Here is a 57,671-nt window from a genome sequence, read left to right on the forward strand (position 1 = left end):
CTTACCGAACTCAGAAGTGAAACCTCTTCGCGCTGATGGTAGTGTGGGGTTACCCATGTGAGAGTAAGTCATCGCCAGCTCATTATTCTAACCCCCGGTAGTCATCCTGCCGGGGGTTCTTCTTTTAGTGAATTTTATAATCTAGAGAAAGCTTGTAAGCCTAACATTTTTGAGTATAATTAGATATTAAGGTTGCCTACCGTACTTACGCATGAGTAAAAAAGGGTTTATTTTACATATTGAGTTTTATTCAGTATATCAAATTTAATTTTCTTGAAATCAATCCATCTGGCTTGGTTTATTAAGTCTGTTTAAACATGCGTTATTGAACTTAATAAACATTCTATGAATAACATATGCCAGAATAATTATGGATTGAATGAGAGATTATTATGTCTACACACAATGCCACCCTTAAAGATTTTGTATTTCGTACCGCAAAATTAATTCAATCAGAATGTAACTTTGAATTTGCTCGTTCTCATATTTATGAGCTATTAGCATGTTATGAAGGTTATAATTCTTATGCTGCATTCCGTTCGGGAAATATTCTTATTAATGTTCAATATAATAACTCGAAAGAGTACGAACAACATCGGTTATTACAAACATTAACGCTAGATATTCTAAATAAACTACCCGAAATGGATTATTCTAATGAAAACTGGCATGATGAAGATAATTTGATTTGGGATGATTACGAAGGCCGAGAATTTTTAGATAATATTCAACGATTTATTTTAAGGCTTAATCAATTATCTGATGAAGAATTACCTAAGACTTTTCTACTTCATCTTATTCAAGTCATTTATCGGGAATTTTTATTCTTAAATATGTTTTATATGAACTTAAAGTCAGTTCGAAAGGCTTTAGGTTATTTAGAATTTGAAAATGGAAGTCTAGATGGTTTTGAGCTAGATATTTTGGGGTATGATGAATTAGATTTTATCGAATGTGAAGATGGACAATTCTATAATTTTCAAATCATTGAGGATCATTTAGATGAGCTTCAATTATTTGTAGAAAAAGGAAATAAAGATGCAATAGGGATTATTGCAAAATATTATTTGTATTTAGCCAATCAGATTGCACCTTATGGACGAGAAGGGTCAAATTTTGGTGCAGTTTGGGATAATGAAAAAATGAAATATACCAATAAAACTCAAGCAAAATTAAATAGGAAAAAGTTTGATGATTTGGTTGCACTTAGTCAACAATATCAGAAGATGATTGAAAAATTTCCACTAAATGTAAATGAAGTAAATTTTAATCAGGTTGAAATTGCAAAGATTCAGCTAAAATATTTAGCAAACCAAGGTGATATCGAGGCAATAGATTATTTTTTATATAATAAATTATTTAATCATGATATCGAAGCATGGACATATATTTATGTTGCCCAAAAACTAGGGACAGATTTTACTAAAGATGATTATCATGCGATTAATGCTTATACAGGGGAACCTTATGATGATTATGGCCCATTAGAAGTAGTGGGGAGAGGTGCAATACAACATGAAATTCATTTGGTTGATTTAGATGATTGTGATAAACAACAGGCAATAGAACAAGCACAACAGATATTAGAATCTATTAAACGCTAATATATAGTTATCCCTTGATTTTACGTCAAGGGATTTTTTTATGAGTCGAGTAAAATTTACCATAAATCTGTTGTAATACTTCAATTGCATCTAATTCTAAAGCACTACAATAACTTATCAGCTCAAAAATATCTAATCGACGATCGCCTGTTTCGACTTTACCGATAAAAGAATAAATCACACCTAAGCGAGTTGCTAAAGCCCGTTGAGAAAGCCCAAGCTCTAGCCTGCGTTGAATTAAATATTGTCGAAGCCAGACATGCTGAGGTGCATGAACTGATAATTTGATATTGTTCATTGCACCGATTTTAGGTTCAGATTATAATGCACCTGTTTTGGGTGCAAAAATTGGATGCTAAGTTGTGCAGAAATTATTGATTGTTTTGGTGATGTTTATCGCTGTTTGGTGTGCCATAGTGCATTTCCAAAGTAAAAAAGATGCTACATCAGATTATGAAGTGGCGGAAATTTCGCAAGTCGATACTGAGCCCAAATTTCACTGTGATGGACGAACACATTGCTCACAAATGACTTCTTGTGCCGAAGCAACGTATTTTTTACGAAACTGTCCCGGGACAAAAATGGATGGTAATAATGATGGCATTCCTTGTGAAAAACAATGGTGTAAATAGAATAATAATATGACTTTTTTAGTTTATTTGGGTTTGATTTTTTTCTGATTGGTGGAATTGATTTTTTAATTACAGCATTTAAAACAAATATTTTATGGGGATTAATTTGTTTATTTATTTCTCCACTTTCCTTGATATTTTTGGTTTTATATTGGAATGATGTAAAAAATTCATTTTTTCTACAGATAATTGGAATAATAATAATTTTTATCGGTGTAATCAATGGCGGTCATTTGTAATAGGAGCTTATTCTAATACATTAAGTTTATATTCATTCTATTTTTAAATTATTATTTGATAACTTATATTTATTTAAGAATAAAAAACGCCTCTTTACAGAAGCGTCTTATGAAAATCCAAAAAATTATTGTACATTTAATTTTTGCAAAGCTTCTACACGTTGTTCAATACTTGGATGAGTATGGAAAAGTGCTGCTAGACTAAAACCTTGATGCTGGCCTTCAGCGATGGCGAAAGCTTGCATTTCTTTAGGCATTTGATCTGGCATATTTTGTTCATCACGCAAGCGTAATAGGGCTGAGATCATGGCTTGTTTACCAGCAAGGCGGGCACCAGCTTCATCAGCACGATATTCACGATAACGTGAAAACCAAAGTACAATGGTGCTTGCGAGAATACCAAATACAATATCCAGAACCATCGTTGTGACAAAATAGCCAATTCCAGGTGCTTCATTATCGCCACGTCCAAAAACGTTTCGATCGATAAAATCACCCACGACACGGGCAAAAAACATTACAAAGGTATTGACCACGCCTTGAACGAGAGAAAGTGTCACCATATCACCATTGGCAACATGCCCGATCTCATGTGCTAGAACAGCACGTACTTCATCGGCAGACATACGTTCCAGCAGTCCTGAAGAAACCGCTACAAGCGCATCATTTTTATTCCAGCCAGTTGCAAAAGCGTTGGACTGATGCGAATAAAAAATACCAACTTCAGGCATTTTGATGCCTGCACGTTGAGAAAGATCTGCAACAGTTTGTAATAACCATTGTTCACCCTGATTACTTGGTGACTCAATAATTTGTGTACCTGTGGTTTTTTTAGCAATCCATTTTGACATGAATAGCGAAACTAGAGAACCAGCCATACCAAAGACAAAACAGAATACCAGTAGGCTAGATAGGTTTAAACCACCAGATGTATGATAGCTACCAACCCCAAGGATGGATAAGATTAGACCTGCAACTACGAGAACTGCGAGGTTGGTAAGCAAAAACAAACCAATCCGCATCATGGAATGAATCCTCTAAAAGATAAAATAAGGTGTATGGAAATTTACACATGCCAGTATAATACTATAGCATGTGTGTTTTATGAGGGAAATTAAATCAATTTCAAGTGTAAAATTTCATGTATAACAATGAAATTTTGCTGGACTGTTATGTAAAAACTATTGTGCTATCCGATCAGTATAAACCCCATTAATTAAGATAATTTCTCGCTGTGACGCTGAGCGTATGTTGCGAGTTTCCAATATACCGGGATTGTTTGCATTGCTACCAGTTGAGGTTTGAGTCTGAGAACTTATACTAATACCATCTGCATACAAATTATTATAACGACTTAATACTCGGCGTACATAGTCCTGTGTTTCTTTAAATGGCGGTATACCACCGTATTTTGTTACATTACCTTCACCTGCATTATACGCAGCTAAAGCTAAGGTGGTATTACCATTAAATCTTTTTATTAACCAGCTGAGATACCTAGCACCGCCATGAATATTTTGAGCAGGATCATAGACATTACCAACATTAAAACGCCGAGCTGTAGCAGGCATAAGTTGCATAAGTCCCTGTGCTCCAACAGGTGAGCGTGCTGTAGCATTAAAACCTGATTCGGTATGCATTACTGCCTTAATTAGACCCTCTGCAACACCATAATTTTGTGCAGCAGCTTTAATAATTCCATCGTAGGCATTTTTTGTTTTACTAAAGCTTGGTAACACGGCTGCTTCCGAGTTTCCCCAGTTTGAATAGCGATGTACATTGCTATCAGAAAAATAGGTTACTTTCACCTGTTTATAATGTGCGTGATTTTGTCGCTTATCGGTCAGTAATGGTGTACCCGTTGCATCTTTGTAGACATAAAGATGACCTGCCTGAGCAGGTGTATTTAAAAGTGCCAATAACCCAGTGAGTAAAAAAGGGAATGACGCTCGATAGGTTAATTTATTATTCATTTATGACAAATACCAATCGGTAATAATACAACGTGGCTAGTGTAGCAAAAAAACAGCAATTAGAGAAAATAAAAGCAACAAATAAGATTTTGACTGATTAAAAATTCATAACTAATGCTTGACTTTTTAAGATGTGTTTTTTTCAAAAAAAATTAAAAAAATTATTTTATTGTCTATTGCATTATTTAACTATTTGAAAAATATAAACAAAATAATGTGATTAAAAAATAATCAAATTGTAGCTAAGCCTTAACTTTTCTTGCCCAGCTTTTGTCAAGTGTTTAGTTATCCATAAAGTTATCCACAGCTTTTGTGGAAAAAATAAAAATAACGTATCCATCAACAGCTTAAGGCTAAATAATCAACAGTAGCAGAGTTTTGTGATGAAATGATTAAGCTTATATAAAAATTGTATGAATACTAAAAAGTAGAGGAATAGTGCTGTGTATTTTTTTGAGGATGGAGTAGAATACTTGCCTTATTTTTTTCGATGTATAGGAAAAGAACGTGTCAACATTTTCGCCAGTTGAAAACCGTAGTTTAGGATTTAATTTTAAACCAGAATTGCCAACCAGTTCAGCCTATCATCGTTTATTGAAAAAATTGCGCCGTCAAGTTGGACATGCCATTCGTGATTTCAAGATGATTGAAGATGGCGATAAAGTCATGGTTTGCATTTCTGGAGGCAAAGATAGTTATACTTTACTGGATATTCTGCTTCAATTTAAACGGATTGCACCAATTAACTTTGATGTTGTTGCGGTTAATCTAGATCAAAAACAACCGGGATTTCCGGAAGATATTTTGCCTAAATACTTGGAAGAAAATCATATTCCTTATTATATTTTGGAAAAAGATACCTATAGTATTACCAAACGTTTAACTCCAGAAGGTAAAACCTATTGTGCTGTATGTTCACGTTTACGCCGTGGTTCTTTATATGGTTTTGCTCAGGAAATTGGTGCAACTAAAGTAGCTTTAGGGCATCATCGTGACGATATCATTGCAACTTTTTTTCTGAATTTATTTCATGGCGGCAGTTTGAAAGCTATGCCGCCTAAATTATTATCTTCAGATAAAAAGAATATTTTAATTCGACCACTGGCGTATGTTGAAGAAAAAGACATCATCAAATATGCAGAATTGCGTAAATTTCCAATTATTCCATGTAATCTGTGTGGTTCACAGGAAAACTTGCAACGTGCCATGATCAATGACATGTTACGTGGCTGGGATAAACAATATCCGAAACGTCTACATAGTATTTTTGGCGCATTACAAAATGTGTCACCCTCGCAGTTAGCTGATCGGGAATTATTTGACTTCGAAGTTCTAGATTCAAAGCGTGAGTTGGATTTTAAAGATCCGGAAGAAATGAAAAAACGTTTGGATGTGGTTAATCTGAGTTTTGCAGCAGAATGATTTTAATAAATCAAGTTTTTGATTTATAGATACTTTAAATAAATATGTTAAGACGCCGGTTTTTGTGGGATATACCTGAAATGATGGTATTAGCCTTTAGTCGCGTTGGCCTGAAAAAATCTGTAAAGTATGTAAAATGCCTGTACCCTAACCTTGCAAGCATGTTATAACAGGGCAAGGAAGTATGATGTTTAAGTAGAATTTACTTAAATATGAATCATCAAAATCTTGAAAATGAAATGAGGAATCAAAATGCCTGCTCTTTTAACTGATGATTGGTTTGCTACCGTAGAACAACTTACTGCTGAAGCAGGGGATTTAAATTTACCGCCAGCACTTGAAAGTTTGGGTGTAAATTTGGTTGTAGATAATACCGATGGTAGTAAAACTGAATTGGCCTTAAATGGCGGAAAAATTCAGAAAGGTTTATCAGAAGCCGCCAAAACCACATTAGCAATTGATGCAGATACTTTGCGTAAAGTGTTTCTGGAGTTTGACATGGCAGCAGCTATGCAAGCATTCATGTCTGGAAAGATAAAAGTTCAGGGTGATATGAGTCAACTTATGGCTTTACAAACAGTAAAACCAAGTGTAGAACAAAAAACATTATTTAAAAAGATTTTGGAACAAACCACAGCATAAATCGAGATAACTGAATTGGCTCCGATCTATTTGTAATAAATCGGGGCTTTTTCTTTTTTACACATTGGCTAACGATGATGTTTTGATATGTTCCAGATAAACTCTAATTCGTTTAACATATTGTAACGCCTGACTATAACGATTATTTCGATGTTGATGTTCCTGTAAATAACGATAAACATTGACCCATTGATTTGGGTTTTTACCCTGACGCTGTAGTTGAGCCATGATCTGATTAAGTGCGCCTGGCCCCATATTGTAGGCAACCAATGCATACCAATTGCGATCTGGCTGAGGAACATCATCATATTGCTCTAACATAGCATCAATATATTTCGCTCCACCTTGAATGCTCTGTGCGGGATTGGTACGATCACTCACTCCCATGGCTCTTGCTGTATTTTGCGTTAGCATCATTACCCCTCTGACACCGGTAGGGGAGATTGAGTTTGGATTTAAATAAGATTCTTGATAACCAATTGCAGCTAAAAATTGCCAATCTAAATCATGTGCTTGAGCACTTTGCTTAAAATTCGCTTTATAAATAGGTAAACGATTTTCCAAGTTACGGGTAACCACATCTAAATCGTGATCATTTAAATAATTTTGATCATAAAAAGATGCAAGTTGCTGGATGGCACCAGATTGCTGTGCCTGACATAAATAACCGCTTGCAGATGCAGTTAATGTTTTTTCAGCAGATTGAAAAACAAGAGATAAATTTGGATCTAGTCCATATTTTTGCAGAGTATTTGGTATTCCACAGCTACTTTCCACCGCAATTAATCCGAAATCTTCAACTTGATTGATTGGGGCTGTAGATAAGGCAATCTGTGCTTTACCTTGTTTTACCCATTTTAGTGCTGTTGCTTCGTTCGCAACGGTTTTTACATCGAGTCTAAGATTCATTTGATCAGAAAAATTACGAATCAAATCATAACCAAAACCGTAGGCAAAACCATCTTGATTAAAAAGGGTGGTGGAATTTTCTACAGTTACAATCGTAAGCACTTGTGTATTGTTTGATTTTATAAGCTGATCGTTATTAACTACCTGCTTATATCTATCAGTTTTTCCAATTTTTTGGAAAAATTGTTTGCCTTGAGTTACATTTAAACTCAAAGGAATAAGAATGGCAATTGTCAGGATAGTCTTAAAAAAAGGTAGAGATTGAATATAATCGAGGCATAGCCTCGATCGGGATGTTTGTTTCACAGACTTCATGGAGTCTCCGGCGACAAAATCATTTATCATTCAAGACTGAATACCTATGTCTTAAAAGAAAAAATGGTATGTGTTAGAGCAGACATGACGTAAATAACGACACGTAATACTATTAAAAAGGCAATTGCGGCGTTAAATTAGGGAGAAAATAGAACAAAAAATATGCAAAAACCTCACAAGGGCGCAGATATTATCTAAAAAAGATGCTTTGGTCAAATCCTATACAATATTTTTAAGAGAAAATCTGCCTGTAGAGGGACTATATCTGGGGTTAATGAAGTAAAATGTCATGTTTATTGCGGATAGCTTGAACTTTTGCAAAACTATGTTAAAAAATGGTCAAAGTATGAAGTCTGTGTTAATTACTCGTGAGGGACACGATAAACTTGCTCAGGAATTACAGCAATTGTGGCATGTAGAGCGACCAGAAGTCACTAAAAAAGTCAGTTGGGCTGCAAGTTTGGGAGATCGATCAGAAAATGCAGACTATCAATATAATAAACAGCTGCTTAGGAAAATTGATCGCCGAGTACGCTATCTAGGAAAACGTATGGAGCAGCTTAAAATTATTGATTATTCACCTGAACAGGATGGTAAAGTTTATTTTGGTGCTTGGGTAGATATTGAAAATGAACAAGGTGAAACAATTACTATTCGAATTGTTGGCATTGATGAAATTTTTGATAGTGAACCTCACTATATTTCGATTGATTCTCCAATGGCTAGAGCAATGCTTGCTAAAGCAGTCAATGATGAGTTTGAAGTGATAACGCCTTTGGGAAAAAGGTTGTGGTATGTGAATGCTATTCGTTATCAGCGTTAAGAAAACTGCAAATGCTTTAAATATAAGCAAATCATCATTGTATTTAAATAAAATAATTGCCAAAGTAAAAAAAACTTTATAATATAGCCGCCATTGGAAGCGTGGCAGAGCGGTTTAATGCACCGGTCTTGAAAACCGACGAGGGCTTATACCCCTCCGTGAGTTCGAATCTCACCGCTTCCGCCAAATATCAACGACTTAGCCCTGACATTCTCAGGGTTTTGTTGTTTCTAGGGTTATGCAACGTAAGCCTGTAGTAAGCAAAAAACAAAATTAAAAATAAATATCTTTCATTAAATCAGTGTATTGAAGTTATTCTCTATGATACTTTACTGCGTATAGTTTTTAGACTAAAGAAAATGATATGAAAAAAATAATTGTCAGTATTTTAGCTTTTTCCATTTCCACTTTATCAATGGCTTATAAACCACCAGTAGGTGAGAGTAAGAGTGTTTCGGTGGGAGTAGAGGCAACTAAAGAAGAAATATTTAAAGCTTCTAAACGTGCTTTGGCTTTAGAAGGATACCAGATAACAAGTTCAGACTTGGATGCAGGTGTGATAACCACAGCTTCTAAGGACTATAGAATAGATCCAAGTTATGCTGATTGTGGTAAGGTAATGGGTATTGATTACCTTAAAGATAAGCGAACAAAAACCACAGTAGCGCAGAATATTATTATTGATGAAAACTCTTTAAGTATTAAAAGTAATATTCAAGGTGAATATAAAGTTGGAAGTACAACTTTTGATGTAACACTAACTTGCTTATCGAAAGGTTTAATTGAAGCAGATTTGGTAGAGAAGATTAAAAATAATCTAAAGTAGGGTAAAGATGAAAAGAGATTGGGAAATTATTAGACAGGTTCTTATTGCTGTTGAAGATGATAGTTTTAATAAATACTTAGAAAACTCGGAACAGATAAGTAATGTGGTTCAACATACACTTTTACTTATAGAAGCAGGCTTTTTGACTGGTTCATACGAATATATATTTGTTGATGATAGAGATAAGACTTTTAATATTGATGGGCTAACATGGAAAGGTCATGAACTCCTAGACACAATTAGAAGTCAACCAGTGTGGGATAAGATTAAGAGTACTGCTTTAGATAAAGGTTTAGAGCTAACTTTTGATACAGTTAAATTATTAGGTGCAAAGGCTTTAGCATTAATCGTAGGAAATTTGGGGTAATTTATGACGTTAGTTGTAGCAGGTTATGAAGGTGACGAGATCTTTTTTATAGGTGACTCTGCAATTACTTCAGATAATGTGCCATTACTTTCTGGTTTTAAAAAAATATATGCTGTTCCTATTGTAGTACATGCACCATATTTTTTAAGAACATTTAAAAATTATGTGCCTTTTAGAGGTTATCAAGGTGAATGTGTAATAGCCTTAGCTGGAAGTACATTGATAGCACAGCATGTGATAAATAGTGTTGTTGGGCATTTAGATAAGATAAGGGTAAAACATGATTACGATGAAAATGGTATTAAATATTCATTAATCAGGCATTGTAATACACGAGATAACCAATTATATGGACCTGCATATACAGAATATGACGATGATGTATATTTAGATAGGGATATTTTTAATTCTATAACTATTGATAATATTAAGCAGATTATTGAATATTCAATAAAAGAAGCTCTTAGTTCAGCATCTAAACATGTTTTAGGTCCTGATAGTTGGAAAAGAGTGATTAATAATGAGTATCTATTTGCTTTATCTTGCCCGCATACAAGAGAAAATTTTCTTTATCAGGTTAAATTAACAGAAGAACAAACGGATACGGGTATCAAGGCAGTACCTATAATTACTCAGATTCCTAAGGGGAGCATTGGAGTAATTGGTATGAAATCTTATATAAATGAGTTAAATACGGAGTATCAAAAACTTCTTGCTATGCCATCTAAAATTTCATTAGGGATGTTAAATTGTATAGAAGCTATTATTGAAAAGTGTAATTCAGAGGGTGATAGAGGTGTGGCAAAACCAATTATTTATAAAAGATTTAATGGTAAGTTGGTTAAGGGCTTAACCGTTAGTGAAAATGGTAGTTGGTGGAAACTTGATGTTGATGAAACACCTATAAGGGTTTTAGATAAAGAGAAAGAGCAATCTTTACACGATTTCCCTAAGTTTAAATTTGGAGAAATAGATTTTAATTTCTAGTATCGTCAACTAATTGTTGTTGATGTGGTACAGCAATAGCTTCCCATTCATCATAAGACAAAATAGGTGGAAAAGCGGCTACTAATTTAATAGTAGTCGCTTTGTTCTTTCTATGGGTTTCGACTTTAGCTAAACGCCTTTGAAAGTCTTTTAATACCTTAGCCATTATCGGTATGACCACAATTAGGGTTAGGGTATTGTGCCCACGGTTGCCCCTGTAGCATGGTTTTAACCGTTACTGGTACTGTAGGGGGTACATAGTCGCTAAATGGGTGTAATGGGCTATTTAGCTTTTCTTCAAGCTTTGCAAATAAAGGCTTAATAAACACTTCTTCGAGTTCATCGCTGGAAGCATATAACGCCATGATGTGCATTAGATTATGCATTGCAACCAAACGTTCACTTGGTGAACCATGTGCAATATCCTGTGTAAATTTAAAACGTAAAAATTCATATTCTTCTCGTGTTGGCAGTTTCATTAGTGTTTCTCCAAAGCATTAATACGTTGTTCTAATTCATCAATCTGACGAATACCATTTAAAGCATTAATCGCTTCAATGATTTGTTTACCCACATCAGGCGCAACATTGCCGTCAGCAATAGCTTGTAAAACAGATTGAGCTTGTTCGGTTACGCTTGCTGTAGCATCTAACTCAAACTGGACTGTTTCTGTTTGAGCTTTAAGTGTTGGTGCAATACGGGAGAGGACTAAGCTAGCCGCTTGCATATCGCCTGAAAGAGCGGATTGAATCACTACTTTGGCAATATCATCAGCATCAGCTAGTAGGGATTGATTCACTTTCATTCGTTTATCAATAATCCCTTTTGGGCGACCTTGTGGGTTAGGGGAGTTCATCCCCTTACGCCAATTTGGATTTCCTGCTGTTTTAGTCTTTGAATTTGTGGTCATTACAATTCCTTGATCTAAACTATTAATTATCAATTTCAAAGATCGACACGTTGGTCATTTAAAATGAATGCTTGTTCTGCTTCGTTTTTCGCTTTACGAAGTTTTTGAATAACGTGTGATGGTTTACCCACTGCTTTTTCTACTTCTTTAAATACCAAGCCACCACGTTCACCCAGTAACGTTGCTGCATTCTTCATTACTTTTAATCGCTTAGCTAAGGCAGGATTTTGAATTTCATGGAGCTGACGTGTGTAATGTTGAACTTCAATATCTGTTAAGCCTGAAAGGTATGATGGAGCACCTAAAAGGGCTTGAAGTGTTTGCAAGTCTTTTTTCTGCTGTGCTTCTTCAATGAATTTGCGACGCTTGCTGTTATTCATATTTTTAACATGCGAGCGGATTTCATTAGCCACAGGGTCATTAGCACCTGCTGTCAAAGGTGTGGTTAGTTCCTTTTCAATATGTGCAATGCTTTTACTTAGGTTTGCATTTGCAGAATCAATAGATTTAGTAATTTTAAGAAGCTTCTTATTTGCAAAATCATCAGTTTGGATTAATTGAGCTGCTTCATTCCAAACAGGATTTCGCTTACTTGCTTCACGTGCTTTATGAATATCATTGATACCTTCGTAGGCTTCACTCAATGCTTGGGCAGCAATGTGAACATAAGAAGCAGTTTCTTCATCATAGCCTTGAAGATGTTTGATATTGTCAGGATGTAGTGATGGTGTAATTAGAGGATATATAGACATTTTGAACTCGCATATTGGTTGCATAATTACTTATTGCTTACAACATACGAAAAACAAATTAAAATGGCGACGAAATCAAATAGATACAAATTATTTACAGCAAATAACAAATTATATGGGGGTATAAACAAGCATTTTTGTAGTGCGAAAATAGCCGTTTTAAGCGAGTTTTTATGGTAGCCAGTACCCTTGTACCAACCGAGTGCTTAAAGAGGCTATTTACCCCTGAAAGTCGTGCTAATTTCGCTATGTTTAAACCTGTATTTAGGGGTAAAGGGTTTAATAATTTAATTATCAGCAAGTATTCGTATTTTTAACCACAGTATTAATAATTATTGCTTTAAACATGTAATCTATTGAGCTAAGAAAAAGTTATAGAAATGAAGGAAATTATATAAACAGAAGAATGTGAATATAAAGAGCTGTTGCTGTGGTTAGCGTGAGTTGCATTAGCATAACCCCCCCTAAAGGGGGGGGGTATATGTGCAACTTTGCAACTTTTTAAATAAGTTGCAAATAAAAGTTGCAATGCAACTTATTGAAAAAACAATGGTTTAATAGTAAAGTTGCAAGTACAAGTTGCAACTGCAACTCGGTAAAAATGCTTGCAACTTTTAAGGGAAAGTTGCAAAATTAATGCAACTCTGCAACTTGTTGTTTTATAATTATATTTTAATTAAATCCAGTCCTTTGGGTGTCAAAGTAACTGTTTTACCATTTTCAGTTAAATAGCCTTTTTCAATTAGACTGTTTTTCTTTCTAGACATTTTATCAGGACTAAAAGCTAATAATACCGCCCAGTCTTTTTGAAGGCTAGCAGGATTTTCATGTATCACTTGCAGAATACACTTATCTTTATTTACATCTTCATTTTGATCTTCTAGTATTTTATTGTGGTTATTCATTGCTTGAATATCAATTACTGGCGTGACAACTGCTGAAGAAATGGGGTTTCCATCTTCATCCATACCTAAAGGAATAGGTTCTAAATGAAATTGTCGTTCAATATCATTTGCACCATTCTTGGATTTTGCAATATTCCATTTTTTTGTAGAACCGTTAGATGATATTTCAATTGCACAGTCTACAGCACCAAGTAAACTGGAATGACCACGCATTCCACTTCCTTGGATTTTGCCTGAATGGTGTACGATAAGCACTAAACAATTTAATTCAGATGATAATTTCTTAAGTTTACCGATGACCATACCCATGTCTGTAGATGAATTTTCGTCTATGCCATTTGCTGATTGAGCTAGGGTATCTATACAAACTAAACCACAATTTGGTGCATATTCTTTAATAGAATTAATTAATTCTTCTACATGATCTTTCTCTTTAAAGTTTAAAGAAATTTCATAGTATAAAAAGTCATTATCAGGGATTAAACCTTTTCTTTCCTGATAAGCATGTAAGCGATTTCCCATACCATGTATATCTTCAAGATTAATATAGGCAACTTTAGACTGCTTTGTTTTCATTCCGAACCATTCTTCACCTTTGCAAATTGCAAAAAGTAAATCAAGCATCAGAAATGATTTTCCAGTAGCAGGTAAGCCGTAAATTGTGGCTAGTCCTTTTTTAGGTAATACACCTTGAACGAACCATTCCATAGGAGGTCGGTTCATTACATCTAATAGGTTTGTTGGGATAAATTTATTTATACCGATAGGCTTTTGAGCGTTATATCTTGCGAGTAGATTGTCTGCTATTTTTTTACCAATATTTGCTTCGTACTCATCGTGTGCTTGATTTTGACGCGCTTTTCTAATTGTTGATTCAATGTAATCTTTACGGTTTGCTTTTATTCGTTTTCCAAGGTTTGATTTATGCCATAAGCGAATAAGTTGATCATTATTATTGGTATAGAATGCAAGCATTTGGATTAAAGATAAATCGGCCTGACTGTGGTCAAGACCAATAGCTTCTGAATCATTATCTAAGTCAGCAAACCATAACGCTTGAAATTTTTCTTTATTTCCTGCATTCCAAGCTTTTTCCATAATCGAGTCATCACTTTCAATTTGTGGTTGATCGGGCAGTGGTTCAAACTTTCCTTTTTCATCCTGTAGCTGTGAAACCATATTATCTAATATGTCTTTCTTATACTTAATGGGTTCACTTTTTAAAGTATTACCAGTACAAATAATAAATCGTTCTTGAGAATATATTTCTACATTATCACGTCTGAGTCCTTTTCCAATATTACCGTAAACCCATATATGGAAGCCTTTTCCGCTTTGAGAATACTCAGTATAACTATTCAAAGTTTTTATAATGCTGCTTGCACGATCGCACTGTTCTTGTGGGGTATCTGCTTTAATATCCAAGTCAATACAGGTAAATGGATCTTCTGCGCTAAGCATATATCCAATACTATAACCTTGCTGTTTTACTTCAATACCGTGTTTGTCCGTATGTGACGTTACCCTGCCACGATTGTTCCATGCAAAGGTACAAGCATCATTAAAGTTCATCCATGTGGTAGGGTCATTTGATTTAGCAGGAACGGCATAGCCATCTACAACATAAAGGGGGGCTTTACTTGCTCCACTTACAACCCATTGAGGACGCTCTTTTAACTCGTTGGGAAGGTTAGCCCACAGATTTGAATCATTAATAATGACAGAGGTTTGCTGTGGGGCTTGGCTGCCTTGCGTAGTTTGCTGTGGTAAAATAGGGGTATGGTTTAAGCTATTCATGCCAGTTTATTCCTATCAAAAAGACTGCTTCGGCAGTCTTTTTTTTGATTGTATGTTTACGATAGGCTTAGGTCGGGAGAGGTGTTGGACACAGGTTTCAATAAGCGCAATACGTTTAAGGTTTAGAACAGAAAATTAATTATTTGTCGGAGGTTTGAACTGAATACGAAGACGTACTCGAATGCGCTTGTGCTTCAAGCCATGCCATTAAGGTTGAACGTAAATAGCGGACACGTGACTGGGTATCAGATCCCACTTTAATAAATTGTGGTCCTTTACCTTTAGTACGCCATATTTCAAGGGTGTTCTTTTTAAAGCCAAGTAATGAAGCGGCTTCTTTAGTCGTTAGTAAATCTTTATGATTGTTTGCTGAAATAGTCATGTCAAAAGTTCCTTTAGTAATGAGCTATCTGACATGCAATAAAAAAGGGACAGATAGCTCAAGTTTAAATTAACCTTGAAGCCTCTATCCCATGATAGATACAAGCTTAATAATGTAACCCATGTTACGTGAATATTAAGCGAGGTGTTTGCAGTTAAAAACAACTATATTATGTTTTATGTTAATGCACAAATGATTTTTTATGATTTGCTTTTATCAATCCAATCAGCCACTTGCTGAACTTCGGGGCGTAAATATTGCAAGTGCGTAGTTTCTAAATAATGAATTGCTGTAACCCCTTTTGGCACATGGTTTGTCAGCAATTCAACCTTGTTTAAATCAATACCACAATGCGCCACTCCTATTGTGGTAAACGTCCGTCTAAGGTCATGTGCTGTAATTGGTGTTCCAGCAACTTCACTCATACGTTTCAATGAATCTCTAGGGTCAATAATGTGTCCTGACTTTGACCATGAAGCAAAAACAAAAGGTGAATCCTCTGTTCTAGGTCTAGCTTTGAGCAACTCTATTGCTTGAGTTGATAAGGGTAAATAGACTGGATTGTGGTTTTTAGGGTCGGGTATGTGCCACCATGCCTCCTCTAAATTGACCCTATCCCAAGTTAAAGAACGAGCTTCGCCTAATCGTGCGCCTGTGAGCATTAAGAAAATGATTAAATCAATGCTTGCTAGAGTTTCACGGTTAAAAGCAGTTTCCCTTGTTGACCACAGGTAATTCCAAACATCATTTACCTTAGAATCAGGAATACGACTGGTACGAGGTTTTAATTTCACCATTTTCTTTTTAAGAATATTAACTGGGTTCTCTTGGATTAATGGTGTGCCGTCTTCTTTTCTATATTCGTCCATTGCGTAATTAATTAATGCTCGTAATACGCTGAATGCTTGATTAGCTTGGGCAGGTGCAGGGGCATTACCACGTAAACCATGTTCTTTAAGTTGGTTGTAGCGTTTATTCACATCCTCACGGTTAATTGCTGCAATAGGAGTATCCTGCCATGCTTCAAAACTTGTGGTCACATGTCTGCGAATTTCACTTTGTGAACTTTCTTTAAGCGATCTGTCTTTAATGTAAGAGTCGCAAACTTCACGCAATGTAATAGACATTAATGCATGTGCTTTTGCCTGTGCTGTTGGGCTTGTACCCATGCGCATTGTGCGTAAATGCTCGCGGGCAATGTCACGTGCTTGGTCAGGGGCAAAGACACCATACTGCCCGATAGTAATACGTTCCGAGCGACCATTAACACGGTTTTGCACAATAAAGCTAACACGACCTTTAGGGGTAACTCGAATACCGAAACCTTTTAATTCAGTATCCCATTCAAATTTATCTTTGCTGATTGGTGCAGGGTATTTGTCGATGAAGCTCTTAGTCAACTTAGGCATGATAGAACTCCTCACCGACATTGTAGTTGGCGATAAATGTAGTATGATTCATTTGTTGTTTCCTAGTAGGGATATAACCACAGGCAAGGACTATTGGCGTAGTCGCTTGCCTTTTTGCACTGTAACTCGTAAGCAATTTGTAAGCGATACAGGGAAAGCATAAACAAGCTACATAAAACAAAATATAGCTTCAAGGCATTGTTTTGTAAAGGAATGTATGGCTTACTAAATGTTAATAAAGCCCAGTAAAGTGTAAGTCCCAATAACTTGAAAACCGACGAGGGTGTGAGTCCTCCGTGAGTTCGAATCTCACCGCTTCCGCCAAATATTTAAATAAGCCCTTATTTTTACAAGGGCTTATTTTTTATCTGTACTTTTATTCCACATTGTAACTTACATAAAACTTTTGATGGCATCAATAAAAATAAAATACATTCGGGTGGAGTGGGATGGCATGTCAGTCTTTATCCCAAGGTTTATATTTTAGGTAATTTAAAATCTCGATTACTGGTAAAGTGTTAATTTTTTACTGCTGAGTTGATCATTTCTGGATTTTAAGGATATTTTGCTTATAGGTTTATGAAGAAAATAACGAGCTTGGCTATCTAGGATATATCTCTGTGTGGTGTTCATGAGTCGATATATTATTTGTGCAATTCAACTGGTATAGAGTAATTTAAACTTCTCAATTTGTGTGATTCATAGAAGTCGTTTCAATTTAGTGATTTCTAAATCCATCTCATAATTGGCATGTTGAATTCGTTCATTTGGTGAGTTGTATTATTGCTTCTGAACCTCAGCAGAGAGAGGGATTTTCTCATAGAATGCAAAATACTTTGCCATAAGAGGATTTGATTTTACTTGACCATTACTTTTGCTCGTTTTTAAATGCAGTGAAGTCACATCTCCTTGCGTGACTTCGCTTTTTTTATACAAAAACTTTATTATGCAATCTTGAAAGCATGATGCTCATTATTGTATAAACTGGGAGCTAACCAATGTATTAAATCTCTCTGTGAATTGACTGCTCATCGTTGCATTTTGCAACAACATGAACATGATTTAATTAATACATGGAATTTCATTGATCAAAATGGAAAAACGCAACAGCTTAATGTCAGTGGATATTTTATTTCAAATTCTGGTGAAGGTATCCGACAGGCTGCTTTATCTGGTTTAGACATATCTAATCATTCAATCTGGCATGTGGCCGATGATTTAAAAAGCGGAAAACTGGAGCAAGTATTGCCTGACCATCAAGTTGAGCCTACGACAATTTATGCTGTTTTTCCTCATCGAAAGCTTATTCCCCCAAAAAACACATTTATTTTTAGAATATTTATTAGACTATTTTAAACAACACTATTTATGGTATAAAAATTTATAGGTTTAAAGTAGTGTTTATAATTTAAGCAACAAAGGAGTTATAAAAATATATAAGCTAATGCAACAGAACTTTAATAGTTTTTTAACTTGTCATATTGAGTGGGTTATAACGTCATGTGTGGTTTCATCTATCATAATGAAATCAATAGGATTCTCATTTTAATCTATAACTAAATATATTTTGGAAGAGTTTTCTTTTGCACTTCTAAAGATTGCCTAATCAGCTATACCAGCAGAATGTTGATGAACATGAATATGAAAATAATAGATGAACAGCTATTATCATATCAGTGCATAGTGATAGTAATTAAAATATATCAAGTAACTTTCCACCATTGGTCAATGATTAAAACATTTAAAAATCGAGTTGAGTTGTTCAAAGCTAGTGGGTATATCACATCGAAGATATAAAGTTGTTATTTTATACAAAATAGCCTCAATAAAATTTCTTAAATTTGAGCAGTGATGAATGTATAAATTATGCAAAATAGCTTTCAACTTTTGCCAGTATTAATCTGTTCATAGAATACGAAACATAACTAATAGTAGAATTGGATTTGGGGGTTAATTTTCTTACTTCACTATTTGTTAATCTAAAAGTGTCAACAAACCTTAGTAATCTGTATTGAATTTTATTTATATTGCTTCAATAATTATCTGTACGTTCATAATAATAAAAAAATCCCAATATGATGACATTGGGATTTAAAAATTTTGGCTCTCCCACCTGGGCTCGAACCAGGGACCTGCGGATTAACAGTCCGTCGCTCTACCGACTGAGCTATGGGAGAATGTGTTGCTCATTATAGGTAAAAAAAGCTTAGGGTCAAGCCAAACTCAATAAAAAAATGCCAAGAAATGTATGATTGCTTTTTTTATCAGCATAATTCATGATTTTACTGCAAATAATTACTCAAAAGTGCAATGAATATTTTTATTCACGTAAAGATCGTATTTTTTAAATGGTTTATTTGAGAATCTAAGACTATAAAAATGATCATCGATACTATGTATAGCAACGCTGTTTATTCGTAAAAAAATGGCTTAAAACCTTAATGCAAAGCCGTTATATGCTATACTTTGGCAACTTTTTTAATGCTGCATTGAGCTAAATTTAAGTGATTGCAATAAGATCACTTTTTTAATTTAAATGAATGAATTATAGGTAGTTTTACCTGTATCAAGGAGTATGCATGAGCGTATCGGAAATTCGCCCGATTGCGATTGAGGATGAACTCAAAAATTCCTATCTCGATTATGCGATGAGCGTTATCGTATCACGTGCTTTACCTGATGTACGTGATGGCTTGAAGCCTGTACATCGCCGTGTGTTATTTGCAATGCACGAGTTAGGTAATGATTACAATAAAGCCTATAAAAAATCTGCCCGTGTTGTTGGTGATGTCATCGGTAAATATCACCCACATGGGGATACCGCAGTATATGACACGATTGTACGTATGGCGCAGGATTTTAGTTTGCGTTATTTACTGGTCGATGGTCAGGGAAATTTTGGTTCTGTTGATGGCGATAGTGCTGCAGCAATGCGTTATACTGAAATTCGTATGACGCGTTTAACGCATGAATTACTTGCTGATCTAGAAAAGGATACGGTCGATTGGGTAGATAATTACGATGGTTCTGAACGTATTCCAGACGTATTACCAACGCGTATTCCAAATTTATTGGTAAATGGTGCTGCCGGTATTGCCGTAGGTATGGCAACCAATATGGCACCACATAATTTAACGGAAGTGATTAATGCCTGTCTGGCTTATGTAGATAATCCAAATATTGCCATTGAAGGCTTGATGCAGCATATTACCGGTCCTGATTTTCCAACAGGTGGTCTGATTTATGGTAAATCAGGTATTTATGATGCTTATCGTACAGGTAAAGGACGTTTATTTATTCGTGGTAAGTATCACGTTGAAAGTAATGATAAAACTGATCGTCAAACGATCGTGTTTACTGAAATTCCTTATCAAGTTAATAAAGCCAGAGTTATTGAGCGTATTGCTGAACTGGTTAAGGAAAAGAAAATTGAGGGAATTTCTGAATTACGTGATGAGTCAGACAAAGATGGTATGCGTATTGCCATTGATTTAAAGCGTGGTGAAAATGCAGAAATTATTGTCAATAATTTATTCCTGCAAACACAATTACAAAGTTCTTTTAGCATTAACATGGTTTGTCTGGACAATGGCCAGCCGCGATTAATGAACTTAAAAGATTTGATTGCAGCATTTGTTCGCCATCGCCAAGAAGTTGTCACTCGCCGTACTATGTTTGAACTACGTAAAGCACGTGAACGTGGGCATATTTTAGAAGGTTTAACCGTTGCGCTTGCCAACATTGATGCAATTATCGAAACCATTAAAACTTCTGCAAATCCTGCTCAGGCCCGTGAGCGTTTACTAGCAGGTGAGTGGCAGTCTGGTGGCGTAATTGCTTTATTGGAAAAAGCAGGTTCGGTTTCAGTTCGTCCTGATGAAATCGAAGGAGAAGATCCTGAGCGTCCCTTTGGTCTGGATGGTCAAAATTATCGTTTATCACCTACACAAGTCGCTGCAATTCTGGAATTACGTTTACACCGTTTAACTGGTCTGGAACAAGATAAATTACATGCTGAATATAGTGAAATTCTTGGTCAAATCGCTGAGTTAACCGCAATTTTGAATGATTTTTCTTTATTAATGAATGTGATCCGTGAAGAGTTAGCTGCCGTATTACAACAATATGGCGATGCTCGCCGTACCGAAATTATTGAAGCGGGTGTGGATTTCTGCCGTGAGGATTTAATTCCTGAAGAACAAGTGGTCTTGACAGTATCACAAACCGGATATGCTAAAACACAACCACTTTCAGATTATCAGGCACAAAAACGTGGTGGTCGTGGTAAATCTGCTACAAGTATGAAAGATGATGATTATATTCAACATTTATTGGTTACATCAAATCATGCCACAATTTTATTTTTTACCACACGTGGTAAGGTTTATAAATTAAAAGCTTTTGAGGTTCCGGTTGCATCACGTGGTGCGAAAGGGCGTCCAATGGTGAATTTATTGCCACTTGAAGCCAATGAAACTATTACAGCAATTTTACCGATTAAAGATATGGCTGCAGACCAGTTTATCTTTATGGCGACAGCATCAGGTACAGTCAAACGTGTTGATGTAGCACAATTTAATAACATTCGTGCCAATGGTCTGCGTGCTATTGAACTAAGTGATGATGATATTTTAATTGGTGTAGCCATTACTGACGGCGATCAACAAATCATGCTTTTCAGCAATGAAGGTAAAGCCATTCGCTTCCATGAAAGTGATGTTCGCGCCATGGGACGTACTGCTCGTGGTGTCAGAGGAATGCGGGTAAATTTTGCTGGTAATAGTCTGGATGATGAAGATGTTGATCAAATTGAAGATAGCGAAGAGAGTGAAGATAGCGAGAGTTTAATCAATAGTCGTATCGTATCTTTAGTCGTTGTTCCCGCTTCGGGTGAAGTCTTGTGTGCTTGTGCCAATGGTTATGGTAAACGTACTTCAGTTGATGAGTTCCCAACTAAAAAACGTGGTGGTAAAGGTGTGATTGCCATTAAAACTTCTGAACGTAATGGTGAATTGATGGGCGCAGTTGCTATTGATGAAAACAAGGAATTGTTATTGATTTCTGATGGTGGCACATTAGTTCGTACACGTGCTGCGGAAATTGCAACAACAGGACGTAATGCACAAGGTGTTCGTTTGATTCGTTTAGGTGATGAAGAAACATTGGTTGGATTGGAAGCGTTAGAAGATTTATCTGAAGAAGGTGAGGAGGAATCTAGTGAAGAGGATTCGACATCTTTACAGGAAAATACAGAAGTTTCAGAGCAAATTGTAACGCCTGAGCAAACACCGGATCAGTCTGAATAAAAGCCAAATCTGGTACAAAAAAGGTTAAGTCAAAATGACTTAACCTTTTTTATTACTGTTGAACGATATTAACGTACCACCAGCACAGGGATAGTGGTTTGTGCTAAAACTTTTTGCGTTTGACTGCCTAAAAAGAGTTTGGATAATCCTGTACGTCCATGTGAACCAATAATAATCAGATCTGCCTGAGTATCTTTGGCCGCTTCAAGAATTTTATCTGTAACACTAATACCTTCTAGCAATAAAGTTTCTACATTAATGCCCTGATCTTGAAATTTCTGTTTGGCATCTGCAATAGTTTGACTTAGATATTCTCTGGCGCGTTCGATAAAAGGGTTGGTTTGCCCAGTTGTTAGATAGCCTTCGGCAATGTAAGGATCTAGCTCTAGAACTTGTACTAAAGTGATTTTACTGTTTAGACTTTTAGAAAATTTAATGGCTTCCTGGATCGCTTTATATGAAGTTTCAGAACCATCGACTGGAACTAGAATGTGTTGATATGTCATGATCATCTATCCTATGTTTATTGTTAATACAGTAGAAAGTTATTGTCCCATGTTTATTTATATCTCATTTTATTGTTAAATGGCGAATATATTTTCACAAGATGTAAATGAGCATACCTTTTGTAAAATAAAATATTTTATCAAATTTTATGTAATAAATTGAATTTTAAGTTATTTTTTGATCTTTAAATTTTTAAGTCGCTCAGGATTAAAGGGTTCTAGATTTTGATTTTTCTGATGAATTAACTGCATTTGAATTGCCAAGTATGTTTGAATATATTCTTGCTGTTCTGGTTCAAAGGACTTGAAGTGTTGATGAAATATTTTTTTAAATTGTGTCAGTGTAGTTTCTGCTTGAGAGAATTGTCCCATACGTCGGTAGATTTCAACTTTAAGCAGATAATAATGTGTAAAATTTATATTAAAAGGTTGTTTTTCATAATTATTGAGTTGTGTTAATAATTCATTTGCATATTTTGGGTATTGTGATGGGCTTGCTTGCCAAGTGGCTTGCAGTAAATCATTAACGTTTGACTGTAGATCAGATGCTTTAGATGGGAGTTGTTGTCTGAGGCGATACAATAAGTAATAAGGTTGTTCTGTTTTTTGTAGATGTTGATATACATTAGATTCTACATAAGGTGTAAGTAACGTAATATCTCGTTGTGTAAAACGCTCATCAACAATAAAACCATTTTTTGGACATTTGGCCAAAGGCTCTGGCATGATGATTGCGCCAATGGGTTTAAAATCCATGGTCTGTCCAAAACTGGTTCCTGATGCTGCCTGATGGTAGCTGAACTTTTCTCCACCAATTGGGCAAACAACTTCGACCATGCGTAGGGTTGCAGCATGAATCGATACAGACAGAGGGAATAAGAAAAAACAAAGTAAAAAAATATTTGGCTTCATCATTAACCCTCTACTTTTATTATCCTAGCTTAACATATTTAAATTTTTATGTTGATTGCCACATCATAATCAAGACGATAACGTAATTGTAGATAAAATTTAACCCCTTGAACTTAAGGGGTTAATATTACTTATAAATAATCAACTTTGACAATTTCGTATTCAACTTCACCTTGTGGTGTTTGAATTTTTGCGTCATCACCCTCGTTTTTTCCAAGTAAGCCACGTGCAATTGGTGAGTTTACCGAGATTTTATTAATTTTAAAATCTGCTTCGTCATCACCAACGATTTTATAGGTTTTTTGTTCTTCCGTATCCAGATTTTCAATGGTAACGGTAACACCAAAAACAACACGCCCATTTTTTTCTAGATCTTTAACATCAATCACTTGAGCAGCACCAAGTTTGCCCTCAATATCTTGAATACGACCTTCACAAAAACCTTGTTGTTCACGTGCTGCATGATATTCAGCATTTTCTTTCAGATCGCCATGTTCACGTGCTTCAGCAATAGCTTGCGTGATGCGTGGGCGTTCTACAGATTTAAGTTGCTGTAATTCTTTTTCCAGAGCAATTTTGCCTTCAGGCGTCATTGGGTAGCGTTGCATAATCTTCCCTCACGTCTAGAGAGTTAAATAATAAAGTTAAGTTGCAAAAAAAAACTTCCGCCACCTCCGTAAAGGTGACGGAAGTGTTGAGTTAAATTAATTTACAATTTGTAAATCCTGTAAACGATAGACATCCATTGGAAGTTTCACCGCAAATGCTTGGCAAACGGCTTCTGCACCATTAATCGTGGTCGTGTAATACACTTTACCTTGCATGGCTGCGCGGCGGATTGCAGCAGAGTCGTATTGCGCTTGTTTACCTTCAGTAGTGTTGACAATAAGGTGTATTTCACCATTTTTCAAGCGGTCAACAATATGTGGGCGACCTTCAGTCACTTTATTGACGCGTTCGCAATCAATACCTGCTTCCTTTAACACTCGATGTGTTCCACCAGTGGCAACCAGTTTAAAGCCATATTGAACAAGCTGTTTCGCAATTTCAACGATGTCTTTTTTATCAGATTCACGAACAGATAAGAAGGCGTGTTTGACTTCATTCTCTGTTGGTAAACCTGGTAGGCGATCATTTGAACCAAGAACTGCTTTGTAGAACGCTTCACCAAATGTTTGTCCAACACCCATGACTTCACCAGTTGATTTCATTTCTGGTCCAAGCATAGGATCAACACCCGGAAATTTTGCAAAAGGGAAAACAGCTTCCTTAACGGCAAAACGTGTTGGAATAATTTCTTTGGTAAAGTTTTGATCTTGTAGTGAACGGCCTGCCATACAACGGGCGGCTACTTTCGCAAGAGAGTCGCCAATACATTTGGATACAAATGGTACGGTACGAGAGGCGCGAGGATTGACTTCAAGCACATAAACATCATTACCCTTTACAGCAAACTGTACGTTCATCAAACCAATGACACCAAGCTCTTTGGCCATGGCAACTGTTTGACGACGCATCTCATCCTGAATGTCCTGAGATAGCGAATACGGTGGAATGGAGCATGCAGAGTCGCCAGAATGAATACCAGCTTGTTCAATATGCTGCATAATTCCGCCAATTACAACATCTTTGCCATCTGACACACAGTCCACATCGACTTCAATTGCAGAATCAAGGAAATGGTCAAGCAGTACAGGTGCTTCATTGGAGGCTTGAACAGCTTCACGAAGATAGCGTTTTAACTCTTCTTCGTTATAGACGATTTCCATAGCACGACCACCCAATACATAAGATGGGCGAACAACCAGTGGATAACCTACTTTCGCTGCTTCAGATATGCCTTCTTCAGCAGATTTGACAATGCTATTGTTTGGTTGACGTAACTGTAAACGCTGAATCATTTGTTGGAAACGTTCACGGTCTTCTGCACGGTCAATTGCATCAGGTGATGTGCCAATGATTGGTGTGCCTGCCTCTTCTAAAGCACGCGCCAATTTCAAAGGTGTTTGACCACCATATTGTACGATAACACCTTTAGGTTTTTCCGTGCGAACAATTTCCAGAACATCTTCAAGTGTTACCGGTTCGAAGTATAAACGGTCAGAAGTATCATAGTCGGTAGAAACAGTTTCAGGGTTGCAATTCACCATGATGGTTTCGTAACCATCTTCACGCATTGCTAATGCTGCATGTACGCAGCAGTAATCAAATTCAATCCCTTGACCAATACGGTTCGGACCACCGCCAATGACCATGATTTTGTCACGATTTGAAGGGTTTGCTTCACATTCTTCATCGTAAGTTGAATACATATAGGCCGTTGAAGATTCAAATTCAGCAGCACAGGTATCTACACGTTTGTAAACGGGATATACACCTAAATTCCAGCGATGTTTACGGAATTGCTTTTGTGAAATACCCATTAAGTTTGCAATACGTAAATCAGATAAACCTTTACGTTTAAACGAACGAATATTTTCTGCTGTTAAGTCACCAAATCCAAGTGATTTAACCTGTGTTTCAGTTTTAATGATGTCTTCAATCTGGACCAGAAACCAGCGGTCAATTTTTGTTGCGTCAAAAACATCATCAATACTAAAACCATGACGGAATGCATCAGCAACATACCAGATACGCTCAGGGCCAGGAACTTTTAATTCCTTGAGAATTCTATCTTTTGCCTCGTCTGTGCCAACTGGAATTTGCTCATCAAAGCCGCACACACCAACTTCAAGACCACGAAGTGCTTTCTGTACAGATTCCTGAAAATTACGGCCAATCGCCATGACTTCACCCACTGATTTCATTTGGGTCGTCAAGACAGGCTCTGCTTGTGGAAATTTCTCAAAGTTAAAACGAGGAATTTTCGTGACTACATAATCAATAGATGGTTCAAAGGATGCAGGTGTTACACCACCAGTAATGTCATTTTTTAATTCATCAAGTGTATAACCGACAGCAAGTTTTGCGGCAATTTTTGCAATTGGAAAGCCAGTTGCTTTTGATGCTAATGCTGATGAGCGTGAAACACGTGGGTTCATTTCGATTACGACCATACGGCCATCGTTTGGATTGATTCCAAATTGAACGTTTGACCCACCAGTTTCAACACCAATTTCACGTAGTACCGCAATCGAGGCATTACGCATTAACTGATATTCTTTGTCAGTTAACGTTTGTGCAGGTGCAACAGTAATTGAGTCACCTGTATGCACCCCCATTGGATCAAAGTTTTCAATCGCACAAACAATAATGCAGTTGTCGTTTTTATCACGTACAACTTCCATTTCGTATTCTTTCCAACCAATCAATGATTCATCAATCAATAATTGGTGGGTAGGAGAAAGGTCAAAACCACGCTCACAAATTTCTAGAAATTCTTCACGATTGTAAGCAATACCGCCGCCGGAACCGCCCATAGTGAAAGATGGACGAATGATGACAGGAAAGCCAAAACCAGCCTGAATTTCCAGCGCTTCTTGCATATTTTCAGCAACGGCAGCACGAGGGCATTCCAAACCAATTTTTTTCATTGCTGCATCAAACAGCTTACGATCTTCGGCTTTTTCAATGGCATCTTTGGTTGCACCGATTAGTTCGCAACCATATTTTTCCAGTACGCCATTTTCATCCAATGCTAATGCACAATTTAAAGCAGTTTGACCACCCATGGTTGGCAAAACTGCATCAGGGCGTTCTTTTTCAATGATTTGAGCAACAGTTTGCCAAGTGATTGGCTCAATGTAGGTTGCATCTGCCATAGATGGATCGGTCATAATGGTTGCAGGATTTGAGTTAACCAAAATGACACGATAACCTTCTTCACGTAAAGCTTTACACGCTTGTGCGCCAGAATAGTCAAACTCACAAGCTTGACCAATTACAATTGGACCAGCACCGATAATCAGGATGCTTTTTATGTCCGTACGTTTAGGCATAGGTATGTTCCTTGCTTATCGTTAATACGAGTCAAAAATTTTCAATATTGATGTCTACACCACATGATTTAAAAATGGTAGCAGATAATCTTAAATATTGTTGAGATGTAATTTCAGGAGTTAATGGAAGTACCATGTTTAAAGGCTTCCATTGATCAAATAAAGTAAATGATGGAATAAAAAGATGCTGGGCAAATGAGAAAAATGCGGGTACATCAGATTCATCTACATTTTGATAACGATAAGTCTTAAACACGTCGGGAAGAAGCTCTATATCTAGATTCTTTCCATAATATTTACTATTGGTTTTGCGATATTCATTTAATCGCTTATGCAGATCTTTTAACAACTCATTGTTTGCTTTTTTGAGTACTGGTAATTGTTGCCCATAATAAATATAGCTTAATTGGGCTCGTACCTGTTTTTCATTTCCACTCTTGAGTATGGTATCAGCTAAGGACAAATAATATTGTTTAACATATTCTGGGGTCATTTTTTGTAGATAGCATATACGAATTTTTTTTAAGTCGTATGGTGTATCTGTTGACATTGATGCAATCAACCGTTCTGAAAATGGCCAAAATGTGTTTTGATGTGTCAATAACTGATGCAGTTCAATCATTGGAAAAGTATTCACAAGAATAAGCTGTTTGCTTTGCTCGGTGTCCAGTAAAATTTCATTTGGAATCTTATCTATATCTAGCGTGCCAAAACTATCCAGACTAGGTGAAGTTTGAGCAGTATGAGTGATATAGTTTTTAAGAAGAAACAGAAACTTTTCTTGGTCTGAACTGTGAGCTGTTAAAGCTGAATCATTAGATTCTGATGAACTTTGATTAGATTGCGCAAATAAAAAGGGACTAAATATCCCAATTAGGCAAGCTAAAGCAAGATTGCTACAGAATCTATTCATCATTCCTTGTGTCCACTCAGGTTATTTTGCTGACTCAATCAATTCAATGAAATGATCAAACAATGGCGCACAATCATGTGGTCCCGGACTGGCTTCAGGATGTCCCTGAAAACTAAATGCCGGTTTATCAGTACGGTGAATCCCTTGCAATGTACCATCAAATAACGATTTATGGGTTGCTTTGAGATTTATTGGTAATGTTTCTGCATCAACAGCAAAACCGTGGTTTTGTGAAGTGATCATGACTGTACCATCTTCAAGATTTTGTACAGGATGGTTTGCACCATGATGACCATGCCCCATTTTGATGGTTTTTGCACCGGAAGCCAAAGCTAGAATTTGATGTCCTAAGCAAATACCAAATACAGGTAAGTTGGTGGTTTCAACAATTGTTTTAACTGCTTCAATTGCATAGTCACATGCTGCAGGATCACCAGGGCCATTAGACAGAAAAACACCATCTGGATTAAGCGCCAATACTTTTGCAGCAGGTGTTTGTGCCGGAACGACTGTCAGTTTACAACCACGATCTGCAAGCATACGTAAAATGTTGGTTTTTACACCATAATCATAAGCCACTACATGGAACTTTAACTCAGGTTGTGTAAAGCCATGACCAAGTGTCCATGAACCTTGTGTCCATTCAAAACCTTCTTGATCACAACATTCTTTGGCAAGATCCAGACCATTTAATCCGCAAAAAGCACGTGCCTGTTCAATTGCTTCCTGTTCAGAGATGTTTTCACCAGCAATGATACAACCGTTTTGCGCACCTTTATCACGTAACATACGGGTTAACTTACGGGTATCAATATCAGCAATTGCAACGACATTATGTTGTTTTAAGTAGTCGCTTAAAGATTGCTCGGAGCGAAAATTACTATGTAAAAGTGGTAAATCACGGATGATCAAACCATTGGCCCATACTTTATGGATGCGACCAGACTCAGTATCTTCTTCGTTGCAACCAGTATTACCAATGTGTGGATAAGTTAATGTCACAAGTTGTTGTGCATAACTTGGGTCAGTTAAAATTTCTTGATAGCCAGTCATGGCAGTGTTAAAAACGACTTCACCAGTCGTAATTCCCGTTGCACCGATAGCAGTACCTTTAAAAATGGTACCATCGGCAAGGGCTAAAATGGCGGGGGTGCTCAAACCAAAGCTCCTGAATTTTAAGCTGTAAAAAAGCGAGTAGACCGAAATAAAGGCAAGGTGTAAATTACACGTCCTCTTTGGTCTGCCCGCTTGTAACTTAAAAACATATTGTACGCATGAAAAGGGTAAAAGTCTATGTAAAAAGCAGGAAAAATTAAGCTGATTACAATATCAACCGATGCAAATTTATAGGGAATTTAAACGGATCTATAATTGCTTATGATAAATGATGAAACAATTGTCTGATAAATTAATTTTGTGAAAATATTAAAATAGTGTTTAATAAAAAATGATTGAAAAATATACTTTGAGAGGGCAATACAATGACTGACAATACAACCAAAACAGAAACATCTGAAATCGAAACGTCATCTCCTGAAAATCAGATCGACTCTAATCAGGATAATGCTAAAAAAGATTATGCCCAATCGATTCAGGTACAAGTTGCAGAAGTTAAGCAGGAACTTTTACAGCGTATAGAAGCATTAAAAGCACAATTCCCATTAACTCAAGATGATTTACAATCTTTAAAAGAAACATTAAAAACCGAATTGTCGGCAATTCTGGAAGACGTCACTCAGGTCTCCAAAGAAATTAAACAGGATTTGACAGAATTATCCGCAAAACATAAAGAGTCATTAACTGCAACAATTCAGCGTACAAAGGATCATACACTGGATGCATGGAATAAACTGCATCCTGCTGACAAAACTGAAGATGCTACAAAATCTGAGGAAAAAGAGGTTTAATCAACTTTTTCCCCATGACAATAAAATTACAGGTTATCTATAAATCATAGCTAACCTGTTTTTATTGTGATAAGTGTAATTAAAGCCGATGTAACCAATCTCTTTTATTGTGAAAGTCGGGTTGTGGGCTACTGTGCTGCATTGCAAAAAAATGCTGTTGCTGTGCAGTATTAATTACCGCAGATAAACCAAAGTATAAATCCTGTAGTTTAATCTGATCATGATTTAAAAGCTGGCTTAGATCCAGTGTTGCTGTTAAACCAAAGTTGGTTCGTTGTAAGTCGACCAGTTCGATATCAGTTGCTGTTAAAGGAGGAATTTGTTCCGGATAGCGGTATTCCTCAAACTGATAAGCTTGCCAAGCTAGGGTAGGGGAAAGATTAATTTCCCGATATTGATCCTGTTGTGCGAAACCAATAAAAATTTCAAAGCAGGTATGCTCCCACAGAAAATCACAGCGAGGATGTCCTGCAAGCTTTTCTCTCCAGACAATTTTTTGTTCAGGATCATTGACCCAAAAACCCACCTGAATAATTGTGTTAGTGGGTGTTTCCATAGCACCAATTAGCTGAATATCCCGCGTTGCTTGAAATGCTGTTAATTCAAAACTTGCCATATTCTATTAGTTACTTAAATGTGCATAACGGATAATGTTGGAAAGTTTTTGATTTTGCTGCGCAGCTTTTTTGTATAGTAATACAATCTTACCAATTTGTTGCACATTATGTGCTTGTGTGCGTTGGATTAATTCATCAATCAATGCATGGCGTAATTCACGATCTTCACCTGCAATTTTGACTTTAATTAATTCATGATCGTTTAAGGCGCGAAGAGTTTCTTCAATGACATTCTCTGTCAACCCTTGACTACCAATCATGACAACAGGTTGCAGCGCATGCCCGATTTGACGTAAACGTTTGCGTTCCTGAATTTTTAATGTTGACATTGATTAAACCACTAACTAAAAACAGCTTATTGTAATCGTTTTTAATCTTAAATCTAAGTGGAATTATATATATTTTCTCATTTATGATGATATTGACATAAATGCTATATATTTCAACATATCTATTTACTGCAAAGTTGTATATTTTCACGTACAATGCAAGGCGTTTTATCGCTTTCATCAATGAAGAAGTAATGGCAACTAAAATTACCAATCAAAAATTGTCTAAAAGTAGTCGAGCATGGATGCGTGAGCATCTGGATGATCCTTTTGTAAAAAAAGCACAAAAAGAAGGTTATCGTGCGCGGGCAGCTTATAAGCTTTTGGAAATTCAGGAAAAACATAAAGTCATTAAACCTGGGATGACAGTTGTTGACTTGGGCGCAGCTCCCGGAAGTTGGTCCCAGATAGCAGGCAAATTAGTGGGTAATAAGGGTTTGGTAATTGCATCAGATATCTTGATGATGGACACTTTGCCAGATGTAACTTTCTTGCAGGGTGATTTTAGAGAGCAAGAAATTTTCGAAAAATTGTTAAATATTTTAAATGGTCGCACTGTAGACCTTGTAATTTCCGATATGGCACCCAATACATCAGGTAATAGGGCTGTTGACCAGCCACGGCAGATTTATCTGTGTGAGTTGGCACTGGATTTTGCCAATAAGGTCTTGGGACCAAATGGGCAAATGGTAGTAAAAGTGTTTCAAGGAACTGGTTTTGACGAGTTTCGTAAAATGATGGTTGATAGCTTCGATGTATTGAAGACTGCCAAACCAGAAGCGTCAAGAGCCCGATCAAAAGAAGTTTTTTTGATTGGTCAAGGACGAAAAAAGGCTTTGCAACTCGGCTAAAAGTATGATGAATTAAGCATGCTTCAACGGGTTAAAGCTGTTATATTCGAGATAGCAATTTGGTTGAGTAGAAGTTTTGTGATCAAAACGAATCTACTAAGTTTGATAAATATGGGAATAAAGCGTTGAGCGATCTATTCAAGAATGCCGTGTTGTGGCTGATTATCATAGGTGTTCTGATACTAGTTTTTAGTAATTTCAGCGGAAGTAGTAAAACGGATAGTATGAACTATACTCAGTTCGTTACCGCTGTTGAAGCCAAACAAGTGAAACAAGTCACAATTGATGGTGAACGAATCACTGGGATCAAAGCCAATGGCAGTGAATTTGAAACCATTCGTCCTGATGTGTTCGATCCTGAGTTTGTTCCTACTTTAATGAAAAATGGAGTAGAGGTGCAGGGTACTGCGCCACATCGTCAAGGTCTGCTCATGCAATTGCTGATTGCGAGTTTCCCTGTATTGCTAATCATTTTATTATTCATGTTCTTTATGCGTAATATGGGTGGTGGTGCTGGTGGAAAGGGCGGCCCAATGAGTTTTGGTAAATCCAAAGCCAAAATGCTGTCTGAAGACCAAATCAAAGTAACTTTTAAAGATGTTGCTGGTTGTGATGAAGCAAAACAAGAAGTTGTGGAGATTGTAGACTTCCTGAAAGATCCTGCAAAATTCAAACGTCTTGGTGCCTCTATTCCAAAAGGCGTATTGATGGTTGGTCCACCGGGTACAGGTAAAACCCTATTGGCCAAAGCAATTGCAGGTGAAGCGAAAGTTCCATTCTTTAGCATCTCTGGTTCAGACTTTGTAGAAATGTTTGTTGGTGTCGGTGCATCACGTGTACGGGATATGTTCGAACAGGCAAAACGTCATGCGCCGTGTATTATCTTTATTGACGAGATCGATGCTGTAGGTCGTCATCGTGGTTCGGGTACAGGTGGCGGTCATGATGAGCGTGAACAGACCTTGAACCAGATGTTGGTTGAGATGGATGGTTTTGAAGGTAACGAAGGAATCATTGTCATTGCAGCAACGAACCGAGTGGATGTGTTGGATAAAGCTTTGTTACGTCCAGGTCGTTTTGATCGTCAGGTGATGGTTGGTTTACCGGATATTAAAGGTCGTGAACAAATTCTGAATGTTCATTTGCGTAAGTTGCCATCTGTAACAGGTGTTGATGTACCAGTATTAGCACGTGGTACACCAGGATTTTCTGGTGCACAATTGGCTAACCTTGTTAATGAAGCTGCCTTGTTTGCTGCTCGCCGTAATAAAAATACTGTCGATATGCATGATTTTGAAGATGCAAAAGACAAAATTTATATGGGACCTGAACGTAAATCAATGGTCATTCGTGATGAAGAACGCCGTGCAACGGCTTATCATGAAGCTGGACATGCGATTGTTGCTGAGTTATTACCGGGTACGGATCCTGTGCATAAAGTAACGATTATGCCACGAGGTTGGGCTTTAGGTGTTACATGGCAATTACCAGAGCAGGATGCAATCAGTAATTATAAAAACAAAATGCTAAATGAAATTTCAATTTTATTTGGTGGGCGTATTGCAGAAGAAGTGTTTATTAACCAGCAATCTACAGGTGCATCAAACGACTTTGAGCGTGCAACTAAAATGGCTCGTGCGATGGTGACCAAGTATGGTATGTCTGACAAACTTGGTGTGATGGTGTATGAAGACGAAAATACACAGGGTTTCTTTGGAAATATGGGTAACCGTACGATTTCTGAAGCAACACAGCAACAAGTTGATACTGAAATTCGCCGCATTTTGGATGAACAGTATAAGGTCGCACGTGACATTCTTGAAAATAATCAGGATATTGCACATGCCATGGTTAAAGCTTTGATGGAATGGGAAACTATTGATCGTGATCAGATTCGCGATATTATGGAAGGCCGAGATCCACAACCACCAAAAGTATATGTTGCTGAAAATCCAGTACCGTTAGTAGAAGACAAGAAAGAGGGTGGTGTATCAACCCCGCCACCTTTGCCAACACTTCCTAATTAATTTTAATTAGTTAGGTAATTAAAAGGCCAGTCAGTTTTGACTGGTCTTTTGTTTTTGAAGGAATAAACAAATTAATTACGTTAATTACACTGTACGAAAGTTAATTATTTGTTAGTTTACAAAAATAATGTGACTTGGGTCATTTATTTGCAAATATGGATAAATAATGTAATCCTATATGTAAGAAAATATTTCTAATATTGCAAAATGTTACCAATTACAGAATTTTTAACAATACATCAATAGATTAGATTGAAGACTTGATCATAATTTAGAGATAGCAACAAAACACATAAGGAGGCATGCAATGCGTGCATTGGCAATTTCAACATTAATCGGGGCTGTGGCTTTAACTGGCTGTACAACTGACCCAACTACTGGACAAAGAGATTATAATAAAACTGCAATTGGTGCCGCTTTGGGTGCAGCAGCAGGTTATGGTCTTTCTAAGGGTAATGCGAACAAGTCATCACAGAATAATCGTGCAGCATTAATTGGTGCAGTTGTTGGTGGTGCAGGTGGTTACGTTCTAGATCAACGCGAAAAACGTTTAAAAGAACAATTGGCAGGTTCAGGTGTTTCTGTTGATCGTCATGAAGATGGTTCTATTGGTTTGGTTATGCCAGGTAATATTACTTTTGCAACCAATGATGCGACGATTAATGCTAATTTTTATTCTACTTTGAATAAAGTTGCGCAACAGTTAAATGATGGTAAGGTTGCCGTTGTAGTGTCTGGTTATACAGATTCAACCGGTAATGATTCTATTAATATTCCATTATCACAACGTCGTGCGCAAGCAGTTGCAAATTATTTGATCCAACAAGGTGTACCATCTAATCGTATTAATGCCCAAGGTTACGGTTCTTCTAATCCAATTGCAGATAATACTACTGCTGCTGGTAAACAACAAAACCGCCGTGTAGAGCTACAAATTTACGCAGTACAATAATCAGACTAAACTGGTATTGTTGTCACAAAAGCCATCTCGTATGAGGTGGCTTTTTTATTACATATAAAAAGATACACTTAAGCATAATTACTGTGCAATATTACTGACTGACATTGCAACTCAATCTTCAGTCGTTATAATCACAGCTTAATTGAATAAAGAGGTTGATGTGTATGTCGGCAGGTTCGCATCTGAATGATAAACAACAAGAGGCAATGCGTTATACGCAAGGCCCTTTATTAGTACTTGCTGGCGCAGGTTCGGGAAAAACCTCTGTAATTACACAAAAAATTGCTTATTTAATTCAGCATTGTCGAATTCCGGCGTATCGTATTACTGCGGTAACTTTTACGAATAAAGCAGCACGTGAAATGAAAGAGCGTGTATTAAAATTATTATCCAAAGAACAGGCAAAAGGTTTAAACGTTTCAACGTTTCATACTTTTGGTTTGAATCTATTGCGTTTGGAACTTAAACATACACCATTAAAAAATAACTTTTCCATTTTAGATGCGGATGATTGTAAGCGTATCTTGATGGATTTAATGCATCGGGACAATTTAGCCAACGCTGAAAGTAAGGAATTAATTGCTAAGGCAATGAAGAAAATTTCTGACTGGAAAAATGATCTGATTTTACCAGAACAAGCGCATGCAACATGTGAAACGCCAGAAGATGTGCAAATGGCGCATCTATACCAGCTTTATGAACGTAATCTTAGGGCATACAATGCTGTGGATTTTGATGATCTGATCGTCATGCCTGCTCGTTTATTACAAGAAAATGCAGAATTACGAGACAAATGGCAGAATCGGGTCCGTTATTTATTGGTAGATGAATACCAAGATACCAATACTGCACAATATATGATGGTGAAGTTACTGGTTGGTGTAATGGGACAATTTACCGCCGTTGGTGATGATGACCAATCTATTTATGCATGGCGAGGTGCCAAACCTGAAAATATGGCATTATTAGCACAAGATTTTCCAAACCTTAAAGTCATTAAGCTGGAACAAAATTATCGCTCTACCAGTATTATTTTACGTGCTGCCAATGCTGTTATTACGAATAATCCACATATTTTTGAGAAACAATTGTGGAGTGACAAGGGGCGAGGCGATGCAATTCGAGTGATCACCTGTCGTAGTGATGATGATGAAGCTGACCGTATTGTCAAAGATTTGATTACACATAAGTTAATGAATGGTAAAAATTGGAAAGACTACGCGGTTTTATATCGTGGTAATTTCCAGTCAAGGGTAATTGAAACTAAACTAAGGGAAATGCAAATCCCGTATAAGCTTTCAGGTGGACAATCTTTTTTTGCACGTGCAGAAATTAAAGATGTCATGAGTTATCTACGCCTGATCATTAATCCTGAAGATGATAGTGCTTTTTTGCGTATTATTAATACACCAAAACGTGCTATTGGTCCTGTTACATTAGAAAAGTTGGGATTATTCGCACAGGAAAATCATTTATCACTTTTAACAGCTTCTGCTGATCAGCGTTTAAGTATGGTTTTGGCAAAAAAAGCCATGACACAATTGCATGAGTTTGCAGAATTTATTCAGCACTTTACCCGTGAAATTTATGATCAGGATGAACCTGTACCAATGGTTCGACAAATGATCAATGAAGCAGGTTATATTGATTATATTCGTGAGCAGGCAGCAACCCCAGCACAGGAAAAAACCAAACTAGACAATATTGAGAATTTGTATAACAGCATTCAGAATATTATTAATAAAGCAGACGATGTAGATGATCGTAATATCGAAAGTGCCATTCGTAAATTGGTGCTACTTGATATGCTGGAACAACAACAGGAAGAAGAAGATCACGATAAAGTTAATTTATTGACCTTGCATGCAGCAAAAGGACTGGAATTTCCCTATGTTTACATGATGGGACTGGAAGAAGAATTATTGCCACATCGTAATTCTATTGCTGCTGATACAGTCGAAGAAGAGCGCCGTTTGATGTATGTTGGAATTACGCGTGCCAAGCAAGGTTTAACCTTAACATTAGCAGAACAACGTAAGAATGGTGGCCAAATGAAACAAATGACACCAAGTCGTTTTCTGGATGAATTACCTATTGATGAAATAGAATGGTTAGGACGTAAAAAACCGGCAGGTGCTGCACAACTTGATCCAAAACAGCAAGCGCAAAAAGCTCTGGAAAACTTAAAAGCATTAATGAAACGTTAGTCCCTTAGGAAAATGACAATGAAAGTACAAGTGAAAATATTAGATGATCGTCTGGGTAAAGTCTGGGATCTACCAACTTATGCGACAGCAGGTTCGGCAGGACTAGATTTAAGAGCATGTCTAGATGAAGCAATCAATATTGAACCGGGGCAAACAGTTTTGGTAAAAACAGGTTTATCCATCTATATTCAGGATGTGAATTATGCTGGATTAGTGCTTCCCCGCTCAGGATTAGGACATAAACATGGGATTGTTTTAGGTAATTTGGTGGGTTTAATCGATTCTGATTATCAAGGAGAATTGATGATCTCCGTTTGGAATCGCGGACAAAAAACTTTTAGTCTGGAACCTGGCGAGCGTTTGGCTCAATATGTTGTGGTGCCTGTCCAGCAGGTACAATTTGATTTGGTCGATGAATTTGAATCGACTGAACGTGGTGAAGGTGGTTTTGGTCATACAGGGCAACATTAAACTTGGTCAAAAAATGACTGTTTGATGGGAATTGAATTGAGGTCAAAGTGATAAGGTATTGCTTTGACCAATTTAATTGCAATGGCTCACAAATTTTATATATACAAATGACCATCATTTGCACAAAATAATAGGTTTTCTCATGTTTAAATTTTGATTAAGGATTTTAAAATTAAACAAATGTCCAAAAAAGTCTTCCGTGCTTATGATATTCGGGGACACATTGATATTCTTGATGCGATGCTGGTTGAACAGATTGGCTTTGCACTTGCACAACAATTTCATCAGCATCAGCAAAAAATTATTGTCGTGGGACATGATGCCCGTTTAACTAGCCCATCCTATGCAAAAATTGTGCTAGAAGCACTTTCACAATCCGGTTTGCAAGTGATTTTTATTGGTTGTGTCAGCTCTCCCTTATTATATTTTACCGCAAAGCAATATTCAGGAAGTGGGGTGATGATTACAGCAAGTCATAATCCAATCACGGATAACGGGATTAAATGGCTTATTCAGGGATTACCACCATCACCTGAGCAAATTCAGCAAATTGCCAATACGTTAGATTTACGCAATAAATCTCAGTTTAAAGGTGCTGTGACATCTTATGATGCATCTATGGCATACCTTAATTATTTGGTATCGGATATTCATCTTTTTGGTCAACCCTACATTTGTGTTGAAGGATTACATGGCTCAGCCGGTGAAATTGCAGTTAAAGCTTTAAAACAATTGGGATGTGAGGTGAATGCTTTAAATTGTTTCGCAGATGGTGTTTTTCCTTTGGGCGCACCTGATCCAAGTCATTCAGAACGATTACAAGCCTTAAAACAACAGGTGATCAAGCATCAGGCGACTATGGGGATGGCACTGGATGGTGATGGCGATCGTTTAGTCATTCTAGATGAGCAAGGTAATTATATTAGCCCGGATCGCCTGATTTGCCTATTTGCCAAGATGTGTTTGCAGCAACAGTCCGAAATGGAAATTGTTTGTGATGTGAAATGTTCTACCATGATTGCAGATACTGTAACCAAGTATCATGGAAAATTCACTATGATTCGTACCGGTAGTAGCTTTTTACGCAACTATTTAAATCAACATCAGGCAATTTTTGGTGGTGAATTTGCCGGGCACTATGTGTTTAATGATGGTCGTGGTAAGGGCTATGATGATGGTCTATATGCTGCATTACGATTACTTGAATATTTATCCTTAAATCAAATGACATTATCGCAAGCTATTGCTGAATTTCCTGAGCGGATCTCAACCAGAGATGTCTATATTCCAATGGCCGATACTAACTATACTCAGTTTGCTCAGCTTCTTGAAACAACAACGACAAAAATTCCGGTGAAAATGAGTAAAGTTGATGGAATCCGGCTTGATTTTCCTTTTGGATTTGGCATTATCAGACCATCGAATACCGGTGAATTTTTTACTATGCGTTTTGATGCAGATACTTCACAAAATTTGCAGCAAATACGCCAGTTTTTTGTTGAAGCGATACAACCTCAGTTTCCAGAAATTGCACAAGCCATCGCTTTGGCGGATTAAATCTTTAGGAGCAATTGCATGTCTGCCAGTCAGATCGCATTGGACAAAGCCAATGTCCTTACAGAAGCATTACCTTATATTCAACGTTTTTCCGGAAAAACTATTGTAGTGAAATACGGTGGTAATGCAATGACTGATCCGGCACTGGAAAGTTCTTTTGCTCGAGATATTGTATTATTGAAAACTGTAGGACTCAACCCAGTAGTTGTTCATGGCGGTGGGCCACAGGTTGATCAATTGTTAAAACAATTGGGGCGAGAATCGGATCGCATTGATGGCATGCGTGTGACTGATGCAGCCACCATGGAAGTGGTTGAAATGGTATTAGGTGGTAGTGTTAATAAATCTATTGTTAATCTGATTAATCAGCATGGTGGGCGTGCCATTGGTTTAACAGGTAAAGATGGTAATTTAATTCGTGCTAGTAAATTACTGATGCAAAAGACAGATGAAAATGGCCAGATTCAAAAAATTGATCTTGGTATGGTTGGTGAAGTTTCCGGTGTTAAACGTGATGTTATTGATATGTTTATACACAGTGATTTTATTCCGGTCATTGCACCATTAGGGGTTGACGAAGCAGGTAATAGTTACAACATTAACGCTGATTTGGTTGCGGGTAAAATTGCTGAAGCACTTGAAGCAGAAAAACTGATTTTATTAACCAATATTGTCGGTGTATTAGGTAAAAATAAAGAATTATTAACAGGTTTAAATACACACGATGTAGAAGCGCTGATTGCTGATGGCACGATTCATGGAGGAATGATTCCAAAAGTTATGTGTGCGCTTGATGCAGTTAAAGGTGGTGTTGGAAGTTCAGTAATCGTTGATGGACGTGTTCCGCATGCAACATTGCTTGAGATTTTTACCGATCATGGTGTGGGAACTTTAATTTCCAATCGCTTACAACCAAAACATTAAGCAAACATTCATATTTAAGTCACCTGCGGGTGGCTTTTGTCATCAAATCTACAAATAATTGTCACTGCGATGTCATTTAAGCTTCCTAGATTAAACAAAAAAGGAGCGCTATAAATGTTCGAAAAATTTCAGCAATATCGTCAAGCATTGCATTTGCCACAAAAGAATAAAACCAGTCAAATCTCTCAATTCCATTTTGAATGGGTTAATGATTTAAATACGTTACGTCAAGTACAACAGTTCCGCGCAGAACAATTTTCGCAACAATTTGCTATTCGCTTTACGCAAAATACTGATCAGGATATGTATGATTTTGATTGTGAGCATGCGGTCTTAAGAGATGCCATATCTGGTGAAATTGTTGCATATACACGATTAAAAAAATTTAATGGTGATGAACTGCAATACAGTTATAGCGCACAGGAGTTTAATATTCTGCCTCAACTACAACATTTAAAAAATATTGTTGAAATTGGTAGAACCTGTGTACATCAGCGTTATCGCTGTAGTCGAGCACTGTCATTATTATGGATGCATCTTTTACCTAGAATTTTGATTGACTTGCGTGCCAAGTATTTAATTGGCTGTGTCAGTATTCATTTACAGGACAATCAGGCACGTGTTTATCACACGCATCAATATTTACAATCGTTGGCTGAACAGCAGCAAATAGATATTCGTTCCAAGCAGGCTTATGAGCCTACATATCCTGAATTCAGTTTTGCTCAGGATGAGCGTATTCCTAAACTTTTTGATCTGTATCTACGTATGAATGCACAATTGTCACCTCATGCTTTTTTTGACGTAAATTTTAATTGTCTGGACTATTTTGTATTTTTACCTACTGCACAATTAAAAAAGTCTACAAAATTTAAGCAAATACAAAAGCATCGATAAGCTCAAACCAAATTTATATTTGCACAGATCCATTGAGTCATGCACAATAAAAGTTGCCATAACTTAATGATTACAGTACCCATGTGCCAACTTCTCGGAATGAATTGTGCAACCCCGACAGATATTAATTTTTCTTTTCGCGGTTTTTCTCAGCGCGCGGGAATTACATCTGATCATTCCGATGGCTTTGGGATTGCATTTTTCGAAGATAAAGCTTGCCGATTATTTGTGGACAATCAGTCAGCAGTAGAATCTCCGATTGCAGATTTCATTCGAGATTATCCAATTAAGTCCAGAAATGTAATTGCTCATATTCGTAAGGCAACTCAGGGGAAAATTAATCTGGAAAATTCTCATCCATTTGTACGGGAACTGTGGGGAAGACAATGGATTTTTGCACATAATGGTGATTTACATCAATTTAACCCTACACTAACAGGACGTTTTCAGCCTGTAGGTGATACAGACAGTGAATTGGCCTTCTGTTATTTACTCGATCAACTGGCACAACGTTTTCGCCAAGGGCACCCAACTTTACAGCAAATTTTTGATGTATTAAAAGAAATTGCGCCTAAAATTGCTGAACATGGAACATTTAATTTTTTTCTCTCAAATGGTCAGGCATTATTTAGTTATGCAACCACCAAATTGCACTGGATTGTAAGGGAATACCCATTTAAACATGCACGTCTTATTGATCTAGATATGGATATAGACTTCAGCACAGTAACAACTTCTGAAGATCGTGTTGCTGTAATTACAACAGAGCCATTAACCAATAATGAAATTTGGCAGGCATTCGCACCAGGCGAAATGATTTTATTTAAGGATGGTAAAATTTTACAACAGGTTTTAACGACGGTTCAACGCTTGGAAATGGAAAAGAAAGATCCGTCTTTAGTTCGTAAAACCAAAGCTGATCCAGATTAACTGGTTAAAAAATATCTCACTCTTTTAGTCAGGTATTTCCTATTACTCTTTGAAAAATAATAATAAAAAAATATATAAGACATAAATCATGAAACCTGACTGATTTACTTGTTTTTAATTCATAAGCAATGAAAGTATGATGAATATCAGAACGAAGTAAAAAATGTAGTCTGATAGGACATGATGATGAAGTGGCAAAGTGATTACGATACCGGAATTGATGTAATAGATGATCAACACAGACGTATTGTTGATTATATTAATGATCTGGAAGAAGTTTTATCTACACCAAATTATCAGCGACATCAAATTCAGGATGTTTTAAATAGCATTATTGACTACACGCAATCACATTTTACTTTTGAAGAAAGTCTACAGGAAGAAGCTGGTTATAAATATCGAGTACCACATAAACGTGTACATGATATTTTTATTCGAAAAATAGAAAGTTATCGGGATCGCTTTTTGGCAGGAGAGCCTATTGAAGGTGAACTGCATCAGTTATTATGTAGTTGGTTAATTCACCATATTAAACATGATGATAAAGATTATGTTGGTGCAGTGAAAGAAAATATGATTGGTTTTATTCAACAACAGGAAAAGAAAAAGGGTAAAAGCTGGTTTGCTCGTTTCTTTGGTTAAATTAAGTATTTGATAAAAATATGATCGAATAAAAAATAGAGAATAAAGGACAGCTAAACAGAAATGGAATTTATTGCTTTGCGCATAAGCAAATCTGTGGCAGGATTTGCTTTTTTTATGCTTGTTATTTGGCAAAATATTTTTTAAATAGAAAAGACCGCATTAATGCAGTCTTTTTTAATAATAACAGCGTCGAAAGATTATCGATCAGCAATGTCACGTTGTGTAGGACCAGTGTAAAGCTGACGAGGACGTCCAATCTTGTATGGTGCAGCATGCATTTCTAGCCAGTGACTGATCCAGCCTACAGTACGTGCTAGGGCAAAAATTACAGTAAACATTTCGGTTGGAATACCAACAGCTTTCAAAATAATACCTGAATAGAAGTCTACGTTTGGATAAAGTTTACGTTCTACAAAGTATGGGTCGGACAGTGCGATGCGCTCAAGCTCCATTGCAAGTTCTAGTTGAGGATCATTGATGCCTAAAGCACTTAATACCTCATCACAAGTCTGTTTCATGACTTTGGCACGTGGATCGAAGTTTTTATACACACGGTGACCAAAGCCCATGAGTTTCACTTCTTTACGTTTCACTTTTTCCATAAATTCGGCAACATGTTCTACACTACCGATTTCATCCAGCATTTTTAATACAGCTTCATTTGCTCCGCCATGAGCAGGTCCCCATAGTGCCGAAATACCTGCTGAAATACATGCGTATGGATTAGCACCAGTCGAACCAGCTAAACGAACTGTTGATGTAGAAGCGTTTTGCTCATGATCTGCATGTAGAGTAAAGATGCGATCCATTGCTTTGGCAAAAACTGGATTAACTTTATAATCTTTATCTGCTGGTGTTGCAAACATCATATATAAGAAGTTTTCTGCGTAATTCAAATCATTACGTGGATAAATGAATGGCTGACCTACAGTGTATTTGTAGCTCCATGCAGCAAGTGTTGGAATTTTTGCAATAAGGCGAATGGCAGTAATTTCGCGATGATTGACGTCTTCAATATCAAGATTATTATGATAGAAAGCAGATAAAGCACCGACAACACCTACCATAATGGCCATTGGGTGTGCATCACGGCGGAAACCATTAAAAAAACGGGTAACCTGATCGTGAACCATCGTATGTTTACGCACTTTTGCATCAAAATCTTCTTTTTGATCCGTAGTTGGTAACTCACCATTTAATAATAGGTAGCAAGTTTCTAAATAATCTGTTTTCGTTGCAAGTTGATCAATTGGATATCCACGGTGTAGTAAAATTCCTTTATCACCATCGATAAAGGTGATTTTGGATTCACATGACGCAGTGGACATGAAACCAGGATCAAAAGTAAAGTGACCTTCTTTTAGTACACTGCCAACATCTATTACATCTGGCCCCAATGTACCACTGTAAATTGGAAGTTCAATTTCTTTACCATTTAGCGTTAATACGGCTTTCTTGCCAGTAGTTTCAGACATTCAAAAGCTCTCCTGTCCTGGTGAATGTAAAAATCCGATTAGTTAGAAACTCTACTCTAAAGTGAATCAGATTGCTGAATGTGCGAATAAGATTATTCTTCGTAAAAATTTTGTCAATTCTCATTAAGGGGTAAAAATGACATTTTTTGCCTTTCTTTATCCAAAATTAATATAGAACTTCTCAAAATTTCAATCCATAAGCTTGTCGTATATCCAGTTTGGTGCAATCCATCAGCTTTAGTTTTAGTATTGGTTAGCAAGCTTACTGCAAAAATCACTTTTTTTACGAATGCAATTGTAAGTAGATTTGTACAAAGACTTGCTATGTGTCCATTTCCGATAGCGTATATATACTGCAAAATGCATGATAAATGAAATAGAACCAAAGTATTATTTTTTGCAAATATATGAATCATTTAATGTTCAGCTTTAGTGCAAGGGAATGAAGCTTGTTAATGAAATTAATTCTCAATTAAGTAATTTTAAACAAGTTTTTAATATGCGTATTTGTGTTTTTTTTAACAGCGTTCTATAATTCGCTGTCATTTGTATGGGCAAGCTTTGCCTAGTAATGCCAGCTTTCCTTCGAATTAATTCAAAAACTCCTTTATTGGATTGGAGTTATAACTTACAGGATGCCCGCTGTGAAAAGCAACAGACCTGTCAATTTGTCCATGGGTCAAGTTTTAGCTGTAAACTTAAAATCACCTGTGGCAATTGCATCAATCTTACACCGTCTTTCAGGTGTTATCGTTTTCTTGCTAGTGCCGATTCTTCTATGGATCTTGGATAAGTCGCTATCTTCGCCAGAAGGCTTCGACTATGTTAAAAATGTCGTATTTGGCAATATATTTGTACGTTTAATCGTATGGGTATTTGTTGCAGGTTTGATCTATCACTTTATCGCAGGGGTGAAACACCTGCTTGCTGATTTAGGGATTGCTGAAGAACTTCAAAGTGGTCGTACAGCAGCGACAATTGCATTGATTCTGTCTGTGATTGGTATTATTGCAGCCTTTATATGGATCGTATTTTAATGAAAAGTGCTACAGGTTTAACAGGTTCAGGTTCACGCGATTGGTTTATCCAGCGTGTGAGTGCAGTTGTTCTTGCTGCATATACGGTAGTCGTATTTGGATGGATCTTGTGTCATGGTGATTTTGACTATGCACAATGGTCTGGTTTCATGATGACATTGCCCATGAAAATCTTTTCATTACTGGCTATTTTAGGATTGGTTGCCCATGCCTGGATTGGCATGTGGCAAGTGTTTACAGACTATGTAACGACCCGTCAAATGGGGCCGTCTGCATCTGGTTTACGCCTTGTCCTAACCTCAGCGGTTATTGTTGCAGTATTTGTTTATGCAATCTGGACAATCCAAATTTTTTGGGCGAATTGATAGGAAGAGATCATGGGCGCTTTAACCCCTAAAGAAGATTATACAAATATTCAAACGCTTACTTTCGACGCAGTTATTGTCGGCGGTGGTGGTTCTGGTATGCGTGCATCTTATCAGCTTGCGCAGGCAGGTTTAAAAGTTGCAGTATTAACCAAAGTATTTCCAACACGTTCACATACGGTTGCTGCACAAGGTGGTATTGGTGCATCGCTTGGAAACATGCAAGAAGACAATTGGCATTATCACTTTTATGACACAGTAAAAGGTGGTGACTGGCTGAGTGATCAGGATGCATGTGAATTCATGACACGTGAAGCCCCTAAAGTTGTTTATGAATTAGAACATTTAGGTATGCCGTTTGATCGTAATAATGACGGTACTATTTACCAACGGCCATTTGGTGGTCACTCTGCGAACTATGGTGAAAAGGCTGTACCACGTGCATGTGCTGCTGCTGACCGTACAGGACATGCGTTATTGCATACACTGTATCAAAGTAACGTAAAAATGGGCACAGAATTCTTTGTTGAATGGATTGCTCTGGATTTGATTCGCAATGAAGATGGTGATGTTCTTGGTGTAACGGCTTACGATCAGGAAACTGGAAATGTTGCTGTATTTCAAGCGAAGGCAACATTATTTGCGACAGGCGGCGCAGGCCGTGTTTACCGTGCTTCTACCAATGCTTACATTAATACTGGTGATGGTTTGGGTATGGCAGCTCGTGCGGGTATCCCATTACAGGATATGGAGTTTTGGCAATTTCACCCAACAGGTGTTGCTGGCGCAGGGGTATTGCTAACAGAGGGTTGTCGTGGTGAAGGTGCTATCTTGCGTAATAAAGATGGTGAACCATTCATGGAACGCTATGCTCCTACTTTGAAAGATCTCGCACCACGTGACTTTGTTTCACGATCAATGGATCAGGAAATTAAAGAAGGTCGTGGTTGTGGGCCAAAAGGAGATTATATTCTGCTTGATATGACGCATCTTGGTGCTGATACTATTATGAAGCGTCTACCATCAGTATTTGAAATTGGTAAGAAGTTTGCCAACGTAGATATCACCAAAGAGCCGATTCCTGTAGTACCAACCATTCATTATCAGATGGGGGGGATCCCGACCAATATTCATGGACAGGTTGTTGTGCCGGTTCCTACGGAAAACCCGACATTAACTACGCATTATAATAAAGAAACTAAAGAATACTCTTACGAAGGTAACTGTCCTGACTATGTAAAAGTTGTGAAAGGTTTTTATGCGATTGGCGAATGTTCTTGCGTATCTGTACATGGTGCAAACCGTTTAGGAACTAACTCGCTACTTGATTTGGTTGTTTTTGGTAAAGCTGCTGGTGAACATATCATTGATTATGTGACCAAACATCATGGTGATGATTATGCGCCATTACCAAATAACGTTTTGGATTATACACTTGAACGTGTACGTAAATTGGATAATTCGACTTCTGGTGAAAATGCGCAGGAAGTTGCAGATGAAATCCGTGAAATTGTACAAAATCATGCAGGTGTATTCCGCACACAAGAATTACTGGATGAAGGTGTTAAGCAGATTCTTGCACTTGAACCACGTATTCGCAATATTCATTTAAAGGATAAATCTAAAGTTTTTAATACTGCGCGTATTGAGGCCTTGGAAGTTGAAAATCTTTATGAAGTTGCCAAATCAACCTTAATTTCGGCTGCTGCACGTAGAGAATGTCGTGGTGCGCATACTGTTGTTGAATATGAATTACCACCAGATCATCCGGAATATCCTTATGGTCGTCGTGATGATGAATGGATGAAACATACATTATGGTATTCTTCAGACAACCATTTAGAGTACAAGCCAGTGCGTTATCGACCATTGACTGTTGATCCAATCGAACCTAAGCCACGTACATTCTAATCGGGAGAAACAAGATGAGTAGAGGTACTCGTACATTTCATATCTACCGTTATGATCCTGATAAGGATAAAGCGCCGTATATGCAAACTTTCAAGCTAGAATTGACAGAAAAGCACCGTATGTTGCTTGATGCATTACTTGCATTGAAAGTACAGGATGAATCATTGACATTCCGTCGTTCCTGCCGTGAAGGTATCTGTGGATCTGATGGTGTCAATATTAATGGTAAAAATGGTTTGGCTTGTCTATGGAATCTAAACGATTTACCAAATGAAATTACTATTCGCCCATTACCGGGCTTACCTGTGATTAAAGATTTGGTTGTAGACATGAATCAGTTTTATGACCAATATAACAAGATTCAGCCGTTCCTGATTAATAATCAGCCTGCACCACCAAAAGAACGTTTACAATCTCCTGAAGAACGTGAACATTTAAATGGTCTTTATGAATGTATTCTATGTGCATGTTGTTCAACATCATGTCCTTCATTCTGGTGGAATCCGGACAAATTCCTTGGTCCTTCGGCATTGTTGAATGCCTATCGCTTTATTATTGATTCTCGTGATACGGCAACGCAGGATCGCTTAGGACGTTTAGATGACCCATTCAGTTTATTCCGCTGTAAAGGAATTATGAACTGTGTATCAGTTTGCCCGAAAGGTCTAAATCCAACACGTGCAATTGGTCATATTCGTAGCATGTTGCTTGATCAAGCTGGTTAAAAAGAATTAGGTTAAAAACGCATCTTAAGATGCGTTTTTTTTAATCTGTGATTTTAGACTTTGGTCTACACAAACTAATAATAACACGATTAATAATTGAATGTGCTGAGAAAATATACAAAAATATAGGGGTATACTGAACTATTTAAAATTTTTATAAGGGGTATGTTAGTAAAAAATCAAATGAACTCCAAACTCATGTTAGCATTTGTCAACTTGTATATGTTATATCACAAAAATGAGTTAAAATAGTGCGTAGAAAGAAGGATGAGAGATCGCTATAGGAAAAGTTAGGTCTTATGCATAAGAGTAAAAAAAGATGTTATTTTTATTCATAAGTCTTGCAGAAATACTCCTTTATCAGGAGTAGTTAAGGGAATACATTTATTTCAGGGTGAGAAATTGCTTTGGATACAAAAATTTATTTCCAGGTCAGAAATTCTGGCATTGTTAAACGCCCTGATTGAATGACTCGATTAGGGATGATGGAAGCTTATTACCAATAAGTTTTTCAACGTAGGTGATTTAAAAAATTACCAAACTTGATTTTGCGATAGGAAATGGGTCCACTCATGCAAGATGTTGCTGACGCATTGCGTCTTGACACAGAACTGTCCGCTGACAGTGCAGCGTATATCGAAGAACTTTATGAACAATATTTAACATCGCCTGATTCAGTTGCAGAAGACTGGCGTCAGTACTTTGGCCGGTTTCCTAAAGGTGATCAACCTCACAGTAATGTACGTGAGCAATTCTTACTTCTGGCACGCAACTCTGGACGTGCTGTTCCAATGCAACAATCAGAAGTCAGTACTGAACACGAACGTCGTCAAATTGCTGTACTACAGTTGATTGCTGCTTATCGTAATCGTGGTCACCAGAAAGCCAAACTTGATCCATTAGGTTTGGCTAAACGTGAAGACGTACCAGATTTAGCATTGGAAGCACATGGTTTATCAAAATCTGATTTAGATACTGTATTTAATGCCGGTAATCTTGCGATTGGCAAGGCAGAAACGACATTAGGTGATATGGTATCTACAATGGAGGCAATATATTGCAATTCCATTGGTGCTGAATACATGCACATTGTCGACACAAAAGAAAAACGCTGGATCCAACAACGGTTGGAAGGCGCAAAAGGGATTTTTGGATTTACGGCAGAGCAGAAAAAACATTTCTTAGAACGCTTGACTGCTGCCGAAGGTTTAGAAAAATATCTCGGAAATAAATATGTTGGTGCAAAACGTTTTGGTGTAGAGGGTGGTGAATCCTTTATTCCAATGATGAACGAACTGATTCAACGTGCAGGTATTGTTGGATGTAAGGAAGTTGTCATTGGTATGCCACACCGTGGTCGTTTAAACCTTTTGGTTAATATTATGGGTAAAAACCCACAGGATCTTTTTGGTGAATTTGAAGGTAAGGCTTTAAATAAAAAAGGTTCCGGTGATGTGAAATATCACCAAGGTTTTTCGAGTAATGTAATGACTCCAGGTGGAGAAGTTCATTTGGCATTGGCATTTAACCCATCACATCTTGAAATCGTTGGGCCTGTGGTTGAAGGGTCAGTTCGTGCGCGTCAAGTACGTCGTAAAGATATTGGTGGTGATGATGTGTTACCAGTGATTGTGCATGGTGATGCAGCATTTGCTGGTCAAGGTGTCAATCAAGAAACTTTCCAAATGTCACAAACCCGTGGTTACACAGTGGGTGGAACGGTTCATATTATCGTGAATAATCAGGTCGGTTTCACTACATCAGATCCTCGAGATTCCCGTTCTACGGAATATTGTACTGATGTAGCCAAAATGATTCAGGCGCCAATTTTCCATGTAAATGGTGATGATCCAGAAGCTGTAGTTTTTGTGACTCAATTGGCACATGATTTCCGTCATACTTTCCGTAAAGATGTGATCATCGATTTGTTCTGTTATCGCCGCCGTGGTCATAATGAAGCTGATGAACCGGCTGGAACACAGCCGATCATGTATCAAAAAATTGCCAAACAGCCAACGACCCGTACCTTGTATGCAGATCGTTTGATTGCTGAAAGTGTTATTGATCGTTCCAGTGCTGATCAAATGATTGAAGACTATCGTACCGATCTTGAAGCAGGCAACCATGTTGCCAACGCATTGGTACGTAAGCCAAATACATCATTGTTTGTAGACTGGACACCTTATCTGGGTCATGAATATACTGATGTCTGGGATACTACATTTAGTATTGATCGCTTGAAAGAGTTAGGACAAACTTTGGCCAAGTTGCCTGAAGGTTTTGTCATGCAGCGTCAGGTTGCCAAGGTTGTAGACGACCGTCTGAAAATGCAGACTGGCGAAGTACCATTAAATTGGGGTGCAGCTGAAACACTGGCTTATGCAACGATATTGGATCAAGGACATTTGGTTCGTATTTCTGGTGAAGATGTCGGACGTGGTACATTCTCACATCGACATGCCAAATTACACAATCAAGTAGATGGTTCAACCTATATTCCTTTATGTAATATCAAGGAAAATCAACCTCGCTTTGCCATCTGGGATTCCTTACTTTCAGAAGAAGCTGTTTTGGCCTTTGAATATGGCTATTCAACAACAGTTCCAAGTAGTTTGATCATTTGGGAAGCTCAGTTTGGTGATTTCGTGAACTGCGCACAGGTTGTGATTGATCAATTTATTTCCTCCGGTGAAACGAAGTGGGAACGCCTTTGTGGTTTGGTTATGCTTTTACCACATGGTTTTGAAGGTCAGGGCCCTGAACATTCATCGGCCCGTCTTGAGCGCTTCTTGCAATTATGTGCAGAAGACAATATGCAAGTATTAACACCAACAACACCTGCACAAATATTTCATGCATTACGTCGTCAAGTGATTCGTCCAATTCGTAAACCAATGATTGTGATGTCACCGAAGTCATTGTTACGCCATAAATTGGCAACTTCTACATTGGAAGAATTGGCGGATGGTACGTTCCAGACGGTTATTGACGAAATCGATCCAATGAATAAAACAGATGTAACACGCTTGGTACTGTGTGGTGGTAAGGTCTATTATGACCTACTTGAAAAACGCCGTGAGCTTGGTCTAAGTAATACAGCAATTGTGCGTGTTGAACAACTTTATCCATATCCGAAACAAGTACTGGATTCTTTGATTGAAAGTTATCCAAATCTTAAGAATGTGGTATGGACACAGGAAGAGCCAAAAAATCAGGGTGCCTGGTTGTTTATGGCACCTAAACTTTATGAAGACCTTTTACCACTGGGTAGAAATATTCAAATCAGTTATGCAGGTCGTGAAGCATCCGCAGCGCCTGCTTGTGGTTCACCTTATTTGCATGCAAAACAACAAGCTCAACTTGTGCATGAAGCGTTGGGCGTTCAGGTTGAAGAAACAGGAGATAATTCATAATGGCAACTGAAATTAAAGCACCGGTATTTCCAGAGTCGGTTGCTGACGGCACCATTGCAACTTGGCATAAACAGGCTGGTGAATCTGTATCACGTGATGAAGTGATTTGTGATATTGAAACAGATAAAGTGGTTTTGGAAGTTGTAGCTCCTGCTGATGGCGTAATTAGTAAAATTGTAAAAAATGAAGGTGACACAGTACTTTCTGCTGAAGTGATTGCTGAATTTGAAGCGGGTGCTGCGGGTCAAGCTGCATCCGGTGCAGATAATACTCAGGCCGTCAATAATACGGAAACTGTTGCACAAGCTGCTGCAAAAACTGAAGCAGGCGCAGCACCTGTTGTTGAGCGTGACAATGTACAGGATCAGGCACCAGCTGTTCGTAAAGCCCTAACAGAAAAAGGAATTAACGCAGCAGACGTACAAGGTACAGGACGTGGTGGTCGCATTACTAAAGACGATGTGGTTAATCATCAAACTAAACCAGCTGCTACACCACTAAGCGTTGCGGTAGGTGAGCGTGTTGAAAAACGTGTACCAATGACGCGTTTACGTAAACGTGTTGCGGAGCGTTTATTATCAGCAACACAAGAAACAGCAATGTTGACCACATTCAACGAAGTAAACATGAAGCCAATCATGGAACTTCGTAAACAATATAAAGATCGCTTTGAAAAACGTCACGGTGCCCGTCTAGGCTTTATGTCGTTTTTTATTAAAGCCGCAACAGAAGCTTTAAAACGTTATCCTGCGGTAAATGCCTCTATTGACGGTGATGATATTGTTTATCACGGTTTCTATGATGTTGGTGTAGCTGTATCCAGTGATCGTGGTTTGGTTGTTCCAGTATTACGCGATACAGATCGTATGAGTTATGCAGAAATTGAAGGTGGTATCGGTGCTTATGCTGCCAAGGCACGTGAAGGTAAACTAAGCCTTGAAGATATGACTGGTGGTACATTCACGATTACTAATGGTGGTACATTTGGTTCATTATTATCTACACCAATTATTAATCCACCACAAACTGCAATTCTGGGTATGCACAAAATTCAGGAACGTCCAATGGCAGTCAATGGTCAGGTAGAGATTTTGCCAATGATGTATCTTGCATTATCTTACGATCACCGTTTAATTGATGGTAAAGAAGCAGTTGGTTTCTTGGTAACAATCAAAGAGTTACTTGAAGAACCTGCTTCATTATTGCTTGATCTATAATAAACAATTACGCATTTAACCATTTTTATTTTGAGCATGAGCGACCCTCTTGCTCAAAATCTAGGAGATAAAAATAATGTCTCAACAATTTGATCTTGTTGTGATTGGTGGTGGACCTGGTGGTTATGAAGCAGCAATTCGTGCTGCACAGCTTGGTTTTAAAGTTGCTTGTATCGAAAAACGCATTCATAATGGCAAACCATCTTTAGGCGGTACGTGTTTGAATGTGGGGTGTATCCCATCTAAAGCTCTGCTTGACTCTTCCCATAAATATGAAGCTACCTTACATGAACTTGCTGATCATGGTATTAGTACAGGTGAAGTGACTTTTGATTTAGAAAAGATCCTTGCACGTAAAGATAAAGTTGTAGATAACCTGACTGGTGGCGTTGCCGGATTATTAAAAGGCAATGGGATCGAATGGTTGCAAGGTACAGGTAAATTACTTGCAGGTAAAAAAGTTGAATTCACCCCATTTGAAGGTGAAACTCAGGTTTTAGAGCCAAAATATGTGATTTTGGCTTCTGGTTCTGTACCTGTAAATATTCCTGTTGCTCCAGTAGATGAAGATTTGATTGTTGATTCAACTGGTGCCTTAAAATTTCCTGAAGTTCCAAAACGTCTTGGTGTCATTGGTGCAGGTGTAATCGGTCTGGAATTAGGATCTGTTTGGCGCCGCTTAGGTGCTGAAGTTGTAGTATTTGAAGCACTTGATAGTTTCCTTGCGATTGCTGATAAAGCTTTGTCCAAGGAATATCAAAAAATTCTGACTAAACAAGGTCTGGATATTCGTATCGGTGCTAAAGTTTCTGGTACTGAAGTAAATGGTCGCGAAGTCACTGTAAAATATAATCAAGCTGGTGAAGATAAAGAACAAGTTTTTGATAAAGTTATTGTTTGTGTGGGTCGTAAACCTTACACAGAAAGCTTATTGGCCGAAGACTCTGGAATTAAACTTACAGAACGTGGTTTTGTTGAAGTGAATGACCAGTGTTTAACTTCGGTTGAAGGTGTTTATGCGATTGGTGATTTGGTACGTGGTCCAATGCTTGCACATAAAGCAATGGAAGAAGGTGTTATGGCTGTTGAACGTATTCATGGCCATGCAGCACAAGTCAATTACGATACTATTATTAGCGTAATTTATACTCATCCAGAAGCAGCATGGGTTGGTTTGACAGAAGAACAGGCAACTGAAAAAGGTCATACAGTTAAAACTGGTCAATTCCCATTTGCGGTAAATGGTCGTGCTTTAGCCGCTGGTGAAACAGCTGGTTTTGTTAAGTTTGTTGCTGATGAAAAAACTGATCGTTTACTAGGTATGCATGTAATTGGACCGGGTGCTTCTGATATTGTGCATCAGGGCATGATTGCAATGGAATTTGTGTCTTCTATTGAAGATTTACAATTAATGACTTTTGGTCATCCAACTTATTCAGAAGTTGTGCATGAAGCTGCATTGGCTGTAGATGGCCGTGCAATTCATGCAATTCAACGTAAACGTAAAAAATAGACTTTACTAAGCTAAAGTCGTATTGAAAGTGGCAATCTTTTGTAATAAAGGTTGCCACTTTTTCTTTGTCATCATAAGATGAAATTGCACAAAAAATGTGTGAATAAGCGTTGGTTTTAAATCTTGCCAAGATACAGCCGTGATACGTAATTAATTGGCAACAGTGTATAAGATTTAATTCATAACAAAATTCAATATATGTTTCATCATATCCGATAACAGCGTATATAGGGACGAGGCAAAGGAAAATATGAATTTACATGAATATCAGGCAAAAGCATTATTAAAGCAATATGATATCCCAGTACAACAAGGTATTTTGGCAACAACTGCAGAAGAAGCTGCTTTGGCATTTACTCAGCTTGATGGTGGGTTTGCAGTTATTAAAGCGCAGGTTCATGCTGGTGGACGGGGTAAAGCTGGCGGGGTAAAAGTTGTTAATTCAAAAGAAGAGGCTGCTCAGGTTGCCCAGCAATTATTAGGAAGCAGATTGGTTACTTATCAAACTGATGCACTAGGTCAGCCAGTAAATAGTGTATTGATTTGTCAGGATATTTATCCTGTGCAACGAGAATTATATTTGGGTGCAGTGGTGGATCGTGCTTCTCGCCGTGTGACCTTTATGGTATCAACAGAAGGTGGTGTAGAAATTGAAAAAGTTGCAGAACAAACACCAGATAAAATCATTAAAATTACTGTAGATCCATTGGTCGGTTTATTACCTTTTCAGGCGAGAGAGGCAGCATTTTCTTTAGGTTTACAGGACGAACAAATTCATCAATTTGTAAAAATCATGACAGGGGCTTACAAGGCATTTATAGATAATGATTTTGCCTTATTTGAGATTAACCCTTTATCCATTCGTGAAAATGGTGAAATTCTTGCCGTGGATGCCAAGGTGAGCATTGATTCCAATGCTTTATATCGTTTACCTGAATTGGCTGCACAACGTGATACTACACAAGAAAATGAACGGGAACTAAAAGCCTCAGAATTTGAACTGAATTATGTTGCATTAGAAGGAAATATTGGCTGTATGGTCAATGGTGCTGGTTTAGCTATGGCAACTATGGATATCATTAAATTGTATGGTGGACAACCCGCAAACTTTCTGGATGTAGGTGGGGGCGCGACGAAAGAGCGAGTTATTGAAGCTTTTAAAATTATTTTGGCTGATCATTCGGTAAAAGGTGTATTGATTAATATTTTTGGTGGAATTGTACGATGTGACATGATTGCCGAAGCCATCATTGCAGCAGTTAAAGAAGTTCATGTCAATGTACCAGTAGTAGTGCGATTGCAGGGGAATAATGCAGAACAAGGGGCAAAATTATTAAAAGAATCTGGCTTAACATTAATACCTGCAAATGGTTTAGCCGATGCAGCAAATAAAATTGTCGCAGCAGTAAATGAATAAGGAGAATAAACGTGAGCATATTAATCAATAAAGATACTAAAGTTCTGGTGCAGGGATTTACGGGCAAAAATGGTACTTTCCATTCAGCACAAGCTTTGGATTATGGAACAAAAGTCGTGGGTGGCGTAACACCGGGAAAAGGTGGCAGTATTCATTTAGAATTACCAGTATTTAATACTGTAAAAGATGCTGTTAAAGCAACTGAAGCTGATGCATCGGTGATTTATGTGCCTGCGCCTTATGTTCTGGATTCTATTATAGAAGCAGTGGATGCAGGTATTGGTCTGATTGTAGTCATTACGGAAGGTGTTCCCACATTGGATATGCTCAAAGTAAAACGTTATCTGGAATCAAATGGTCATGGAAGTAGGGTAATTGGTCCTAATTGTCCGGGCATTATTACACCTGGCGAATGCAAAATTGGGATTATGCCAGGGCATATTCATACCCCTGGTCGTATTGGTATTATTTCCCGTTCAGGAACTTTAACCTATGAAGCAGTTGCACAAACGACACAGCTTGGTTTAGGCCAATCTACCTGTATTGGTATCGGAGGGGATCCGATTCCGGGAATGAATCAAATTGATGCATTAAAACTTTTTCAGGCTGATCCTGATACAGATGCCATTGTATTAATTGGTGAAATTGGTGGTACTGCAGAAGAGGAAGCAGCAGAATTTATTCAATCTGAAGTCACTAAACCTGTTGTTGGTTATATTGCTGGTGTAACAGCACCTAAAGGTAAACGTATGGGGCATGCTGGCGCTATTATTTCCGGAGGCAAAGGTACCGCAGAGGAAAAATTTAATGCATTTGAACGTGCTGGCATTGCTTATACACGTAGTCCGGCAGAAATTGGAGCAACGATGTTAAAAGTTTTACAATCTAAAGGTCTAATATAGACATAAATTTTTGCAAAGAACCCTATGATATGGGGTTCTTTCATCTTAAAATAACAAAAAATAGAAGCTAATAGTAGATCATGTCTTTTTTGAAAAACTTGGGTAAAGAATTAAAGCAAATCACAGATGAATTTGAACAAAGTGAAAACTTACAAAACTTTATCTTTAAATATGAACCTTTTGAGCACGAACAAGTACAAATTCTTGTTGCCAAAGCTTATTTGATGGTTTTGTCAGATAGTTGTGAATATCCTGAAGAAAATTTTAGTTCTGAATATTTTATACAGCATTTTAAACAGCATACTGTATTAGAGATTCAACTGATTGTTTTACAGGCAATGTTAATTAGATTAAAACAGCATGCAAATGAAAAAAGAGCACAGTTTAATGACTGGTACAATGAATTGATTGAATATGCTGAACAATTTTCTCAAGATAATTATCAGGTTATTGATACATTAATCGAAGTTTATAGTTATAAGGCACAAAATTTAAGTGGAAAAGATCCATTTAAGGTTCATTATTTTTATCATAAAATTATACAGCTCTCTAAAAAAAATTTGAGTAATGAAAATTATGAATTGGTTTTTCAGGCAGAGCAGAAAATTTTCCAATTTTATTTATCTCGTCAGCAATTATCAGCTTTCAAACAAAGCTATTATGCAATCAATGCACATTATTTAAGTAATCATCAGACCGATATTACTTCTGCTTTAAAGCAGAATACAGCAATTTTTTTACAGTTCTGGTTAGATGTACAAAAAGATCAAAATCCTTTTTTACATCCGGAAATTAGGCAATTTTTGCAATACCTTCATATTCAGGATGACTTGAAAAACTTGATTTTACAGCCAGAGAATCAGCGACAATATCAGTTTATATTCGAATTATGCTATTTATTTTG

At 37.3% G+C, this 57,671-nt stretch carries 49 protein-coding genes, 2 tRNA genes, 1 rRNA gene and 3 pseudogenes (1 of these 55 running past the window's edge); 33 read left to right on the forward strand and 22 right to left on the reverse strand.

Features of this window, described 5'->3' with window-relative positions:
• Together rrf and F4V57_RS13595 are read left to right on the forward strand one after the other, a co-directional pair.
• Positions 1–80 (forward strand): 5S ribosomal RNA (gene rrf, locus F4V57_RS15135); the annotation flags it as partial.
• A gap of 312 nt (positions 81–392) precedes the next feature.
• Entirely contained in the window at positions 393–1,604 is a 1,212-nt protein-coding gene (locus F4V57_RS13595; RefSeq protein WP_070068708.1) for a hypothetical protein, read from the forward strand.
• A 25-nt stretch (positions 1,605–1,629) separates the two neighbouring features.
• Here the strand turns inward: F4V57_RS13595 and F4V57_RS13600 are convergent, their stop codons facing one another.
• Positions 1,630–1,902, reverse strand: coding sequence for a helix-turn-helix domain-containing protein (locus F4V57_RS13600; protein ID WP_070068709.1), 273 nt, complete (start codon positions 1,900–1,902; stop codon positions 1,630–1,632).
• Between the two features lie 193 nt (positions 1,903–2,095).
• Here F4V57_RS13600 and F4V57_RS14980 point away from each other — a divergent pair.
• Positions 2,096–2,236: pseudogene (locus tag F4V57_RS14980) on the forward strand (excalibur calcium-binding domain-containing protein); the annotation flags it as partial.
• A 364-nt stretch (positions 2,237–2,600) separates the two neighbouring features.
• Here F4V57_RS14980 and htpX read toward each other — a convergent pair.
• Both htpX and F4V57_RS13620 read right to left on the reverse strand, forming a co-directional pair.
• Positions 2,601–3,500: a protease HtpX gene (htpX, locus tag F4V57_RS13615; RefSeq protein ID WP_070068711.1), complete on the reverse strand. Its 900-nt coding sequence runs from the start codon at positions 3,498–3,500 to the stop codon at positions 2,601–2,603.
• 156 nt (positions 3,501–3,656) lie between these two features.
• Positions 3,657–4,448, reverse strand: a complete 792-nt coding sequence (locus F4V57_RS13620; protein WP_070068712.1) for a lytic transglycosylase domain-containing protein — start codon at positions 4,446–4,448, stop codon at positions 3,657–3,659.
• A 507-nt stretch (positions 4,449–4,955) separates the two neighbouring features.
• Here F4V57_RS13620 and ttcA point away from each other — a divergent pair.
• On the forward strand, positions 4,956–5,870 hold the full coding sequence (gene ttcA / locus F4V57_RS13625; RefSeq protein ID WP_070068713.1) for a tRNA 2-thiocytidine(32) synthetase TtcA: 915 nt from the start codon (positions 4,956–4,958) through the stop codon (positions 5,868–5,870).
• A 252-nt stretch (positions 5,871–6,122) separates the two neighbouring features.
• Positions 6,123–6,512: an SCP2 sterol-binding domain-containing protein gene (locus F4V57_RS13630; RefSeq protein ID WP_070068714.1), complete on the forward strand. Its 390-nt coding sequence runs from the start codon at positions 6,123–6,125 to the stop codon at positions 6,510–6,512.
• 57 nt (positions 6,513–6,569) lie between these two features.
• Here the strand turns inward: F4V57_RS13630 and F4V57_RS13635 are convergent, their stop codons facing one another.
• Complete coding sequence (locus F4V57_RS13635) at positions 6,570–7,736, reverse strand: transglycosylase SLT domain-containing protein (protein WP_070068715.1); 1,167 nt, start codon at positions 7,734–7,736, stop codon at positions 6,570–6,572.
• Positions 7,737–8,082: 346 nt separating this feature from the next.
• Between F4V57_RS13635 and greB the strand changes: the two genes are divergently transcribed.
• From greB to F4V57_RS13660, 5 genes are all read left to right on the forward strand, one after another.
• A complete protein-coding gene (gene greB / locus F4V57_RS13640; protein WP_070068770.1) occupies positions 8,083–8,559 on the forward strand; it encodes a transcription elongation factor GreB in 477 nt (158 codons plus the stop codon).
• A 95-nt stretch (positions 8,560–8,654) separates the two neighbouring features.
• Positions 8,655–8,745, forward strand: a tRNA-Ser gene (locus tag F4V57_RS13645).
• A 178-nt stretch (positions 8,746–8,923) separates the two neighbouring features.
• Entirely contained in the window at positions 8,924–9,385 is a 462-nt protein-coding gene (locus F4V57_RS13650; protein WP_070068716.1) for a hypothetical protein, read from the forward strand.
• A gap of 7 nt (positions 9,386–9,392) precedes the next feature.
• Positions 9,393–9,752, forward strand: a complete 360-nt coding sequence (locus tag F4V57_RS13655) for a DUF2513 domain-containing protein (protein ID WP_042891653.1) — start codon at positions 9,393–9,395, stop codon at positions 9,750–9,752.
• A gap of 3 nt (positions 9,753–9,755) precedes the next feature.
• Entirely contained in the window at positions 9,756–10,739 is a 984-nt protein-coding gene (locus tag F4V57_RS13660) for a hypothetical protein (protein ID WP_042891650.1), read from the forward strand.
• Here the strand turns inward: F4V57_RS13660 and F4V57_RS14810 are convergent.
• The 7 genes from F4V57_RS14810 to F4V57_RS13690 all read right to left on the reverse strand — a co-directional run bounded on the left by F4V57_RS14810 (position 10,729) and on the right by F4V57_RS13690 (position 16,894).
• A complete protein-coding gene (locus F4V57_RS14810) occupies positions 10,729–10,905 on the reverse strand; it encodes a hypothetical protein (protein ID WP_167353087.1) in 177 nt (58 codons plus the stop codon). The genes F4V57_RS13660 and F4V57_RS14810 overlap by 11 nt on opposite strands.
• The gene (locus F4V57_RS13665; protein ID WP_070068717.1) at positions 10,898–11,218 is read right to left on the reverse strand and encodes a hypothetical protein; all 321 of its coding nucleotides are present in this window, start codon (positions 11,216–11,218) and stop codon (positions 10,898–10,900) included. Before F4V57_RS13665 ends, F4V57_RS14810 begins: the two co-directional genes overlap by 8 nt.
• On the reverse strand, positions 11,218–11,649 hold the full coding sequence (locus F4V57_RS13670) for a DUF5681 domain-containing protein (RefSeq protein WP_004998933.1): 432 nt from the start codon (positions 11,647–11,649) through the stop codon (positions 11,218–11,220). The genes F4V57_RS13665 and F4V57_RS13670 overlap by 1 nt, the downstream gene beginning before the upstream one ends.
• A 35-nt stretch (positions 11,650–11,684) precedes the next feature.
• Complete coding sequence (locus F4V57_RS13675; RefSeq protein WP_021511472.1) at positions 11,685–12,401, reverse strand: hypothetical protein; 717 nt, start codon at positions 12,399–12,401, stop codon at positions 11,685–11,687.
• A gap of 665 nt (positions 12,402–13,066) precedes the next feature.
• Positions 13,067–15,103: a phage NrS-1 polymerase family protein gene (locus F4V57_RS13680; RefSeq protein WP_070068718.1), complete on the reverse strand. Its 2,037-nt coding sequence runs from the start codon at positions 15,101–15,103 to the stop codon at positions 13,067–13,069.
• 139 nt (positions 15,104–15,242) lie between these two features.
• Positions 15,243–15,485, reverse strand: a complete 243-nt coding sequence (locus F4V57_RS13685; protein WP_000155629.1) for a helix-turn-helix transcriptional regulator — start codon at positions 15,483–15,485, stop codon at positions 15,243–15,245.
• Positions 15,486–15,685: 200 nt separating this feature from the next.
• Positions 15,686–16,894, reverse strand: a complete 1,209-nt coding sequence (locus F4V57_RS13690) for a tyrosine-type recombinase/integrase (RefSeq protein ID WP_070068719.1) — start codon at positions 16,892–16,894, stop codon at positions 15,686–15,688.
• 1,008 nt (positions 16,895–17,902) lie between these two features.
• Here F4V57_RS13690 and F4V57_RS13695 point away from each other — a divergent pair.
• Positions 17,903–18,281, forward strand: a pseudogene (locus tag F4V57_RS13695) (LysR substrate-binding domain-containing protein); the annotation flags it as partial.
• Positions 18,282–18,442: 161 nt separating this feature from the next.
• Here F4V57_RS13695 and F4V57_RS15070 read toward each other — a convergent pair.
• A pseudogene (locus F4V57_RS15070) lies at positions 18,443–18,778 on the reverse strand (IS5/IS1182 family transposase); the annotation flags it as partial.
• Between the two features lie 217 nt (positions 18,779–18,995).
• A tRNA-Asn gene (locus tag F4V57_RS13700) sits at positions 18,996–19,071 on the reverse strand.
• A gap of 402 nt (positions 19,072–19,473) precedes the next feature.
• Here F4V57_RS13700 and gyrA point away from each other — a divergent pair.
• Complete coding sequence (gene gyrA / locus F4V57_RS13705) at positions 19,474–22,200, forward strand: DNA gyrase subunit A (RefSeq protein ID WP_070068721.1); 2,727 nt, start codon at positions 19,474–19,476, stop codon at positions 22,198–22,200.
• Positions 22,201–22,268: 68 nt separating this feature from the next.
• On the opposite strand, the gene F4V57_RS13710 is transcribed toward gyrA, so the two are convergent.
• From F4V57_RS13710 to carA, 6 genes are all read right to left on the reverse strand, one after another.
• Positions 22,269–22,706 carry a universal stress protein gene (locus F4V57_RS13710; RefSeq protein ID WP_070068722.1) on the reverse strand — a complete coding sequence of 146 codons (438 nt, stop codon included), beginning with the start codon at positions 22,704–22,706 and terminating at the stop codon, positions 22,269–22,271.
• Between the two features lie 171 nt (positions 22,707–22,877).
• On the reverse strand, positions 22,878–23,618 hold the full coding sequence (locus tag F4V57_RS13715; protein ID WP_070068723.1) for a hypothetical protein: 741 nt from the start codon (positions 23,616–23,618) through the stop codon (positions 22,878–22,880).
• A gap of 131 nt (positions 23,619–23,749) precedes the next feature.
• Positions 23,750–24,226 carry a transcription elongation factor GreA gene (gene greA / locus F4V57_RS13720; protein ID WP_070068724.1) on the reverse strand — a complete coding sequence of 159 codons (477 nt, stop codon included), beginning with the start codon at positions 24,224–24,226 and terminating at the stop codon, positions 23,750–23,752.
• 96 nt (positions 24,227–24,322) lie between these two features.
• Positions 24,323–27,556, reverse strand: a complete 3,234-nt coding sequence (carB, locus tag F4V57_RS13725; protein ID WP_070068725.1) for a carbamoyl-phosphate synthase large subunit — start codon at positions 27,554–27,556, stop codon at positions 24,323–24,325.
• A gap of 31 nt (positions 27,557–27,587) precedes the next feature.
• Positions 27,588–28,472 carry a hypothetical protein gene (locus F4V57_RS13730; RefSeq protein ID WP_070068726.1) on the reverse strand — a complete coding sequence of 295 codons (885 nt, stop codon included), beginning with the start codon at positions 28,470–28,472 and terminating at the stop codon, positions 27,588–27,590.
• A gap of 18 nt (positions 28,473–28,490) precedes the next feature.
• Complete coding sequence (carA, locus tag F4V57_RS13735; protein WP_070068727.1) at positions 28,491–29,627, reverse strand: glutamine-hydrolyzing carbamoyl-phosphate synthase small subunit; 1,137 nt, start codon at positions 29,625–29,627, stop codon at positions 28,491–28,493.
• A gap of 323 nt (positions 29,628–29,950) precedes the next feature.
• On the opposite strand from carA, the gene F4V57_RS13740 reads away from it, so the two are divergent.
• Positions 29,951–30,376: a hypothetical protein gene (locus F4V57_RS13740; protein WP_070068728.1), complete on the forward strand. Its 426-nt coding sequence runs from the start codon at positions 29,951–29,953 to the stop codon at positions 30,374–30,376.
• 79 nt (positions 30,377–30,455) lie between these two features.
• Here the strand turns inward: F4V57_RS13740 and F4V57_RS13745 are convergent, their stop codons facing one another.
• Positions 30,456–30,992, reverse strand: coding sequence for a DOMON-like domain-containing protein (locus F4V57_RS13745; protein WP_070068729.1), 537 nt, complete (start codon positions 30,990–30,992; stop codon positions 30,456–30,458).
• Positions 30,993–30,998: 6 nt separating this feature from the next.
• The gene (gene yhbY, locus F4V57_RS13750; RefSeq protein WP_070068730.1) at positions 30,999–31,322 is read right to left on the reverse strand and encodes a ribosome assembly RNA-binding protein YhbY; all 324 of its coding nucleotides are present in this window, start codon (positions 31,320–31,322) and stop codon (positions 30,999–31,001) included.
• Positions 31,323–31,516: 194 nt separating this feature from the next.
• On the opposite strand from yhbY, the gene rlmE reads away from it, so the two are divergent.
• The 10 genes from rlmE to F4V57_RS13800 all read left to right on the forward strand — a co-directional run bounded on the left by rlmE (position 31,517) and on the right by F4V57_RS13800 (position 42,789).
• Positions 31,517–32,173: a 23S rRNA (uridine(2552)-2'-O)-methyltransferase RlmE gene (gene rlmE / locus F4V57_RS13755; protein ID WP_070068731.1), complete on the forward strand. Its 657-nt coding sequence runs from the start codon at positions 31,517–31,519 to the stop codon at positions 32,171–32,173.
• Between the two features lie 125 nt (positions 32,174–32,298).
• Entirely contained in the window at positions 32,299–34,200 is a 1,902-nt protein-coding gene (gene ftsH / locus F4V57_RS13760; protein ID WP_070068732.1) for an ATP-dependent zinc metalloprotease FtsH, read from the forward strand.
• 307 nt (positions 34,201–34,507) lie between these two features.
• Positions 34,508–35,152, forward strand: coding sequence for an OmpA family protein (locus tag F4V57_RS13765; protein WP_070068733.1), 645 nt, complete (start codon positions 34,508–34,510; stop codon positions 35,150–35,152).
• Positions 35,153–35,325: 173 nt separating this feature from the next.
• Positions 35,326–37,368: a UvrD-helicase domain-containing protein gene (locus F4V57_RS13770; protein ID WP_070068734.1), complete on the forward strand. Its 2,043-nt coding sequence runs from the start codon at positions 35,326–35,328 to the stop codon at positions 37,366–37,368.
• 18 nt (positions 37,369–37,386) lie between these two features.
• On the forward strand, positions 37,387–37,839 hold the full coding sequence (dut, locus tag F4V57_RS13775) for a dUTP diphosphatase (protein ID WP_070068735.1): 453 nt from the start codon (positions 37,387–37,389) through the stop codon (positions 37,837–37,839).
• 180 nt (positions 37,840–38,019) lie between these two features.
• Entirely contained in the window at positions 38,020–39,396 is a 1,377-nt protein-coding gene (locus F4V57_RS13780) for a phosphomannomutase/phosphoglucomutase (RefSeq protein WP_070068736.1), read from the forward strand.
• An 18-nt stretch (positions 39,397–39,414) separates the two neighbouring features.
• Positions 39,415–40,320, forward strand: a complete 906-nt coding sequence (gene argB / locus F4V57_RS13785; RefSeq protein ID WP_070068737.1) for an acetylglutamate kinase — start codon at positions 39,415–39,417, stop codon at positions 40,318–40,320.
• A 114-nt stretch (positions 40,321–40,434) separates the two neighbouring features.
• The gene (locus tag F4V57_RS13790; protein WP_070068738.1) at positions 40,435–41,217 is read left to right on the forward strand and encodes a GNAT family N-acetyltransferase; all 783 of its coding nucleotides are present in this window, start codon (positions 40,435–40,437) and stop codon (positions 41,215–41,217) included.
• A gap of 81 nt (positions 41,218–41,298) precedes the next feature.
• On the forward strand, positions 41,299–42,147 hold the full coding sequence (locus F4V57_RS13795; protein ID WP_070068739.1) for a class II glutamine amidotransferase: 849 nt from the start codon (positions 41,299–41,301) through the stop codon (positions 42,145–42,147).
• Between the two features lie 180 nt (positions 42,148–42,327).
• Positions 42,328–42,789, forward strand: coding sequence for a bacteriohemerythrin (locus F4V57_RS13800; RefSeq protein ID WP_070068740.1), 462 nt, complete (start codon positions 42,328–42,330; stop codon positions 42,787–42,789).
• Positions 42,790–42,989: 200 nt separating this feature from the next.
• On the opposite strand, the gene gltA is transcribed toward F4V57_RS13800, so the two are convergent.
• Positions 42,990–44,267 (reverse strand): citrate synthase, encoded by a 1,278-nt coding sequence (gene gltA, locus F4V57_RS13805; protein ID WP_070068741.1) that lies wholly within the window; start codon positions 44,265–44,267, stop codon positions 42,990–42,992.
• 635 nt (positions 44,268–44,902) lie between these two features.
• Between gltA and sdhC the strand changes: the two genes are divergently transcribed.
• The 10 genes from sdhC to F4V57_RS13855 form a co-directional block, all read left to right on the forward strand.
• Complete coding sequence (sdhC, locus tag F4V57_RS13810; RefSeq protein WP_141729200.1) at positions 44,903–45,304, forward strand: succinate dehydrogenase, cytochrome b556 subunit; 402 nt, start codon at positions 44,903–44,905, stop codon at positions 45,302–45,304.
• Positions 45,304–45,669, forward strand: a complete 366-nt coding sequence (gene sdhD / locus F4V57_RS13815; RefSeq protein WP_070068771.1) for a succinate dehydrogenase, hydrophobic membrane anchor protein — start codon at positions 45,304–45,306, stop codon at positions 45,667–45,669. Before sdhC ends, sdhD begins: the two co-directional genes overlap by 1 nt.
• Before the next feature lie 12 nt (positions 45,670–45,681).
• Positions 45,682–47,580 carry an FAD-binding protein gene (locus F4V57_RS13820; RefSeq protein WP_070068743.1) on the forward strand — a complete coding sequence of 633 codons (1,899 nt, stop codon included), beginning with the start codon at positions 45,682–45,684 and terminating at the stop codon, positions 47,578–47,580.
• 14 nt (positions 47,581–47,594) lie between these two features.
• A complete protein-coding gene (locus F4V57_RS13825) occupies positions 47,595–48,305 on the forward strand; it encodes a succinate dehydrogenase iron-sulfur subunit (protein ID WP_070068744.1) in 711 nt (236 codons plus the stop codon).
• 572 nt (positions 48,306–48,877) lie between these two features.
• The gene (locus F4V57_RS13830; RefSeq protein ID WP_070068773.1) at positions 48,878–51,718 is read left to right on the forward strand and encodes a 2-oxoglutarate dehydrogenase E1 component; all 2,841 of its coding nucleotides are present in this window, start codon (positions 48,878–48,880) and stop codon (positions 51,716–51,718) included.
• The gene (gene odhB, locus F4V57_RS13835; protein WP_070068745.1) at positions 51,718–52,935 is read left to right on the forward strand and encodes a 2-oxoglutarate dehydrogenase complex dihydrolipoyllysine-residue succinyltransferase; all 1,218 of its coding nucleotides are present in this window, start codon (positions 51,718–51,720) and stop codon (positions 52,933–52,935) included. Before F4V57_RS13830 ends, odhB begins: the two co-directional genes overlap by 1 nt.
• A gap of 76 nt (positions 52,936–53,011) precedes the next feature.
• Entirely contained in the window at positions 53,012–54,448 is a 1,437-nt protein-coding gene (lpdA, locus tag F4V57_RS13840; protein WP_070068746.1) for a dihydrolipoyl dehydrogenase, read from the forward strand.
• Positions 54,449–54,698: 250 nt separating this feature from the next.
• Positions 54,699–55,865, forward strand: a complete 1,167-nt coding sequence (gene sucC / locus F4V57_RS13845; protein ID WP_070068747.1) for an ADP-forming succinate--CoA ligase subunit beta — start codon at positions 54,699–54,701, stop codon at positions 55,863–55,865.
• An 11-nt stretch (positions 55,866–55,876) separates the two neighbouring features.
• Positions 55,877–56,767, forward strand: coding sequence for a succinate--CoA ligase subunit alpha (gene sucD, locus F4V57_RS13850; protein ID WP_070068748.1), 891 nt, complete (start codon positions 55,877–55,879; stop codon positions 56,765–56,767).
• 80 nt (positions 56,768–56,847) lie between these two features.
• Positions 56,848–57,671: the 5' portion of a hypothetical protein gene (locus F4V57_RS13855; RefSeq protein ID WP_070068749.1), read on the forward strand. 223 nt of this gene lie beyond the right edge of the window; the window shows 824 of its 1,047 coding nt (coding positions 1–824); the start codon lies at positions 56,848–56,850; the stop codon falls past the right edge of the window.

This window comes from Acinetobacter qingfengensis (genome assembly GCF_008693185.1).
GTDB lineage: Bacteria > Pseudomonadota > Gammaproteobacteria > Pseudomonadales > Moraxellaceae > Acinetobacter > Acinetobacter qingfengensis.

Excerpts from the sequence above, each read along its gene's own strand:
- sdhC (WP_141729200.1), top strand. The coding sequence starts at position 44,903 with ATGCCCGCTGTGAAAAGCAACAGACCTGTCAATTTGTCCATGGGTCAA.
- F4V57_RS13825 (WP_070068744.1), top strand. The coding sequence starts at position 47,595 with ATGAGTAGAGGTACTCGTACATTTCATATCTACCGTTATGATCCTGAT.
- greA (WP_070068724.1), bottom strand. The coding sequence starts at position 24,226 with ATGCAACGCTACCCAATGACGCCTGAAGGCAAAATTGCTCTGGAAAAA.
- F4V57_RS14810 (WP_167353087.1), bottom strand. The coding sequence starts at position 10,905 with ATGGCTAAGGTATTAAAAGACTTTCAAAGGCGTTTAGCTAAAGTCGAA.
- F4V57_RS13710 (WP_070068722.1), bottom strand. The coding sequence starts at position 22,706 with ATGACATATCAACACATTCTAGTTCCAGTCGATGGTTCTGAAACTTCA.
- F4V57_RS13650 (WP_070068716.1), top strand. The coding sequence starts at position 8,924 with ATGAAAAAAATAATTGTCAGTATTTTAGCTTTTTCCATTTCCACTTTA.
- gltA (WP_070068741.1), bottom strand. The coding sequence starts at position 44,267 with ATGTCTGAAACTACTGGCAAGAAAGCCGTATTAACGCTAAATGGTAAA.
- F4V57_RS13830 (WP_070068773.1), top strand. The coding sequence starts at position 48,878 with ATGCAAGATGTTGCTGACGCATTGCGTCTTGACACAGAACTGTCCGCT.
- F4V57_RS13680 (WP_070068718.1), bottom strand. The coding sequence starts at position 15,103 with ATGAATAGCTTAAACCATACCCCTATTTTACCACAGCAAACTACGCAA.
- F4V57_RS13715 (WP_070068723.1), bottom strand. The coding sequence starts at position 23,618 with ATGAAGCCAAATATTTTTTTACTTTGTTTTTTCTTATTCCCTCTGTCT.
- gyrA (WP_070068721.1), top strand. The coding sequence starts at position 19,474 with ATGAGCGTATCGGAAATTCGCCCGATTGCGATTGAGGATGAACTCAAA.
- F4V57_RS13660 (WP_042891650.1), top strand. The coding sequence starts at position 9,756 with ATGACGTTAGTTGTAGCAGGTTATGAAGGTGACGAGATCTTTTTTATA.
- sucC (WP_070068747.1), top strand. The coding sequence starts at position 54,699 with ATGAATTTACATGAATATCAGGCAAAAGCATTATTAAAGCAATATGAT.
- F4V57_RS13740 (WP_070068728.1), top strand. The coding sequence starts at position 29,951 with ATGACTGACAATACAACCAAAACAGAAACATCTGAAATCGAAACGTCA.
- F4V57_RS13595 (WP_070068708.1), top strand. The coding sequence starts at position 393 with ATGTCTACACACAATGCCACCCTTAAAGATTTTGTATTTCGTACCGCA.
- F4V57_RS13790 (WP_070068738.1), top strand. The coding sequence starts at position 40,435 with ATGTTCGAAAAATTTCAGCAATATCGTCAAGCATTGCATTTGCCACAA.
- lpdA (WP_070068746.1), top strand. The coding sequence starts at position 53,012 with ATGTCTCAACAATTTGATCTTGTTGTGATTGGTGGTGGACCTGGTGGT.
- yhbY (WP_070068730.1), bottom strand. The coding sequence starts at position 31,322 with ATGTCAACATTAAAAATTCAGGAACGCAAACGTTTACGTCAAATCGGG.
- F4V57_RS13770 (WP_070068734.1), top strand. The coding sequence starts at position 35,326 with ATGTCGGCAGGTTCGCATCTGAATGATAAACAACAAGAGGCAATGCGT.
- F4V57_RS13800 (WP_070068740.1), top strand. The coding sequence starts at position 42,328 with ATGATGATGAAGTGGCAAAGTGATTACGATACCGGAATTGATGTAATA.
- greB (WP_070068770.1), top strand. The coding sequence starts at position 8,083 with ATGAAGTCTGTGTTAATTACTCGTGAGGGACACGATAAACTTGCTCAG.
- htpX (WP_070068711.1), bottom strand. The coding sequence starts at position 3,500 with ATGATGCGGATTGGTTTGTTTTTGCTTACCAACCTCGCAGTTCTCGTA.
- F4V57_RS13600 (WP_070068709.1), bottom strand. The coding sequence starts at position 1,902 with ATGAACAATATCAAATTATCAGTTCATGCACCTCAGCATGTCTGGCTT.
- argB (WP_070068737.1), top strand. The coding sequence starts at position 39,415 with ATGTCTGCCAGTCAGATCGCATTGGACAAAGCCAATGTCCTTACAGAA.
- F4V57_RS13655 (WP_042891653.1), top strand. The coding sequence starts at position 9,393 with ATGAAAAGAGATTGGGAAATTATTAGACAGGTTCTTATTGCTGTTGAA.
- F4V57_RS13685 (WP_000155629.1), bottom strand. The coding sequence starts at position 15,485 with ATGACTATTTCAGCAAACAATCATAAAGATTTACTAACGACTAAAGAA.
- F4V57_RS13765 (WP_070068733.1), top strand. The coding sequence starts at position 34,508 with ATGCGTGCATTGGCAATTTCAACATTAATCGGGGCTGTGGCTTTAACT.
- F4V57_RS13745 (WP_070068729.1), bottom strand. The coding sequence starts at position 30,992 with ATGGCAAGTTTTGAATTAACAGCATTTCAAGCAACGCGGGATATTCAG.
- F4V57_RS13820 (WP_070068743.1), top strand. The coding sequence starts at position 45,682 with ATGGGCGCTTTAACCCCTAAAGAAGATTATACAAATATTCAAACGCTT.
- F4V57_RS13620 (WP_070068712.1), bottom strand. The coding sequence starts at position 4,448 with ATGAATAATAAATTAACCTATCGAGCGTCATTCCCTTTTTTACTCACT.
- sdhD (WP_070068771.1), top strand. The coding sequence starts at position 45,304 with ATGAAAAGTGCTACAGGTTTAACAGGTTCAGGTTCACGCGATTGGTTT.
- dut (WP_070068735.1), top strand. The coding sequence starts at position 37,387 with ATGAAAGTACAAGTGAAAATATTAGATGATCGTCTGGGTAAAGTCTGG.
- F4V57_RS13630 (WP_070068714.1), top strand. The coding sequence starts at position 6,123 with ATGCCTGCTCTTTTAACTGATGATTGGTTTGCTACCGTAGAACAACTT.
- rlmE (WP_070068731.1), top strand. The coding sequence starts at position 31,517 with ATGGCAACTAAAATTACCAATCAAAAATTGTCTAAAAGTAGTCGAGCA.
- F4V57_RS13675 (WP_021511472.1), bottom strand. The coding sequence starts at position 12,401 with ATGTCTATATATCCTCTAATTACACCATCACTACATCCTGACAATATC.
- F4V57_RS13670 (WP_004998933.1), bottom strand. The coding sequence starts at position 11,649 with ATGACCACAAATTCAAAGACTAAAACAGCAGGAAATCCAAATTGGCGT.
- odhB (WP_070068745.1), top strand. The coding sequence starts at position 51,718 with ATGGCAACTGAAATTAAAGCACCGGTATTTCCAGAGTCGGTTGCTGAC.
- F4V57_RS13795 (WP_070068739.1), top strand. The coding sequence starts at position 41,299 with ATGTGCCAACTTCTCGGAATGAATTGTGCAACCCCGACAGATATTAAT.
- F4V57_RS13690 (WP_070068719.1), bottom strand. The coding sequence starts at position 16,894 with ATGCCTAAGTTGACTAAGAGCTTCATCGACAAATACCCTGCACCAATC.
- F4V57_RS13635 (WP_070068715.1), bottom strand. The coding sequence starts at position 7,736 with ATGAAGTCTGTGAAACAAACATCCCGATCGAGGCTATGCCTCGATTAT.
- F4V57_RS13730 (WP_070068726.1), bottom strand. The coding sequence starts at position 28,472 with ATGATGAATAGATTCTGTAGCAATCTTGCTTTAGCTTGCCTAATTGGG.
- F4V57_RS13780 (WP_070068736.1), top strand. The coding sequence starts at position 38,020 with ATGTCCAAAAAAGTCTTCCGTGCTTATGATATTCGGGGACACATTGAT.
- carB (WP_070068725.1), bottom strand. The coding sequence starts at position 27,556 with ATGCCTAAACGTACGGACATAAAAAGCATCCTGATTATCGGTGCTGGT.
- F4V57_RS13665 (WP_070068717.1), bottom strand. The coding sequence starts at position 11,218 with ATGAAACTGCCAACACGAGAAGAATATGAATTTTTACGTTTTAAATTT.